We start from the raw sequence: 57,671 nt of genomic DNA, 5'->3' as shown, positions 1-57,671 counted from the left end.
ATAGCGATTCGCGACTAATTGCTGACAATCATTCCAAGTTTTTTCAAATTTATAGTCTTCCCAACGTATCGCAGGTGTATTTCTGGGCAAATCCGGCGAGGTGAACACTTCTGCTGTACTGACATGAACATTTGGGTTCGCTACAAGAAAATACTGTTCTTTTTGGGGAGCTGGCGTTATGTCTTCTCCAACGCCTCCTGCAAATGCTGTTAGACCTCGCACAAAAATAGGTACGTCAGCGCCTAAAGATAGCCCGAGCTCAGCCAGTTCATCTTCACTTAGCCCTGTGTTCCAAAGGTGATTAAGCGCCACTAACGTGGTGGCTGCATTCGAAGAACCCCCGCCAATGCCGCCCCCCATAGGAAGGCGCTTGTCTAACGAAATAACGGCACCTTTATCACATTTTGTTTTTGTTGCCAGCAGTCGCGCTGCTTTTACAATTAAATTGTCATCGTCTGGCACACCATCAAGAGGTGTTTCCATGCGAATCGTTGTGTCGTCTGTACTTATGTCAAAGGCGAGTGCATCGCCGTAATCTAGCATTTGAAACAGACTTTGAAGCTGGTGATAGCCGTTGTCGTAGCGGCCAAGAATATGTAAAAAAAGATTCAGTTTAGCGGGGGAAGGCCACCAATCTTTATGTTCTGAAACAGATGAGTTCACTACAGAGTCCACTGATAAATTTTAATTTTAAGCTGAGTATTAGGCATGTCCGGCGTTTCATTCTGGGTAAGCGTTATGCTGTGAGGCAACCATACAGATGTGCCATCATCTAGTTCAACACTACCGTAATTACCATAAGCAACTTGCCAATTGCGGCAACCTCGGCAATAGCTTTCAAGGGTATTAACCAACCCTTTTTCAGTTAGGGTGAATTTATCACCGTCTAGCGGTAAGCCTTTTACCCAAGACAATAGTGATTCCACCGGAATGACCATTCCCGTAATCTGATAAATAAGTGGTTCTGGTAGAGCATCTACATACGTTTCACCGTCAGCCTCTAATACCGACTGCTGCTGGGTAACGTTAAGGTTAACCAGACTTACCCCTAGAAAATTGGTTAATCGAAAATCAAAATCACCGGAATCGTTTTTCCAGACTAAATTAAGGCTGGCCGCTTCCTTTCCTTGGCGAAATGCAATTTTTCCGCGCATTTGCCACTGATGTACTTCAGCAACTTTTTCAAGTTGGGCCGTGAGGTTTACCGCGTTTTCTGGGCCTTTGGGAGCGGTTGTGCATGCGCTCAGTACGAAGCAGAGAAACAACAGTAGGGAAATAAAGCGAATCATTAAGGCGCGTTACCTGTATAAAAATAAAACACATTTAATTGTGACATTATGGGAACACAGTTTCACCAACACTTTCAATCATTTTGGGTTTTTCGTACAATGCCGCTCCGACGTTGCCAGCACAGATTTTAATGACTTTACTCGCCCTCGGTATTAACCACAAAACAGCATCAGTAGCACTTCGCGAAAAAGTGGCCTTTACACCAGATTCTCTGGTGGAAGCGCTTGCGAGTTTAAAAAAGCTGGAAGGCGTAGATGAGTCTGTCATTGTATCGACCTGTAACCGCACTGAGCTATACGTTAATACTCAAGACGACACAGGCCAAAAGCTTTTACAATGGTTAAGTGATTTCCATCACTTGGATGTAGAAGAGATTGCCAATAACAGCTATGTGCTCGCGCAGGATGAAGCGGTAAAGCACATTATGCGTGTAGCCAGCGGACTTGATTCACTGATTTTGGGAGAACCTCAAATCTTAGGTCAGGTGAAGCAGGCGTTTGGTGATGCAAAACACTCAGGTATGGTGAGCAGCGAATTTGATAAGCTGTTTCAACATACGTTTTCGGTGGCGAAGCGAGTTCGCAGTGAAACAGATATAGGTGCAAACGCGGTAAGCGTGGCTTATGCAGCCGTTCAGTTGGCCAAGCATATATTCGCTGAACTACCAAAACGTTCAGTGTTATTAGTGGGAGCTGGCGAAACCATTGAACTTGTGGCTCAGCATTTGAAAGAGCAGGGCGTGAGCTGTTTGGCGGTGGCGAATAGAACCGTAGCGCGAGCAGAAGCCTTAGCTGAAACACTAGATGCAAGTGTGTTTACCTTATCGCAGGTGCCAGAGCACTTAAAAGACTTTGATATCGTGATAAGCTCTACCGCTAGCCAACTGCCCTTAATTGGCAAGGGTATGGTGGAGAAAGCCCTTAAGCAGCGCAAAAACATGCCGATGTTTTTGGTTGACCTTGCAGTACCACGAGATATCGAATCAGAGGTTAACGAGCTAGGCGATGCCTATCTTTATACCGTTGATGATTTGCAGCATATTGTTCAGAAGAATTTAGAAAACCGCGAGCAAGCAGCAAAAGAAGCGGAAAAGCTCATCGACAAACAAGCTGGCGACTACATGACGTGGAAGCAGTCGCAGCAATCGATAGATTTAGTAAGACAGTATCGCCAGAAAGGCATGGCACAGCGTGACGATATTGTGGAAAAAGCCAAAGCGCAATTAGCAGAAGGTAAAAATGCCGAAACGGTATTAGAAGAAATGGCGTATAAATTAACTAATACGCTATTGCACCCAACTACCTTAGCGTTACGCGAGGCTGCCATGCACGATGACCCGGCATTGAGCCGATGGATGGGACAGGCATTAGATTTATCTGACTTTTCGTCAGACGAAAATAAATAAGGTAATAAGAAGCATATGAAAGAGTCGGTAGTTAGGAAACTCGAACACTTAGTCGAGCGTTTCGAAGAAGTTCAGGCGTTGTTAGGCGACCCTGGAGTTATCGGCGATCAGGATAAGTTTCGCAACTTGTCAAAAGAGTTCAGTCAGCTAGAAGATGTAGTGGCAGGCTTTAATGCTTATCAGCAAGCACAAGAAAACTTGGCTTCAGCGCAGGAAATGCTGAATGAAGACGACGCCGACATGCGCGAGATGGCGCAGGAAGAGATGAAAGATGCCAAGGCGGAAATTGAACGCCTTGAAACTGAACTTCAGGTGCTACTCCTGCCAAAAGATCCTAACGATGATAACAACTGTTTCTTGGAAATTCGCGCTGGTGCGGGTGGTGACGAAGCGGCAATATTCGCAGGTGACTTGTTCCGCATGTACAGCCGTTATGCCGAAAGTCGTGGCTGGCGTGTAGAGTTGGTTAACGCCAATGAAGGTGAGCATGGCGGTTATAAAGAAGTCATTGCGAATGTTAGCGGCGATGGCGTGTACGGCGTATTGAAATTCGAGTCGGGCGGTCACCGCGTACAGCGTGTACCAGAAACCGAATCACAAGGCCGTATCCATACCTCGGCATGTACTGTGGCGGTATTACCAGAAATTCCAGAGTCGCAGGCAATTGAAATTAACCCTGCAGAGCTTCGCATCGATACCTTCCGTGCATCAGGTGCGGGTGGTCAGCACGTTAACAAAACCGACTCGGCGATTCGTATTACCCACTTGCCAACAGGCTTGGTAGTGGAATGTCAGGACGAGCGTTCACAGCACAAAAACCGTGCGAAAGCGATGTCGGTACTTCAAGCGCGCTTAAATCAGATTGAAGAAGAAAAGCGTGCAGCAGAAGAGGCTTCTACCCGTAAGAGCCTAGTCGGTAGCGGTGACCGCTCTGAGCGAATTCGTACTTATAACTTCCCGCAGGGACGTGTAACCGATCACCGTATCAACCTAACTATTTATCGTTTAGATGAAGTGGTGGAAGGTGATCTGAAACAGCTTATCGACCCAATTTTGCAAGAGCATCAGGCCGATCTGTTGGCTTCACTGTCGGACGAATAACGCTGTCTTGTTACATAAACTGTTTATAGAAAAACAATGCGCATAGACAACGCCCTAGCATGGGCTGCTGAGCAACTAGAGGGTGGGGAGTCACCCTCCATTGATGCCAAAGTCATGTTGGCGAACGTTCTAGGTAAGTCACAAACTTACCTATTCACATGGCCTGATAAAACCTTGAATGCCACCCAAAAAGCGCAATTTGAATCAGATGTGGCCAAGCGTAAACGGGGTGAGCCCGTGGCTTATATTATCGGCAAGCGTGATTTCTGGACCCTGTCACTGTTTACCTCGCCAGATACCTTAATTCCACGACCTGATACCGAAGTGCTGGTTGAGCAAGTGCTTAATTGGGCAAATCAACAATCCTCTGCATCCCTATCAATCTGTGATTTGGGAACCGGTACGGGCGCTATTGCTTTGGCATTAGCGAGCGAACTGCCAGAAGCATCCGTTACTGGCGTAGACTTTCAAGCAGGGGCGGTGAACCTTGCTACCCGTAATGCCCACGCTAATAGCATAGCCAATGCGCATTTTGTTCAAAGTGACTGGTTTAGTGCTCTGGCAGATCAAACCTTCGACATTATTGTTTCAAACCCACCTTACATAGAAGAATCCAGTCCATACCTTAATGAGGGCGATGTGCGTTTTGAGCCTAAAACAGCATTAACTTCGGGTAGTGATGGTCTAGACGACATTAAACACATAATCAATAACGCACCTCAATACCTCAATAAAGGCGCGCTGCTCGCATTCGAACACGGTTTTGACCAAGGGGCAGCGGTTAACGCTTTGCTTGCAGATGCGGGATTTATAGACGTCAAAACTATTAAAGACTACGGCGACAATGACCGTGTAACGCTAGGACAGTGGCAGTAGGTTTTAACCTTCAAAGAAGTTATCTTTTCTGTAGTTATCAAAATTTAATTGCAAACTTGCTAATATTTTGTTTTACATTAGTATCTATTAAGCGGTTGTAAGACCTCAAAAAGCACTAAGTTAAACAATCTCTTACACTACAGGACGTACCAGATGAATGATGACTTTCTTTTCGCAGAAGATGACGATGAAAATGAAGTAGATGATCTGGGTAGCTGGAAAGTACTCATTGTTGATGATGAACCCGAAGTACACGCCGTTACCAAGCTGGCGCTAAATGACTTTAGTTTAAATGGCAAAACCCTTGAGTTTGTTAGTGCCTATAGCGGAGAGGAAGCGAAGGCCATTTTCAAAACCCATGATGATATCGCCGTTGTGTTACTTGATGTTGTTATGGAGACTGATGACGCCGGTCTTAAAGTGGCGGAGTATGTTCGTAACGAATTAGACAATCATTTCACGCGTATTATTTTGCGTACTGGACAACCTGGCCAAGCCCCTGAAAAAGATGTCATCATTAATTACGACATCAACGACTACAAGTCGAAAACCGAACTGACCGCGCAAAAACTTTTTACTGTTATCATTGCAGCGCTCCGCTCATATCGAGATATTATCGTTATCGAAGAAAATAGACGCGGCCTTGAAAAAATTATAGATGCGTCTGTGGATTTATTTTCCTCCCGTTCCCTCGAAAAGTTCATGCAGGGCATCATTCAACAGCTGGCATCTATTCTGGGCTGTTCAAAGGATGCAGCCTACATTACTACAGCGGTGGCAACCACATCGCGTACTATTAATACCAGCAACAACAAACTGGGTGACGACGAACTATATGTTTTTGCTGGCAACGGTGAGTACGCCAGTAAGGAAGGGGTGCCTTTAAAAGACGCGATTAGCGCACAAGAATATGCCCTGTGCGCAAGAGCCATGCGCGATAAGCAAATTGTTTATGCAGAAGATCACGTTGTGGCTTATTGCAACAGTAAAAGCCACAATGGCGCACTCTTGTACTTGTCAGGATTACCGAGACGAATAGGGGAAAGTGATCGTCATCTGGTAAAACGCTTTTCAGACAGTGTTCAGCTTGCTTTTGACAACGTACTTAAAACCGTAGATGTTGAAGCGACGCAGAAAGAAATAATTGAGCGTTTAGGTCGAGCGTTAGAGCATGAGTCAAATGCATCAAATAATCTCACAAGAATGGTTGAAATGGCGCAACTGTTGGCAGAAAAGGTTGGGCTGAACGAGCAAGACATCCACGCATTACGCCTTGCCGTGCCACTCCATGATATTGGGACGTCTATAGTGCCTAAATCTATTTTGCACAAAACGACGCCGTTAACCGAAGAGGAAGTATTTAAAATACGTCAGCATGCTGAATTTGGTTACCAGATCTTGCGAGATTCAAGCCGGCCCACTATCCAACTTGCAGCAATGTTAGCAAAGCAACATCACGAACGCTGGGATGGAAAGGGATATCCAGACGGGCTTAAAGGCGAAGAAATTGATATAAAAAGCCGTATTGCCACGTTAGTTGATGTGTTTGATGCACTGTTAAACGCAAGGCCGTATAAGCCTGCGTGGACAATTGATAAGGTTGAAGCCGTATTGAAAGAGGAAAGTGGCAAGCACTTCGACCCTGATTTAGTTCAGTGTATGCTAAATGACCTTCCGGCCTTTATGGCAATTCAAGCTCAATTCCCTGACGCATAATGATTTATTTCTCCGTTATTTACGTACTGTAATACGTTACAATAACAGCCTCTAAACAGGCGCCATAATTAAAACGAAGGCAGGTGCTACATGCACCTGTTTTTTTGAGTCTGCTACTCGTATTCTGAGTCTGTTGAATTTTGCATTGCTGTAAAACTAAATCGGCTCAATTAACACCTGTGTTAAAGTAACCAGAAGCAGCCTTACTATCTAATAAGAACAGGAACACATTATGTACATGATGACTAAACACCTTCACATGACCGCCGTTGGCTTGAGCATATTATTTTTTGTCTTTCGCTTTATATGGAGTCAATTCGACGCTACAGCACTTAGCAAAAAATGGGTTAAAATTCTCCCTCATATCATTGATACCGTGCTATTAGCCAGCGCAATTTGGCTATGCATTATTTTGTCTCAATATCCTTTAGTTAATGCATGGCTCACATTTAAAGTTGTGGGCGTGGTGCTGTACATAGTGTTTGGATTGTTTGCATTGAAAAAAGCCAAAACAGCGTTAGGCAAATGGAGCTTTTTCGTAGCAGCGCTTGTTGTGCTTATGGCAACGGCTATGGTTGCTGTAACCAAACAACCTCTTTTTTAAGATTTAATTGGAAATAGATAATGTCTGAATCTCAACAGATTATTAATGTAGGTAACGTTGACGTTGCCAACCACTTGCCGTTTGCTCTGTTCGGTGGAATGAACGTACTTGAGTCTCGCGATCTCGCTATGCGTATTGCAGAACACTATGTTGAAGTAACGCAAAAGCTCAATATTCCGTACGTTTTTAAAGCCTCGTTTGATAAAGCGAACCGTTCATCTGTGACTTCTTACCGTGGGCCTGGCATGGAAGAAGGGTTGCGTATTTTTGAAGAAATTAAGTCGACCTTTAACGTTCCGCTTATCACTGATGTGCACGAACCGCACCAAGCAGCTCCCGTAGCTGAAGTGGTGGATGTTATTCAACTGCCTGCTTTCTTGGCGCGCCAAACCGACCTTGTGGTTGCAATGGCAAAAACCGGTAGCGTTATCAATGTGAAAAAGCCTCAATTCTTAGCACCGCATGAAATGCGTCACATCATAGGAAAACTAGGCGAAGCGGGGAACGATAAGGTTATTCTTTGTGAGCGTGGTAGCTGCTTTGGATATAACAATTTAGTTGTGGACATGCTTGGCATGGACGCAATGAAAGAATATGCCCCAGTAATATTTGATGCGACTCACGCACTTCAAATGCCGGGTGGCCGAGCGACGTCTGCAGATGGTCGTAGAGCGCAAGCTGCACAGTTGGCCAGAAGTGGTATGGCATTAGGTTTGGCAGGGCTATTTATAGAAGCGCATCCTAACCCAGATGAAGCACTATGTGATGGGCCTTGCGCACTGCCGTTGGCAAAATTAGAGCCTTACTTGCAGCAGATGAAAGCACTAGATGAATTGGTGAAAGGTTTTGACGCGTTAGATACAAGTAATACCTAAGCTAGTATTTGATGGCGTATGCCGGTGCAAGCACCGGCATGCGTATCAGGTGTGTGAGTTGCTTATTCCGCTTCAGAAACGTTTACGCGCTCTTCACCTTTTGTCATTGCTAATAAGTTCTTGTGAAGCTGAACTTGCGTCTCTTCAGCTAAAATCGCTTTAGACTGCTTTTTCACAACAATGTGCGCATCGTTTTCTGGCAGTACTTCGGCCATTTTTACGCTGGTCATTGCTGTGTTGATTAACGATTGTAGATTGATCTTTTCTGGTTGTGCGTTAGCATTTGCAGCAGCGCTTACAAAAGCCATTACAGAAACACTAGCTAAAAGTAATTTTTTCATTTTCACACCTAATAAAAATAATTAAATAATTGTTGATGAATGTTAAAATGTTTAACAAATGTTCATCATAAAATGCTGAAATTAAATGTTCTTTTTTAATTTCGGGTAAATTATAGTCAGTGGGTGGTGAAAAATAAAACGAGTAAAAGTATGGGTTGTCATTAGAAAAACTAATGAATTTGTCATGCTTCGGTCACACTGGATTAAAAACGATATATGCATCGACGTTTACCCCCTCTCAACGCCTTGAAATCGTTTGAAGCGGCTGCTCGCCATTTGAGCTTTACTAAGGCTGCCGATGAGCTGTTTGTTACGCAAGCTGCCGTTAGCCACCAGATAAAAGCGCTTGAAGATTTCTTATCGATGAAGCTATTTCTTCGAAGAAATAGAACCCTGCTTCTAACCGAAGAAGGTCAAGCTTATTTTCTTGAGCTAAAAGATATCTTCAAAAACTTACAAGATGCGACAGAAAGGCTACTTGCGAAGGGCAGTAAAGGTGCTATCACGGTAGCGATGCCGCCCAGCTTTGCGAGCCAATGGCTGGTACCCCGTATTCATAAGTTTAGTTTGGCGCATCCAGACATCGACGTACGCATCAAGGCAGTTGATTTCGATGAAGGCTTCTTAGAAGACGATGTAGACGTTGCGATATATTACGGTAAAGGTCGTTGGGCTGGTCTTCAAGCCGACCAGCTACATCGAGAGTTTCTTACTCCGCTTTGCTCTCCAATGCTTTTTCAAGGCCCCAAACCTTTATCCAGCCTGTCTGACTTACGGCACCACGTGTTGCTTCACGACTTAAGCCGTACTGCATGGAAAAATTGGTTGAAGCATGTAGGTGTGGTTGGCGTAAACGTTAACCAAGGACCGGTTTTCAGTCACTCCATGCTAGTTTTGCAAGCCGCTGCACTCGGTCAAGGCATTGCGTTGGGTAACACGGTACTTGCAAGACCGGAAATTGAAGCGGGAAGGCTAGTTATGCCGTTTGAAGAACGCGTAGAGAGTCGCGATGCGTTTTATCTCGTGTGTGAGGAATCACAGGCTGAACTCGGTAAGATTGCGGCATTTAGAGACTGGATCTTAGCGCTGGTCGAAGCTGAACAAGAGGACTTGTTGTAATATGACTAAGTTGAACACCATTGCTGAACAGCCTAGTTTTGACATTGAATTGCATGAAGCCGATAAGCCCTTAGCGTGTTTGATACTAGGCCATGGAGCCGGCGCCGGTAAGGAGCATGAGTTCATGCAAGACATTGCGAAGGAACTTGTTGCTAGAGGTATATCAACCGTTCTTTTTAACTTTCCCTATATGCAAACCATAAAAGCTACCGGTAAGCGTAGGCCTCCCGATAAAGCCGATAAACTTATGTCACATTTTACTGCGGTGATTGAAACCTGCAGCAAAGATAACAAAGCCTTGCATAACTTGCCTGTGTTCATCGGTGGAAAGTCGATGGGCGGGCGTATGGCGACCATGGTGTACGAAGCGGTGAGCAATGTAAAAGGCGCGATAGCGCTGGGCTATCCGTTCCATCCTCCTGGTAAGCCAGAAAAAACACGCACCGACCATCTGCAAACGGCGTCTAAGCCTTTGCTTATTATTCAGGGTGAACGAGATACCTTTGGTACAAAGAGCGAAGTAGAGGATTACAAAAAGCGCAGCGTATTATCTACAGACATTGAATGCGCCTATTTAGACGACGGCGATCACAGTTTTAAGCCTCGCAAAGCAAGTGGCAAAACGCAGGAAGAACATATTGTTACCGCTGCCACGCTTACCGCTTCTTTTATTGAAGCCCATTTAAATAATTAATGGTTAATTAGAAATCAGAGCGAAAGACTAATTTAATGAAAACTGAAAAACTTGGGTTTGCCACCGTTGCTAAACCTTATCTTATTGCAGGCGCATTGCTAGCGGGCCTTTCTGTCGTGCTAGGTGCGTTTGGCGCACATGGTTTAAAAAGCGTATTAACTGCACAGCAGCTCAACACGTTTGAAATTGGCGTGCGTTATCAAATGTATCACGCATTAGCCTTGCTGCTTTTGCCTGCGCTGTCAGGCGTTGTCTCATCGACGTGGGCAAATCGGGTAGCGTTTTGTTTCGTTACCGGTACGGTGTTGTTTAGTGGAAGTTTATACGCGCTAGGAATAAGCAGCATAAAATGGTTTGGCCCGATAACCCCTTTGGGTGGCATGTTCTTTATTATTGGATGGGTGTCGTTAGTGATAGGACTGATAAAAGGTCATGATTTAAACAAGCAACAAAAAGAAGAGCAGAACAAAACTCACCACATGCCGGGGGCAGGTAATGTCTAACACCAGTATTTTAGGTTATTGCCGACCTGGTTATGAAAACGATACGGCTAACGAGCTTACCTCTCGTTACGGTGAAGCCCAATGTTATGGCTACCCAGTGTCGAAGAAGAACAGTGGCTTTGTACTTTATCATTTATATGATGGCTCGCAGCTAGAGCAAACCATTACTCAGTTTGCTGTTCACGACAGTATTTTTCCTCGTCAGCTGGTGGCAGTTTTTGCCACTCTTACCGATATAGAAAAAGAAGACAGAGTAGGGCAAGTGCTTGAGGCCCTAAAAGAGGTAGAAAAACCATTTCAAATTTTTGGCGCCATAGACGTCGAATACCCAGATACAGAAGAAGGTAAAACCCTCGCAAAGTTCTGCCGAAAGTTTACGGTTCCTCTTCGCCAAGCCCTAAGAAAAGCGGGATGGCTCACCGCAAAGGAAAACTTAGGTAAACCAAAGCTACATATTTTCTTTGAGTCATTTGAGATTTGCCATATTGGCTATACATTACCCAGTCATGCTAGTGGCGATCACTTGGGTATTTGCCGGTTAAAGTTCCCAAGTGATGCGCCGAGCCGCTCGACGCTTAAACTTGAAGATGCCTTAGTGAATATGCTGAGCGACAAACAGCAGGCTAAGGTACTTCGAAGCGGTGGACGTGCCGTGGACCTAGGTGCATGCCCGGGCGGTTGGACATATCAGCTGGTGAAGCGCGGAATGTATGTTGAAGCTATCGACAATGGACTTGTAGCCGATAGTTTAATGAGCACGGGTTTGGTTGAACATCACGCGGCAGACGGGTTTACCTATCGACCACAATTTGGTCGTGTAGATTTGCTGGTATGTGATATGATAGAGCAACCCGATAGGGTAGCTAAATTGATGGGTGATTGGTTAGTTAAGCACTGGGCAACGCACGCAATATTCAATTTAAAGTTACCTATGAAACAACGTTATGAAACTGTAGTTGAAGCCATGACGTTGCTAAGGGGCCGATTAAATGCTTTGGAAGATGCATTTGCGGTGAAGGTGAGGCATCTCTACCACGACAGAGATGAAGTTACAGTAACAATTGTTCGCACTTCAAAAGATGAGGTGTGATTTTGTTATTTTTCAAAAAAGTGTCATTAATTAATAAGTTATTGATACTTAAAGAAAAGAATTAATGGTGGCGCGGATTTTAGCAAACGAATTTAAGGTTTATGCTAAAAAAGGTGTAAATCTGGTATAGAAATCCTTTATAATCCGGCCGTTTTTTTACTCTGAACCAATGAAAGTGAACTAATGTCAGACTTATCTCATTACAGAAACATTGGTATTTTCGCCCACGTAGACGCGGGTAAAACTACCACAACAGAACGTATCTTGAAGCTTACTGGTAAAATCCATAAAACTGGTGAGGTTCACGATGGTGAATCAACAACTGACTTCATGGAGCAGGAAGCTGAGCGTGGTATTACCATCCAGTCAGCGGCAACAACCTGTTTCTGGAAAGATCATCGCATGAACATCATCGATACTCCGGGACACGTTGACTTTACAGTTGAAGTATATCGTTCACTTAAAGTACTAGACGGCGGTATCGGTGTATTCTGTGGTTCTGGCGGTGTTGAGCCTCAGTCAGAAACTAACTGGCGTTATGCTAACGAATCAGAAGTTGCGCGTGTAATCTTCGTAAACAAACTAGACCGTATGGGTGCAGACTTTTACCGTGTAGTTGGCCAAGTTAAGAAAGTACTTGCTGCTAACCCACTAGTAATGACGCTTCCAATCGGTATCGAAGACGAGTTTACAGGTGTTGTTAACCTTCTAGATATGAAAGCGTACATCTGGGACGATTCAGGTCTTCCTGAAAACTACGAAGTTGTAGATATCCCAGCAGATATGGTTGATAAGGCTAACGAGTACCGTGAGCAACTAATCGAAACTGCTGTTGAGCAAGATGACGACCTAATGATGGCTTACATGGATGGTGAAGAGCCGTCTCTAGAAGACATCAAGCGTTGTATCCGTAAAGGTACTCGTGACCTAGCGTTCTTCCCAACATACTGTGGTTCTGCATTTAAGAACAAAGGTATTCAGCTAGTTCTTGACGCGGTTGTAGACTTCCTACCTTCTCCAACAGAAGTTGATCCACAAGATCTAACTGACGAAGAAACGGGTGAGCCTACTGGTGAAGTTGCAACAGTATCTGTTGACGAGCCGTTCCGTGCACTTGCGTTCAAAATCATGGACGACCGTTTCGGTGCCCTTACGTTTATCCGTATCTACTCTGGTAAGCTAAACAAAGGCGACACTATTCTTAACAGCGCAACGGGTAAAACTGAGCGTATCGGCCGTATGGTTGAGATGCACGCTGATGAACGTACTGAACTTACTTCAGCACAAGCAGGTGACATCCTAGCTGTTGTTGGTATGAAGAACGTTCAAACTGGTCACACACTATGTGATCCTAAGCACCCATGTACACTAGAGCCAATGATCTTCCCTGAGCCAGTAATCTCGATTGCTGTTAAGCCAAAAGACAAAGGCGCTAACGAAAAGATGTCTATCGCTATCGGTAAACTAGTAGCAGAAGACCCATCTTTCCAAGTTGAAACTGACGAAGATTCTGGCGAAACCATCCTTAAAGGTATGGGTGAGCTTCACCTAGATATCAAAGTAGACATCTTGAAGCGTACTTACGGCGTTGAGCTAGAAGTTGGTCAACCTCAAGTTGCTTACCGTGAAACTATCACACAAGCAGTTGAAGACAGCTACACGCACAAGAAGCAGTCTGGTGGTTCTGGTCAGTTCGGTAAGATTGATTACCGCATCCGTCCGGGCGAAACTAACTCTGGCTTCAAGTTCACATCTACTGTTGTGGGCGGTAACGTTCCTAAAGAATTCTTCCCTGCAATCGAAAAAGGTTTTGCAGGTATGATGGAAGTAGGTCCTCTAGCGGGCTACCCAGTACTAGACGTTGAAGTTGAGCTATTCGACGGTGGTTTCCACGCAGTTGACTCATCAGCAATCGCGTTCGAAATTGCAGCTAAAGGTGCATTCCGTCAGTCAATGCCAAAAGCAGGTCCTCAAATTCTTGAGCCTGTGATGAAAGTTGACGTGTTCAGCCCAGAAGACAACGTTGGTGACGTAATCGGTGACCTTAACCGTCGTCGTGGTATGATCAAAGACCAAGAAGCTGGCGCTACTGGCGTTCGCATCAAGGCTGACGTACCTCTATCTGAGATGTTTGGTTACATCGGTCACCTACGTACTATTACATCTGGTCGTGGTCAGTTCTCTATGGAATTCAGCCACTACTCAGCTTGTCCTCAGAACGTAGCTGACAAAGTAATTGAAGAAGCGAAAGCACGTAAAGCTGCTAAGTAATTAGCCTTTGCGAACGTAAGCTGACTTTGGGTTAGCTTACGCTTCAAGAAATACTAAAAAGCCGGTCGCATGACCGGCTTTTTTTATGTCGGGTGTCCCATCCTGAAATACGTTTAGTACATCTTATATGGCAGAAACTTCCCTGACATAACTACGCTGACACGGTCACCTTTAGGATCGTTTTCGCGCTGTAAATCCATAGAAAAATCAATGGCACTCATGATGCCGTCGCCAAACTCTTCATGAATTAATTCCTTTAATGTAGTGCCATACACACTCACCAATTCATACCAGCGATAAATAAGCGGGTCGGTAGGGACTTCTGTGGGTAATGAGCCTTTGTAAGGCACGATTTGAAGCCAGGCAATCGCTTCGTCGGTAAGCTCAAGTAACTCACCTACAGATTCAGCTTGCTGCTTTGTCATGGCCATTTGTCCTAAGCAAGCTGCTGTACTCCATTCTTTTGACTGACCAACAACTTCGGCAATCTGACTCCACTTTATGCCTTTTAAAATTTTGGCTGACTGGATCATGTCGGTAACTTGGGTTCTCGATGTAATCATTTGCATTTCCTTAAAGGGTTAGTTAAACAAAATGAGCGTAACTAGATTGCTGAAAATAAGTGCCAGTATTAGCACCTTGTACACAAAAAGAGGGTGTCGTTTTACTAACGGCTCGTACGCCGTATGTTGTGATGGATTTGGGTAGCGAAGCGAAAAAAGAAACTCAGATAGTGAAGAAAATCGCTTGTCAGGGTTCACATGCAAAGCACGTTTAAGAGCGCTATCAACCCAATTAGGTATTGGCCGATTAGGAGCCAATGCGGTTTGGTATTTTAACTTTTTCTGCTCGGCCAACGTGCGACAGTGAGCGAGCTTTGTGCCATAGGGGTAACGCCCGCACAAGAGATAGTAGGTGAGTACGGCTAAGGAAAACAGATCAGAGCGCTCTGTGCCTACATTTCCTAAAAAGTATTCAGGTGCGGAAAAAAGTGCAGCGCCAGGAATAGGTGTGTCACTATAGAGGCTTGGTGCATCGGCTAAGGCTGCTGAACCCAAATCTATAATAGTACAGTGCCCTTGTTCGCTAATAATAATATTGTCGGGGCGTATATCCCTATGAACAATGCCCTGACGGTGCATTGCCTGTAAACCTTTACCAACCTGCTCGATTATATTCCTAACTTGCTCTAATGGCGGCGTAGGATTATCAACAGCCCATTGAGCTAGCGTTTGACCTTGAATATATTCACTTACGCTGTAAAAAGCAGAAGGAGGGTACGGTAAACCCAAATCAGTAAACGTTGGGCTTTTAATAACGTGTGCCGAATTAATCCGTCTCGAAAACCAGCTCTCTATTAGGAACCCATTTACCATTTCTGGTGATAGGGTAAAGTCGGTAGCCGGCGTTTTTACAACCACAGGGCTGTTTGTCTGCGTAGCTTCACAAGACGAATGGGTGGCAATAAAAACATGGCTTCGGGCCGACGTATAAAGCTGTCGTTCTAGCTTCAGTCCATCAACATCATCACCCGTCTTAAAATTTGCGGCAGCAGGCTCTTCGCATACATGTTCATCAGACTGCTGATTTGAGTAATGAATCGCAGCATCAGAAACCTCAGAATTGGTTATCAGTTGGTTGCCCAACGGCCTGTTAAGTACAGATGAATGAGGTGAAGTTGAAACGCCTGTATACAGTGGGTGTCTGTGATCGTCTAGGCCATCATGGCTAGCTACAAGAACCTTTACGAGAAGTAAGGTGAGGTTGTCATCGCTTCCTCTAGTAAATGCCTCATGTACTACCAACGCAGCTTGGTTTTCAGAAAGCGTATCGGCCTCACTGATTTTCATAAGAATGGTGGGTAGCGAAACAAACTCATAAACGCCGTCGCTACTTATCGAAAACGTGCTCGATGAGTTGAGGGTGAGTGTTGTGTGGTCGATATCTATATGTGCTTGAACGCCTAATGCTTTAGTAAGATAACTCTGCGAAGGCTCACTTTCCGATACTTGACGATGAGGTTTTGTGAGTAAGACAGGCGACTGTGCGTTCTTAGAAATAGCCTGAATTTGACAATCCCCCACATGAAATACATCCATGTGATTGCCTGTTACCACTGCCACTGTTAACGTGCACACATAACCTTTTTCTGGTGTATAGCAAAAGGGACTTCTTTGCGTACGTGTGTAAAGCAGCGCGTTTATCTCTTTAATAATGGTTTCAGCGCGCGTCTTAACCGACCATTGTTCCGGCGCTATTTTAAACAGTTTAATAAACTGACTGGTAGCAAAGTCGCTAGCAACCTGGCTAACCGTACTGCTACTTACACCGTCAGCGATAACAAAAACGCTGCTTTGATTTGGGTTATCAGAGACATGGAAAGCGTATGCATCTTGGTTTATCGCTTTAACGCCGGCTGTAGAAAATGCACTTACACTGAGCGTGTTAGCTGGTGGGTTAATTGGGGCGTTTAACGCGGCTCGCTCATTCATGTTTAATTGCTTCTTACCTGCATATTTAATTATGAGCCCAATTAGTTATTTCCAAGGAAACGGATAACGCCATCATGACGTGTCTTGTAGGGACAAGGCATGATGGCTTTAAGATAAGCGCCTTAATTAAATAGGCAGTGTTTGCGATGCAGCGGCTTTATCAACAGGGATAGTACGTTTGGGTAGCGTCTTAACGTGGGTGGTGTACAGGGTTAGTCCAGTAAAGGCGAGGCCACCAACAAGATTTCCAAGTGCAGTTGGGATCTCGTTCCAAATGAAGTAGTCCATAACCGAGAAGTCGCCGCCCATAATAAGGCCAAATGGGAAAAGGAACATGTTTACTACTGAGTGCTCAAAACCCATAAAGAAGAACAGCATGATTGGCATCCACATGGCTAGTACTTTTCCGCTAACGTGAGTTGAAATCATTGCACCCACTACGCCTAGCGACACCATCCAGTTACACAACATGCCGCGAATAAAAATGGTGAACCAGCCTGCAACGCCGTGTTCTGCGTAGCCCAATGTACGAGCTTCGCCAATGCTGGCTACCTTAGTCGCGATGGCACCGCCATCCACGTTATACCCCATGGTAAAAATAAACGACATCATAAAGGCCACGGTTAATGCGCCACCAAAGTTACCTAAGAATACTAATCCCCAATTCCGTAGAATTTGTTTTGGCGTGACGCCAGGTCGCTGTGCAAGCCAAGCGAGTGGGGTAAGTACAAACACGCCGGTTAATAGGTCAAACCCCATAAGGTAGAGCATACAAAAGCCCACTGGGAATAACACTGCGCCAAGAAGAAACACGCCGGTTTGAACGGCAATGGTAACGGCAAAAACAGCGGCAAGGGCCAATATTGCACCTGCCATATAAGCGCGAATTAGAGTATCTCGTGTAGACATATAAATTTTGGCTTCGCCTGCATCTACCATCTTGGTTGCAAACTCAGCGGGGAGAAGATAAGCCATGGTTTCACCTCACGTTGTCGTTATTAATAAGTTGTCATCTGTGTGTTGGCGTTTACTGTTTCAATGCGTTCCAGAAGATCAAAAAAAGGCGTCCGCAGCGCTCTCGTAAGAAAGAACTGGGGACGCCTTTGTCCGAAACTCATGCATTGTGGTAGCTAACAAATAAACCGTCGGTTATGTGTACGCCTTTGTATTCTAAAGCCCGTTGGCAACTAATACTTGTATAAGCGCCTTCGTACTTTTGTTATCCATTTGTACAAAGCTAAAAAAGTGCCAATAACCAAAATGTACCTAAACGTGTTATTTATTGCTATTTAAAACAATGGCTTGTGTAAATTCGTGGCTGTGTTGATAGTCGCTTGCGCCAAGGCACTATTAATTAGTCTGCACTAAAAAGGGGGGGAGTGTGAGTGTTTAAGGTGCAATCGGTTTTACTATTTCCTACTTTAATGCCTGTTTTAACATTTTTAGCTGACGCTTCATGGTTGGATAAACTTTTGCCTCTTGTGTTCGGTGTGCGTATTTTTCGTGCTCAAATTGTTCACACAGAAGTGTTAGTGCCTTGGCAGCATCTTCGTTTATCAAAGGATTAACTTCACTCATAAAGGCGGACAAGGTTTTATTCCCTCTTTCTTTTCCTGTTTTAGCTTCAACGCATTTTATTGCGTTTAGTAAAACTCTGTGTGAGGGCGACCGTGTGTTGCGATGCGTTTTGGGTAAAAAATAAAGTGCTAAAATAAGCCCAATTAGGCCAATGGCGGAAAGAAATACAACTTGCATTTTTTGCGGCGTTAGCGAGCCTAGTAATTCTTCAAGCATGTTGGTTTGCGCAGTATTGTCAAAGCCCAGTACCCATTTACTCCATGAGTAATCGAGCTGTTGAAACCAGCTTTGTAACGTTGCAAAAATGGCAGCGTTGCTAAGGTCGCCCAAAATACTCGCTTCACGAGACTCCCCAAGCTCTTCCAACGCACGTTCAAGCCCCAAGGTTAAGCGTGACGGTGCCACCATACTCGTTGGGTCGTGTCGAATCCATACACCATCAATAAATGCTTCCACCCACGCATGTGCATCGTACTGCCTTATTTGCAGCACATTGTCATTAAGTGCGCTTCCGCCCTGGTAGCCTGTCACCATTCTTGCCGGTACCCCTGCGGCGCGAAGCACATACACCATGGCGCCTGCGTAATGGGCACAAAAACCTGAGCGTTCTTCAAATAAAAAACGGTCGATGGGGTCGGTAGGCATGGCGTTCGGCGATAGGGTGTAGCGGAAGCCCCCTTGATTAAATTCACGCATTATTGCGCTAACTATTTGCTGTGCGCTTGAGTATTGTTTGGCAAGTCTCTGTCCCCATGCCCTGGCTTGTGGGTTGCCACTCATGGAAACCTGTAGGTTTAGTTGAGATTCAAAATTTCCTATTCCGCTAGTGATTTGAGCAGTTGGATAGTAGCGCAGATAAAACGCCTTCTTACTGGATATTGGGCTATTCGCCCTTAACGTAAAATCAAAAAGACTTCTTACGAAAATACTGTTCTCGCGGTTGTTGGGGGTCGAAGGCGCTAACGCAAACAGCCACGTTTGCTGTGTGGGTTCCACGATCAATTCATAACTTATCACTTGAGGCGTATTTTCCTCGGCCAGAGCTGACAAGGGTGTTGGCTTGTCCATGTAAGCTAACTGCTGCTCTGCCTGTTTGCGTTTGTTGCTAATAGACCAGGTTTTCCCGTCAAAATGTTCTAAGGTCATAGCGCGCCAATACCTGGACGGTGCAACAGGGACTGCTTCTGCGTTTTCAAATGTGGCGCTGAAAGCCAATTCAGATGAACTTGCAAGTGACGCAATATCACCAGGCGTCACCGTGTCAGAAAGCCCGGTTTCAGTCGACTTTGACGTGGGCATCTGCCAAAGCGGAGGGAGTTGGGGAAGCAGTAAAAACAGTAGCAGCGCGATAGGGAAAGCTTGGACAATAAGCACGGTCACGAATTTAATGCTTTTTGATTTGGGTATTCCTGCACCGTGATAAATGGCAGTCGCGAATAGCAGCAGGGCCAGTATTCCTGTATAGCCAATCCACGCAAATACGCTTAGAGACGAGATAAATCCGCAGCCGATCAAGAACAAACAGGTACATACAATTAAGTGAAAATCTCGTTTTTTCTCAACCAGCATGATTTTGAGCGCGCACGCGACGGTCAATAGGTTGATCATGCTATCAAGCAATCCTACTGAGAAGCCAAACCACGATAATGCGAACACTGCCAATATCGCCAGCAAGTTAACCGTGCGTGATGTTGGCAAACTATTCAACGCACTAAGGCCTGCCGTCCTTACTATCACTGCGCATCCGCCTAGCATGATTACCCATGTCATAAGCGGCGCGGTGAGAGTGAAAAGAATAAAAGAGAATGCTATGCAGAGCATAAGCACAGCCACGGACGTTGGTTGGCTAAACACGCTTTTAACAACGGTTAATTGTGATAAACGGCTTAAGATAGCGGAGTTCATTTCGTTGACCTCGCTCTTTCACTCTTTATGGAAGATATTGAGACCGTTTTATTTGAGGTTGAAGAAGCTTGTGATGAATGCGAATTCAAACAAGCAAGTGCACTAAGACATTCGTGCCTATGTTTTACCCCGCGAGCAGGGGCAATGTTAAGCCCTTTGTACTGTATTCCAAATACCCGGTCTGCGCCTGTCCAAGACAATGTTGCATAGGTAAGTGCCGACACGGCAGTTTCCACATCTATGTTTGAGGGAACTGAAAGTACAAAACTGTCGCTTTGCAAGGAGGTAAAGGATTTCGAAACCCAATTTCCGTTTTTCGCCACATGCTTCCACGATACGCGATTAAGCGGCTGTCCAACTTCGTAATCGTTTAATGCGTAGAAGTCCTCGTTACTTGTAAGGTCGTTAACCTGACTGACGCTATCCGACTCATTAGAACTCGCTACCTTATTAACAGTGACCGGACCTTCTTGAGGTTTTGCATAGACAGTAACCTGTTGGTCAAAATCGAGGTGGGTCCAGCATTTGTATAATCCCAACGGAAAATCGCATGCAATGGTTAGTCTGCCCAGTGCAAATCGCCCCCGTACTGGTATTGGAAGAGGCACGCTGAGGGTTTGCGTTTGTCTTGTATCCGTAACTTCATTGTCGTTTAAAGAAAAGCTGTACGTCTGCTGATCCACTGAGGTATCTTGATTGCTTGCATTAACAGCGGTTTCCATGGGGCGTGCTGTATTTAGCCACTTTATTGCTAATACACCATTGCACGTTTTCGTTGGCGCTGCCGCGTGAGGGATAACCTGAAGCTGCAATTCACCCTGTAAGTTACAGTGAAATGGACTGGGGGGCGTCGCTTTAAGCGCTAAACGCGCAAAGTTTTGATGAGTGTAAAACAGCGTTAATAGCATAATGCTTAAGCACAAATAGCTAAGCAGCAACATCAAGTTGTTTTGGTAGTTAGTGCCAAGTAAAAACAAACACAGCGATAGAATAATAAAAGACCAACCGAATCCGCTCGGCAATATAAAAATACTGTTTACGTTGAGGTGATGTTCGTGAGAAGCCGGAACTCGCCTGTCTAACCACTTTAATAGCCTGCGTTGTAGGTAATTCGAAAGTGAAGCTGGCATTCTACGCACCTTTAGCGCTCCGAAAATTCATGAATGCTAGGCTGCCAGTGGGTCAATACTATCGAGTAATTTCTGGCTCAGTTTTTCACCGTCAAAAGCATGGGTTTGCTGCCCTTGTGCCAACTGATGTGAAGACAATGTTAGCCTATGAGCGGTAATGGCCACGAAGACGGCCTGTACATCTTCGGGAGTAACATATGATTTTCCGGAAACAAACGCCCAAGCTTTGGCACCTTGTAGTATCGCTCTACTCGCTCGTGGCGATAGGGGGTTAGGGTAATCATTACTTTCTCGACTTTCACTCACCAATCTTAGAATGTAATGAATAATGGCATCGCTGGTATGAATAGTGGCTACCTCTCGTTGCATCTCGCGCAAATTCTCCTCATTTAGTATTTGTGCAAGCGGTGCTGATGCATCCTGTTGCAATAGCATGGCTTTTTCTGCTTCCCACGCTGGATAGCCCAAAGAGATACGCATAAAGAAACGGTCGAGTTGGGACTCTGGCAAGGGATAAGTGCCCGATTGATAGCTTGGGTTTTGTGTAGCAATAACAAAAAATGGAGAGGGTAGCGTGTGGGTTACACCATCTATACTTACTTGTCGCTCTTCCATCGCTTCTAACAGGGCGCTTTGTGTTTTGGGGCTGGCTCTGTTTAGCTCGTCCGCTAACACCACTTGGCTAAAAATAGGGCCGTGTCTAAACGAAAAGCGCTTTGCCTCGTCTTGTTCATTACTATGAAAAATGTTTACGCCCAACATATCTGATGGGAGTAAGTCAGAAGTAAATTGAATGCGAGAATATTGTAGGCCAAAAACTTGGGAAAGCGCATGAGAAAGGGTGGTTTTACCCATTCCCGGTAAGTCTTCAATTAATAAGTGGCCATTGGCAAGTAAACAAGTTATTGCGAGTTTTAACTGGTGATCTTTACCAATAATTTTCTGACTAAGAGCCCGCTGTACATTGATGATATCTTGGCGCATATAATTGTCACTTAAGTTTAAAGTTACTCTGTCACACTACGTATTAAACAGTGAGAAAGCGATTAAGGCTTTTCTAAGGATGTTGCGCAATGATGTTTAAGTTCATGTCTGAGTTCATGTTCTAGTTTACATGTTTAGCGAACGGTAACGAGTGCCGACAATGCGGTGTTTCGAAGGTCACTACTTCTTAATAATAGCAACGATAGTGAAAGGCTTTCTATTGAATTACCTGTTAAATTTTATACGCAGGTATATCAGCGACTTGATGGTTCGTTGAGTTGTTTCTCCTATGTTCTTAATGTTGTTAAGGCGACGTCTATTTTTGAAAAAGTAAAAACGGCTTACATGGACTTTATCGACAGCAAATACGACGGGTTGGGAAGCAGTAAAACGTCACTTTCTTATCTTATTAGCATAGATTCCCGCAAAACATCTGTTATTAAGTGCTGCGTAGTTTATCTGTGTTGTCTATAATGGTGCCTCTTAAAAAGGAAGTAGTTATGAAAAGCATTGAAATAGATGACGATTTATATGCCTTCATCGCCAGCCAAACGAAGCATATTGGTGAGAGTGCATCACAAATTTTAAGACGTTTACTTTTGCCTGAAGACGGTGCCGTGTCCCACGGTGTCCAGCATGGTGGGGCTTCATCTACATCTGTAAAAACAAGCGAACCAAAAAGTACAGACGTTGTAGAAACCGCAGATAACGCAAGTGAGTCAACACCCGAAGTTGAAACTCAAGTGGCGACTAAAACACCAGCCAAAGCGCCTACTAAAGCGACAGCCAGTTCAGCAGTTAAAGCAGCGCCAAAGGCTGCAGCGAAGAAAGCTCCAGCTAAAGCAACGGCAGCAAAAGCGCCTGCGAGCTCAAGGGCAGCTAAAAAGGTTTCGGAAGTTTCTTCAGTAACGCCAGCAACAGAATCTCATTCGAAAAGAGACATTCTTGAAGCGGTGTCAAAAGATGCATTAGGCACATTTACCAAGCGCGTTGATCAATTCCTGTTTGTTTTAAGTGCAGCGCACAAGCTTAATGCAGAAAACTTTACTCGTGTTGAAAGTATAAAAGGTAAAAACCGTACGTACTTTGCGACAAGTAAGGCGGCATTGTTGGAAAACGGCAGCAGTACTAATCCTAAAGCTATCCCTGATAGCCCGTTCTGGGTGGTAACAAATAACAATACTGCCAAGAAAACGAATATGCTGGAACAAGTTTTGCGTAACTTAGGCTATCAACCCGATGTTATTGAAACCGTGATTGCGCGTTTCTCTTCAGAAGGTAAATAGCAAGCCAAGGTATAGAACAACGAAACTTCTAAATAAGGATTTTTTTCATGGCATTACATCCGCAGGCTGGACAGCATGCAGCAAAAGAGCAACTCATTAACGTAGCGCAGTTAGTGAGCCAGTATTACAGCTATAAACCGGATATGAATGACCCGGGTCAAGCGGTCTCTTTTGGCACGTCAGGTCACAGAGGTACAGCTTCCAACGCTACGTTTACCGACACCCACATCAGTGCAATTTGCCAAGCATTGGTAGAGTATCGTAAACAAGAAGGTATCGACGGTCCGCTGTTCGTTGGTAAAGATACCCACGCGTTATCTGAGCCTGCCATGATTACCGCTATCGAAGTTTTGTGTGCAAACGGTGTCAATGTTGTCGTGCAGCGCGCAGACAATGAAAGCATGGGCTATACGCCGACACCTGTTATTTCACGTACTATTATTCGCTACAATCGCGCAGGTAACACCGACAAGGCAGATGGTATCGTCATTACGCCTTCTCATAACCCTCCTTCAGACGGTGGATTTAAGTACAACCCGCCTCATGGTGGACCTGCCGATAGCGACGTAACCAAGCAAATTCAAGAACGCGCGAATGAACTAATTGCCGATGGCAATAAAAACGTTAAGCGCATTGATATTCGTCAAGCTACCGCGCGCAAATTGGTTCGTGAAGAAGACTTCATGGAACCTTATATTGAAGATCTTGCAAGCGTTATCGACATGGAAGCGATTGCAAAAGCTAACTTGAAGTTAGGTACTGATCCATTAGGTGGTGCAGGCATAGGTTATTGGTCGCGAATTGCAGATAAATATGGCTTGGACATTACCGTTGTTAACGACGCGGTTGACCCACAGTTTGGTTTTATGCGCCGCGACAAAGACGGTAAGCTTCGCATGGATTGTTCGTCTGCCTATGCGATGGCAGGGCTTATCGAGCTGAAAGATAACTTTGACTTAGCTTGGGGCAATGATCCTGACTTCGATCGTCACGGTATTGTGTGCAAAAGTGCGGGCCTAATGAACCCAAACCATTATTTGGCCGTGGCTATTAACTACCTTTATACCCACCGTCCAGAATGGCCTAGCGATTTAAATATCGGTAAAACACTGGTGTCTAGCAGTATGATTGATCGCGTAGCCAACAGCTTAGGTAAACCTTTAGCTGAAATGCCGGTAGGCTTTAAATGGTTTGTTGATGGTTTATCAAACAGCACTATTGGTTTTGCGGGTGAAGAAAGTGCTGGTGGCATCTTCCTTGAACGCAATGGAAGCACGTGGGCGACAGACAAAGACGGCTTTATTCTTTGTTTGCTGGCAGCTGAAATCCTAGCCATCACAGGCAAAGATCCTGGCGAGCACTACAAAGCGCTAACGGAAAAATTTGCAGCACCGGTTTACAGCCGTGTTGACGTGGCAGCAACCCTTGAACAAAAGCAAAAGCTTTCGGCGATGGATGCATCTGTCGTCACTAGCGATACGTTGGCGGGCGAGCCTATCACTGCCGTTCAAACCCATGCGCCAGGTAATAACGCGGCAATTGGTGGCGTTAAAGTATCGACAGAAAATGGCTGGTTCGCAGCGCGTCCTTCTGGCACCGAACAAATTTATAAAATCTATGCGGAAAGCTTTAACGGTGAAAGCCACTTACAGGATCTAATTGCTGAAGCCGAAGCCTTAGTCGGAAAAATAATTAAATAAGTACAAAAACCAATCACTTTAAATTCGCTTTTGTAAATTTATTGTTAAAAATCGCATGAGTGCATACGAATTCATGCGATTTTTTGTTATTTTAACAAAATTATTACAACATAATCGTTTAAGCGCTGCTATATTGCTGTCATATTCTGAAGTTATTCTGTAATTAAATTACGTTTTCGGTGTGTAAACACCGCTTCTACTTAAGAGTGAGACGCAAAATGAACGCAAAAGCGACCAAGACGCAACCCTCTCCAGTGATCGATAAGGCTGCATTCAAAGCAGCGGTTATTAAACACTTACACTGCACGCTAGGCACCGACGAAAACAAAGCAAACAATCACGCTTGGTGGAAAGCAACGTGTGCTGCAATTCAAGAACAAGTACTTGAAGGGTTGCGCAAAACCCAGAAAAGTCATTACCTGAACGACACCCGCGCCGTTCATTACTTTTCTGCTGAATTCCTAATGGGCCGTTTGCTTTCAAACAACCTGCAAAACTTTGGCTTATTCGATGTGGCTAGTGGCGCGTTGAAAGAGCTAGGTGTTGAAATTTCAGACATTCTTGAAGAAGAGCCTGATATGGCGCTAGGCAATGGTGGCCTTGGCCGACTAGCGGCTTGCTTCATCGACTCACTGGCTACAATGGAATTACCTGCAATAGGTTATGGTATTCATTACGAGCACGGTTTATTCCGCCAAGAAATTAAAAGCGGTGCGCAAATCGAGCGACCAGACAGCTGGCGTGACTACGGTAATCCATGGGAAATTTGCCGTCCAGAATCTATTCAAGAAGTATCGCTTTACGGCTATGTAGAGACTAAATATGGCGACAACGGACGAGTGCTGAAAGAATGGCACCCTGGCTCAATTGTAAAAGGTGTGCCGTGGGACATTCCGGTTGTAGGCTACGAAGGTAAAACCGTAAACGTATTGCGGTTGTGGCAGTCAGAAGCGTCTGACTACTTCAATTGGGACGTGTTCAATGCGGGTGGTTATGTTGATGCACAACGTGAAAATGTATCAGCTGAAACGATTTCAAAAGTACTTTATCCAAACGATGAGACCGAAGCGGGTAAAGAGCTTCGCCTTATTCAGCAGTACTTCTTCTGCTCGTGCTCGCTTAAAGACATTATCCGTCGTTACAAGCGTGCGCATGGTGACGATTGGAGCCGTTTCGCCGATCAGGTTGTTATTCAGCTAAACGACACGCACCCAGCTATTTCTATACCAGAGCTAATGCGCATTCTTGTTGACCGCGCAGAGCTTGGCTGGGATGAAGCGTGGGGGATTTGTACAAAAGTATTTGCATATACCAACCACACCTTGCTGCCAGAGGCACTTGAAAAGTGGCCTGCGCGCATGATTGAGAAGATCCTTCCTCGTCATCTAGAAATCATTTATGAAATTAACCACCGCTTTATGGCAGAGGTTGATAAGAAGTGGCCTGGCGACAATGCCATGAAAGCTAAGCTTTCAATCATTGAAGAAGGTAACGAGAAGATGGTTCGTATGGGCCACCTGTCGGTAATCGGTTCATTTGCCGTTAACGGTGTGGCAGAAATGCACTCTCGTCTTGTTAAGTCGTCTCTGTTCCCAGAGTTCGATGAACTATATCCAGGTAAGCTAACTAACGTAACCAACGGTATTACACCACGCCGCTGGTTGAAAGCGTGTAACCCAGCGCTGTCTAAGCTAATCGATAAAAAGATTGGTGAAGACTGGCCGCGCGACTTAGACAAACTGCAAGGGTTAGCTAAATTTGCGAGCAATAAAACGTTCCAGAAGCAGTTCATGAAAGTGAAGCTTGAGAACAAAGAGTTGCTAGCAGAGGAAATTCGCAAGTCACTTGATATAGAAGTAGACGTTAACGCCATTTTCGATGTGCAGATTAAGCGTTTGCACGAGTATAAGCGTCAACACTTAGCGCTTCTGAATATTATGGCGTTATACCGTCGTATTCTAGAAAACCCTGATTACGATATGCACCCGCGTGTATTTGTGTTTGGTGCTAAAGCGGCACCGGGCTACAAGCTTGCGAAAGATATTATCTTCGCAATTAACAAGGTAGCGGATAAGATCAACAACGATCCACGCGTAAATAACAAGATTAAAGTAGCATTCTTACCAAACTACCGCGTGTCACTGGCTGAGAAAATGATCCCAGCAGCTGACGTATCTGAGCAAATCAGTACGGCAGGTAAAGAGGCATCAGGAACCGGTAATATGAAGCTTGCACTGAACGGTGCGGTAACTATTGGTACACTTGATGGTGCAAACGTTGAAATTGCTGAAGAAGTGGGCGATGACAACATCTTTATCTTCGGACTTACAGTAGAAGAAGTGAACGAGCTTAAAGCGAATGGCTATAACCCACATGACTACTACTATAAAGATCCAGAAATTAAAGCTGTGCTGGATTGGTTAGAAACGGATTACTTTACGCCAGGTAAACCAGGTGCATTGGTGTCAATTAAGCAAAGCTTACTTGATAACGGTGACCCGTACATGGTGCTTGCAGATTTCCGTGCTTATTCTGATGCACAAATTGCAGTTGATGCTGCATACCGCGACAAAGAGCGTTGGGCAGAAATGGCAATCATCAATACAGCGAAGATGGGTAAATTTACCTCAGATCGTTCAATTCGTGACTACGTAGAACGCGTTTGGAAACTTTCACCGTGTAAGATTGAAAGCTAATCGCAGAACCGTAAAGAAATAGCCCGGCAGTGGTGCACTCGCCGGGTTTTTTATTACCCTCTAAATACTTCTTCATTGTTTCGTATTGGGTTCAAAATACGGCACAGTTTGTTCTTAACGTCACCAGAAATAAGTACTACAGCCATGTTTTTTGTCCAATATTAGGCTAATGTTGTACAAAAGTATAAGACGGTATGCAAAATAATACGTTACTGTCGTTGCGCCTTTCGTAGCGCCATGGTTTTATATAACTAGTTGTTTTTAGTACCTCGAAGCGTAAAGCTCAAGGAAAACATCATGAGCCAACACACATCACTGGCAACCATTCCCAATCGCTATGCGTTTATCGATAGCATTTCGAAGCAAGCGTCTCGCAGTGCTTCTATTTCATTGATGCTGGTCGATGTAGTGCGTTTTTCTGATGTGACAACCAGTCTGGGCATTCATGTAGGCGATCGCTTTTTACTTGAAATAGCCAACCGCATCCAACTCTTATTTGGAACTGCGGTGTCGATTGGCCGTATCAGTGGTGATGTTTTTGGCATCGTTTTTCCTAATGAAAGTAATGAAACCGTAATGCGACAAATGTTCGAACGCTTAGTCGAGCATTTCAAAACGCCTATGCATTATGATGGTACGGCTTTTATTGCAGACTTTAACGTAGGTGTGGTGTGCAGTATTAAGAATGACTTTGATATCACTTCCTTTGTTTCCCGAGCGGAAACGGCTTTAAAACAAGCAAAAGAAAACAAATACGAAAATTACTTCGCGTTGACTAAGTCAGACAAAACCGACACGGGCAGAAGTTTGGCGCTAAAAGCAGATTTAAAACGTGCATTAGCACAAAATGAACTCGAGCTTTACTATCAACCAAAAGTCGATCTGACAACGCTAGAAGTAGTGGGGGCTGAGTGCTTACTTCGCTGGAATCACCCTCTTGATGGCGTCTTATTTCCAGGTCCGCTTATCGAAGCGGCCGAGTCTTATAATATGATGAGCGAACTGGGCTACTGGACGCTTGAGCAAGCCTTTAGGGCGCTCTCGGAATTGGACCTAATGAAGCGGTCTTTAATGCTGTCTGTGAATATTTCTCCTACACAGTTATACGACAACCAGTTAGTTCCAACCCTGACGATGCTGAGTCGTACGTATTCAATGCCGCTTTCGTTAATCGAGTTGGAGCTTACCGAGGACGTGGCACTGTCTAATTCATTAATGGTGAAAAAGCAGTTAGATGAGCTGCGAAGCTTAGGCGTATCTATTTCTGTAGATGATTTTGGAAAAGGTTATTCTAACCTTGCTTACATCCGAGATTTAGATCTTGATGCCCTAAAAATAGATAAATCATTTGTCATGGAGCTTGAAGCACACCCTGTTAATCGTGCCATTATCGAAGCGGCGAAAGTTATTGGTCATGCTAAGGGGTGCTGTGTAGTTGCGGAGGGCATAGAAACCGTAGAGCAGCTTCACATACTCAGAGAAATAGGGGTTACACAAGGGCAGGGATACCTGTTCTCTCGCGCCATTCCATTCGATGATTTCGTACAGCTTACCCAACAAGAGATAATTATCGGCAACTCGCCTAGACGCGCTCAAGCGTAGTATCTGAAAGTGCGGCAATCTGTAGTTCCGTTGTTCAATGCTTACAGCTACTGGGAATTAAACAGTGAGATAACGTGATTTTGAAGGCCTGTCTGGGTACACTGGAAGCATTCTAGATTAGACAACGTAGACAAAGCTCACACTTATGCAAGAACTTATCGAAAGCGGCCAATTTTTAACACTTTCTCGCCGTAATTCCGCATTATTTGAACGCTCTCATCAATTTACATTAGCTAATGGTACGCTCGTCCATATTACCGCACCTGGCATTATCAGTTTTTCAGTACAGCCAACCTCTAAGCCTAATAAACGCATTGTTTTATCGTGTGGTGTTCACGGTAATGAAACCGCACCTATCGAAATCTGTGATGATTTGGTTAAGGGGATCCTTACAGGGAACATAACGCTGGCACATGATGTTTTGTTCTTATTTGGCAACCTGCCAGCGATGGATATTGCAGAGCGTTTCGTTGAAGAGAACATGAACCGCTTGTTTAGCGGTGCACACTCGAAGGGCGAAGGTTTAGTGAACGCAGAGCGCGTTCGTGCTAAACAGCTCGAAGATGCTGTGGCGTCTTTCTTTGAAGCGGGTGAGGGCACCCGATATCACTACGACCTACACACAGCAATTCGCGCCTCAAAAAATGAAAAGTTTGCGGTATATCCTTATCTTCATGACAGAATACACAGCAAAGGGCAGCTGGCATTTCTCGCAGCGTGTGGCGTGAAAACCATATTGCTGTCGGAAAGTTCGACAACGACCTTTAGCTATTTCTCGTCATATCGATACAACGCGCACGCGTTTACGGTTGAACTTGGCAAAGTGCGTCCATTTGGGCAAAACGATATGCGTCGATTTGAAGATGCGAAACAAGCGATAACGCAGCTAATTACTCAAACCGAGTACGCGCCTACGGTTGATATGGATGACCTTGATATTTATCGCGTGAACCAAGTTATAAACCGAAACGAAGAACAGTTTACGCTTCATTTCAATGACGATACGCCAAACTTCACTGACTACCCTAAAGGCACGGTATTGGCTTCTGAACCGGGTAAAGAGTACATAGCAGAGCAGGACGGCGAAGCCATTGTTTTCCCGAATGCAAAAGTAGCCATTGGACAACGCGCTTTATTAACCGTTGTGCCTACTACGTTGGATAAGCTAGATGTTTAAACTTGATAGCCGTTTACACAATGATACATTTTTTGTCTGTGATCTTTCGCTGTGTCGTGTACTGTTGATGAATGATAGTCAGTTTCCGTGGCTCATTTTAGTGCCGATGAAAAATGATATTGCGGAAATTATCGATTTGTCAGAAGAAGAGCAGATTACTTTACTCAAAGAGTCTGCATTGGCATCAAAAGCCATGCAGTCCTTGTTTTCACCACTTAAACTTAATGTGGCAGCACTAGGCAATGTGGTAAGGCAGCTTCATGTTCATCACGTCGCACGTTTTGAAAATGATTGTGCGTGGCCAAAACCGGTGTGGGGCAACCAGCCAGCAGTGGCATATAACACTAACGATGCTCAGGCACTTGTTAAGTCTGTTAAGCAGTGGTTTGAAAACAACAGCTAGAGGGCGCACGCCCTTAATAGCGACAAATAAACAGTTCACATTAAAAGGAGTTACGCATGATTGTTTCAACTACCCCAACGCTTGAAGGGCATAAAATTGAAGCTTATTACGGTATTGTTGTGGGCGAGGCCGTGATGGGCGCAAACGTATTTAAAGATCTTTTCGCTTCTATTCGCGACATCGTGGGGGGGCGTTCTGGGTCGTATGAAGAAGAGTTAACCACCGCACGTAAGTTAGCGTTTACTGAGCTTGAGCACGAGGCGAGAAGTATGGGCGCCAATGCTGTGGTTGGCATCGACTTAGACTATCAAGTGATTGGCGATAAAGGCAGTATGCTTATGGTGAGCATTAGCGGTACCGCGGTGAAAACAACCCCTTTATAAGATTATGAAGGGCGTATGCTTTGGTGAATTAACGTTTATCAATTAAGTGCCGATCAATACCAATCCGCATAGATAATTGCCCACTCAGAAGGTGCTGGCAAGTTTCCTAGCGAAGCGTGGGAATGCAGGAATGCTGTTCCCTTTCAAATTCCCAGAATGAAGTTAGGAAGCTTGCCAGACCTTCCCGAAGGGCGAGTTTAAAATGTCCGTACTCTTTGTTGTGTTACCTTAATGTAGAACCACTATACCTGCGGTAACACGCCGCGATTACGAACATTTTAAGTCTCGCTGAGTGGGTAATTATCTATGCGGACTGGTATAAAATAGCGATAAGCAAAAAGCGACACAATCCAATCAAAAAAGGGCAGCCTAAGCGTTTCAAAAAGCTTTGCTGCCCTTTTCTATCTGTAAGACTAGGCTTTATTTGGCCGTATTTTCTATTGCTTGCTCTTCAACAGCATCAGCATCAATGGTAATCGTATCTACGATCACTGCGCATGCTGCATCACCGGTAATATTTAGCGCTGTGCGGATCATGTCGAAAATTCTGTCCAAGGCAAATAGCAGGGGTAAACCTTCAATGGGAATGCCGGCAGCAAGCAACACGGCAACGACCAAGAATGATGGCCCAGGAACGCCCGCTTGACCAACCGCGCCAAGGGTAGAGGTTAGGACGATGGCAACATATGCACCCATTGATAAATCTATATTGAAAAGCTGCGCAAAAAACACCGCTACCAAGCCATAATAAATGGCATTTCCGCTCATGTTGATGGTGGCGCCTAACGGCAGTACAAAAGATGCCGTTGCGTTTCTTACACCTAGCTCATTCTCTACTGTATTCATAGTAACCGGCAGTGTCGCCATGGATGACGCGGTTGAAAGAGCTACCGCCTGAGGCTTTTTCATAGCCACGAGAAATGATTTAGCCGACGTTTTTGTAAATAGCTGTACCAAAAGGGGGTAAACCACAAAACCAAATACTAAAATTGCCGCAGTAAATACCAAGAAGAGTTTGAATACCACCATGAGCGCGGCAAAACCAAATGTTCCTACCGCCTCTGCCATTAAACCAAATACGCCGATAGGCGCGATTTTCATCACACAGTTGATCATCCACACCATGGCATCAACGATAGTGTTCACGCCATTTAAAATAGGCTCGCGGTTCTTTTTAGGCTGTTTAGAAAGGGCGAGGCCAAAGAACAAGCAAAACACCAGAATTTGAAGAATGTTCGCGTTGGTTAACGAGGCAAATACGTTAGTGGGGATCATACCCGTAACGGTAGCCCAAAATGAAGGTAGCTCACCTTTAGAGGCGTATTCACCAGAGAACATACCTTCTACCGCAGAAACGTCGATACCTATTCCTGGCTTAAACACTTCACCCATAATGAGGGCCAGTGTTACGGCAAGTGCTGACGTTAACGCAAAATAAGCAAGGGTAGATAGCCCCATTTTTCCTGCATTAGTGCTGTTGCCAAGCCCCGCAGCGCCAGAGATAAGCGCTACTGCTACCAGTGGAATGACCAGCATTTTAATTAAATTGATAAAAATGGCACCCAGTGGTGCGAACATTTCAGCGCTTTCACCCATAAAGGCACCAACCGCGGTACCAATAATCATGGCAATGACAACTTGTACGCCGATATTGCCCAGTAAGGATTGTTTTTTAGACACGTCTAGAACCTCTTAGAGTGTGTTTAAATGTGAAAAGTGATTTGTGAATGAATAATTTAGAGCCCTAATACCGAAGTGCCTGCGTAGGCATAAACAATGGGTACAAGCTTTTGATTATAAAAGCCTCGAATTATAAAAGCTTTACTTAGGCTTCGATTAAATTGCCGCGATTGACGCTATTAGAATAGGGTTATTTCATTGGGGTGTTGCTGTCTTTATCTTGGTCTTTAACGGATGTATTCGCGCTTTCACTGTCCTTGTTTGAATCGTCGTCACTATCATCATAAGGTTTAGAAGGTGTCGGAAATTTAAATCTAGCACTGTATTTAAGCAGCGTGATATTCCCAATCACAACGCCCAACACTAAAACAATAATGATGATGACCCAGGTAGTACTCATAAAAATTCCGTAGGCTACAGCCCTTTGTTCAATACGTAGCGATTATACAAGCTAGGTAGCTGTGGCAAAATACATGTTTTGCCTTCTATATCGCTTTGTTCGATGGCTTTCGTAAAGCCATCTAAGTGCCTGGCGTTTTCGAAAGCACACGCTGTGTTTCGAAAGCTTAAATGCCATGGCTCTACTGCGACGCCACCCGTATTAACCGAAAAAGGGCGATAAAAGCCAAACTGTTCCATATTGTCAGCTAGCCAACATGAAAGGGCATGGCACGGTCCGCCAGAAAGGTATTCGCGTTCGACAAGATTAAACTTGCCCCCCCAGTTATGCACGGCAGCTCTGTCGTACACGTCGATGTCAGTGCCCCAGTGGTGGCGACTGCCGCCGGGAAGTGCTGACCATGTCAAAATAGCATGAAGCTTTTCATTATCGCTTAGTGCCTCGAATGGCAGTTCATCACCGTTGGTATCAAGAAGCTGTGCTTGACCTGCCCATTTGCGGTTAAAAATTGCCGTTTGCCTGTCGAAATCTCGAAAGCTACTGACCAACTGTAAGTCTATACCGTCTTTTTGCGCAGCATCTTGCATGGCAAGAAACGGCGATATCACGTCGCGATGCAGTCTATGGCCGTTGCCAGCATCAACGAGATAGTCGTTGTGCTGGCCTAACCACGCTTTTTCTGGCACTTGATTCATAACCATCAATAGCGGCTATTTAGCCAGCAAGCGTTCTAAGATACCGAAGTACATATCAGCAAGCTGTTCAAGATCAGACATTTTCACGCACTCGTCAATTTTGTGAATAGTGGCATTCACCGGGCCTAGCTCTATCACTTGTGCGCCTGTTGGCGCGATAAAGCGACCATCTGATGTACCGCCAGCAGTAGACAGCACGGTAGGTGTTCCTTTAACCGCCGCTATTGCACCTTGAGTGGCTTCTAACAGGGCACCCGTATCGGTCAAAAAGGGTTGACCGTTAAACGTCCATTTAATCTCGTACTCCAGTTCGTGGGCTTCCAAAATTGCCGTGACTCTCTCAATGAGAACTTGGTCGGTTACTTCCGTTGAAAAACGGAAGTTGAAGCAAACGTGCATCTCGCCCGGGATCACATTGCCCGCACCCGTACCCGCGTGAATGTTTGATATCTGGAAGCTGGTGGGAGGGAAAAAGTCGTTGCCGTTATCCCAATGGGATTTAGCTAGTTCGTCAAGGGCTGCCATTGCACTGTGTACAGGGTTTTTAGCCAGATGAGGGTAGGCGACATGGCCTTGGATACCTTTTACTATTAAATCACCCGTTAATGAACCTCTACGGCCATTCTTAATGATATCGCCTACTTCGTCAGTTGAAGAGGGTTCGCCAACAATACACCAATCAATTTTTTCGTTGCGGGCTTCAAGGGTATCAATAACGCGGGTGGTACCGTTTATAAACGGACCTTCTTCGTCGCTAGTAATAAGGTAGGCAATACTTCCCTTGTGATCAGGGTATTTGTTCACAAAATCGCGGGTGGCTACTAGCATAGCGGCAAGACTGCCTTTCATGTCAGCTGCGCCGCGCCCATGTAGATAGCCGTCAACTTCTGTCGCGGTAAATGGCGGTGTTTTCCATGCTGACTCAGGGCCACTAGGCACTACATCAGTGTGGCCTGCGAAACAAAATACCGGGCCTTCTTTACCTCTGCGAGACCAAAGGTTCGTCGTGTCTTCAAATACCATGGTTTCATTATTAAACCCTAAAGCACCTAAAAACTCGCCCATGGCTTCTTGGCAACCTGCGTCTTCTGGCGTTACAGAACGGCGGTTTATTAATTGTTTAGCAATTTCAATAACAGAGTCGTTTAACAAAATATTTCCTCATACTGCGCGGGTTTGAAGCCAATATAAAACGCGTTGTCATGAACAAGGATAGGGCGTTTAACCATGGCAGGATGAAGCTCTAGCAGGGCCAGTGCTTTATCTTTATCTAGATTCGCTTTCTCTTGCTCTTCTAGCTGGCGAAAGGTCGTGCCGCGTTTGTTGAGCATTGCTTCCCAGCCAAGCTCAGACTCGGCGCGTACAAGAAAGTCGTTATCTATCCCGTCCTTGCGGTAATCGTGAAATGTGAAAGCGATATCGTTGTCTGCTAACCATTTTTTTGCTTTTTTAATGGTGTCACAGTTTGGGATCCCATAAAGGATTGTGCTCATGGTGATTTATTCCGTACTACTTTGTTGTTTGTAAATGAAAGACGCTGGTTAGAACAGTGCCATTAAGTGGCGCTGTTTCGAAGAGCTAGAGAAAATAGAAAACCGCAATAGCCCGAAAACAGTGCGCCTGTACATTTTTGTTTTTCAATGTGCTCCATCATACAAGCTGTTGATACGTTGATAAACTCACTTGCGATGATTTTTAATAGTAAATCACTCAGGGCTGAAAGCCTGTTTTACAATTAGGTCAACAGGCCTTAGAGGTAAAGTGTCAACAACGTATCTTCGCCCGCTTCGACAAACTTTTGATGCGTAGGCACCACGCCGATAAGCGCATTTGCATTAAGCAACGTCATTGAACAGGTATTGCTAACACCGCGCTGCTTTAGCCATGCAGCATTCACGGTAAAAAGTACTTGTTTAAGTCTTATTTCATCGTCCCGCTTCAAAGAACAGGCGAATTGTGCGCCATGCAAATGACTAGTATCGCCACCATATTTAATCTTGCATTTAAGGCCCGCGCTAGACTGTATGTCGATTGCGTAATCTAGCGGGGAAACAGTTAATACTTTGCCAGCGAAAGGCGATAAGACAGTATTTGATGTTGAGCTTATTGCTGCACCAGGCCCCATAAGGCCACTTTTATAATAGGGATCGTCAATGTGTGAGAGTGAAACCACTTGCCCTGAAAATGGGCTTAAAGTTACAAACTGCTTGGTAAAACTGTCTGGTGCGTATTGTAGTTGCTTAGCATTCACGGTATTAAACGTCCTCACTTACCGAATAGCCAGCTTTCTTAAGCGCACTAATGGCATCTTTTAGTTTATTGTCTTTTACTAAAAAGAAGTCAGTGTCGAAGGTTGATACCACAAATATAGCCACTTTTGCTGATGCTAACACTTGGCCGATTTGGGCCATGATCCCTACCATGGACAAGTGCAAAGGCCCTAACAGTTCAAGTGCACGCCAACCTTCATCACTATCTAGTGACGGTACGTCTACCGAGTCAGGCACAACAATAGATAGTTCATCTTCTGTTTTACCTAAGAAAAAAAGAGGGCTATTAAGCACAGATGCGGGGATATTGGTTTCAGGATCCAAGCTGTGAATAGTAAACAAAGATTCTCTGACTAAAAGTGTTTGTTTGGGCATGAGAAACCGAAAAAAAGATAACTTCGAAGATATTCACATTAAACCACTAACTGTGATTAAGTGCTACGTGTTATCCACTTAATCTGTGGATAAGTTTGTTGAGTAGTTTGGGGCTTTGTTGTAAGTATATGTATTTAAAGGGATAAATAAACTGTACAAACAATGTTCAGTGGATAACATTCTCAATTTCACAAGCATTTTCCACAGGCCATGTCTACAACTAAAATAAAAAATGTTTTGCAATTTTGCAATTTCTTAGCTTGACAACCATGGCTTTTTTCAGAAATTTGCGTATTACTAAAACGCGAGATTCAAATGATCGAGCTCTTTTTGCCATGTTGATCTTTGATGTACAGCAAAGGTCAATAGACTCTAGCCTTTTTACCTTTAAAACATCGGTACATTAAAATAATCTATTAGTTAACAAATATTCAGTAAGGTACTACTGTTAGTAGTTAATTTAGTCTTGGGTTTTGCTTATTGAAGCAATGGGGCATTGCGCTTATCAGTTATGTAGCTTACTGGGTATTTGATCTCTAACCAGAACAAGAGCGCTGACTAGAAAAATGCCTCAACCATAAATAGAGCCCTAACAAAATAACAGCCCTAAACAAAAAACAGAGGGAGAGACAATGTCAGATTCTTCATGGTGCGATATTACGGTAGAAAACGCAGACGAACTTGTCAGCTTTTATGAAGCTGAAATACCAGTCCGCATAGATAATTACCCACTCAGCGAGAGTTAAAATGTTCGTAATCGCGGCGTGTTACCGCAGGTATAGTGGCTCTACATCAAGGTGACACAACAAAGAGTACGGACATTTTAAACTCGCCCTTCGGGAAGGTCTGGCAAGCTTCCTAGCTTCATTCTGGGAATTTGAAAGGGAACAGCCATTCCTGCATTCCCACGCTTTGCTAGGAAACTTGCCAGCGCCTTCTGAGTGGGCAATTATCTATGCGGACTGGTATAACTGGATGGAAGAAAGAGCCCATAGATATGGGTGGCTACAATGATTATGTCATGATGAAGGCCGACGGCACACCTGTAGGCGGCATTTGTCATAAGCAGGGTGTAAACGCGCAGTACCCAAGCGGATGGATTAATTACTTTACCGTAGAAAATCTAGATGCCGCGTTGAAAGAAGTTACTTCCAAAGGTGGAAAACAGGCGGGTGATATACGTCATCACGGCAAAGACAGCTTTTGTGTCATTATTGACCCAAGCGGCGCTGCGTGCGCGCTTTATGAAAAAGGCAGCAAGTGATGAGACTTGCTGCCCTAGTATTGTGTTAGCTATCGAATTACTTGTTTAGCACGCCGCGATTTACCTGATCGCGTTCAATCGACTCAAATAGTGCCTTGAAGTTACCCTCGCCGAAACCTTCATCTTGTTTGCGTTGGATAAATTCAAAGAATACTGGGCCGAAAACGGTTTCAGAAAATATCTGAAGCAGTAGGCGAGGCTCACCATTTTCCGTTGTGCCGTCCAATAGAATACCGCGCTTTTGTAGCTCATCTACGTTTTCGCCGTGCCCAGGAAGACGCTCTTCAAGCATATCGTAGTAGGTATTTGGTGGAGGCGTCATAAACTTCATGCCTTTCGCTTTAAGCTTGTCTAAACACGCCACTAGGTCGTCACAAGCGAAAGCGATATGCTGAATACCTTCACCATTGTACTTCATTAAGAACTCTTCAATTTGGCCACCACCGCCAACCGCCTCTTCATTTAGCGGTATGCGAATTTTACCGTCTGGTGCAGTCATTGCTTTCGATAATAGACCCGTGTATTCACCTTTAATATCGAAATAGCGAATTTCTTTAAAGTTGAATAGCTTTTCGTAGAACCCTGCCCAGAAATTCATGCGGCCGCGGTACACATTATGGGTGAGGTGATCGAGCGTATGGAAGCCACATCCTTCAGGATGGCGATCAACGCCTTCAATCCAATTGAAGTCGATGTCGTAAATGGTATTTTCGCCTTCATAACGGTCTATAAGGTAAAGCATCGCACCGCCAATACCTTTAATAGCAGGGAGTTTCAGTTCCATTGGACCGGTATGGGTATCCATAGGCTGAGCACCGCGGGCAAGCACTTCTTTATATGCGTGCTGTGAATCTTTAACGCGGAATGCCATACCACACGCTGATGGACCGTGTTCTTCGGCATAATAGGCTGCATGACATTTCTTTTCGTAGTTACTTAATAAATTGATGTCGCCTTGACGCCATAATTCCACGTCTTTTGATTTGTGGCGAGCAACAAGGGTAAAGCCCATAGCTTCAAAAATGGGTTCCAACATGCCCTTTTTAGGCGCAGTGAACTCTAAAAATTCAAACCCGTCTAAACCAATAGGGTTTTCAAACAAATCAGCCATAGCGATACATCCTCAACGTAAATCACATTTTATAATTGTTACCTGATTGTAAGGGCGCAGTGAAAAAGCAAGCAATAGGTGTCGAGTTCAAGGATTTTGGGCATGGAAAGCGAAGCTGTAACGTTTTGTTTTCACCCGTGAGTGAGATGCTGAGTTAGGGAAAGCTAACTTCCCCTAACTTGTTGAAAATAAATGCTATTGAGCAAAGGTGATGCTTGTCGGTAGTGTTCAAAAATCAGTACAATTGCTTGTTTAGGTATCGGTACGTGTAACGTTACAAATCCCAGGGCGCTTATTTTTCACCATCGTAGTACTTTTTAAGGCCTTTCCAGCACGCCAAATAATTTCGTTGACGAATATCACTGTTTAAAGCGAACTCCGTTGGCGCAATGGCATAGCGAGATTCAAACATAAACGCCAGCGTGTTTTCATAGCGCTGCGGTGAAAGCTCGGCGTTCGAGGCTTTTTCAAATACTTCAGCTTCTGGGCCATGGGGAGTCATACAGTTGTGAAGGCTCATCCCGCCCGGCACAAAACCGTGTTCTTTGGCGTCGTACATCCCCTCAATTAGTCCCATAAACTCGCTCATAATATTTCTGTGGTAATACGGCGGGCGAAAAGTATTTTCAGCAACCATCCACCTTGGAGGGAAAATAACGAAGTCAACGTTCGCCGTACCTTCCAGCTCAGATGGTGAGGTAAGCACGGTAAATATCGATGGATCCGGGTGGTCAAAACTTACGGTGTTCATAACGTTGAAACGGGACAAATCATATTTATAAGGGGCAGAGTTACCTACCCAAGCCACCACATCAAAGGGAGAGTGATCGAGTTTTGCTTCGAACAAATTTCCACAGAACTTGTTTACCAAAGTGTGAGGCGTCTCATTATCTTCAAACCAGGCCGTGGGATAGCAAAAATCACGCTGGTTCGCATAGCCATTCGCGCCTACCGGGCCGCGCTCTGGCAGCACAAAAGGATGACCGTAGTTTTCGCATATATATCCGCGAATTGGCCCATTTATAGGGTTAACCGAAAATCGAACGCCACGAGGAATAACGGCAATTTCACCTACAGACAGGTTGAGCCTACCAAACTCGGTGGTGATCAGCATGTCACCTAGCTGAGGGACAATAAGCATTTCTCCGTCTGATGAGTAGAAAACACGATTTTGCATATTAGCACTGGCACTGTAGCAATGAATGCCCATACCTACTTGGGCTTTAGCGTCACCGTTAGTGGCAATGGTGACAAGCGAGTCTACAAAATCAACGTCTTTTTCTGGTAAGGGTACAGGGTCCCACCTAAGTACATTCGGAGGGCAATGGACATCAGACTCAGGTGCTGTTCTTAACAGGCCGTTATCAATTTTTTCAAAGTCGCCCATAGCAATAGAGGGGCGTAAACGATAGGTCCAGCTGCGGCGGTTTTCTGCTCGTGGGGCAGTAAATGCTGTACTGCTAAACTGTTCAGCGTAAAGCTTATAATTCACTTTTTGTGGGCTGAACTGGCCTTTAGGAAGGGCACCCGGCAGTGCCTCTGTCTCGTGCTCGTTATTAAAACCCGTTAAATACGACAAATTATCCATAAACCCTCTCATAGGCGGCCATCGACGTGGCTGTACAGATGAATGCAAAATAAAGTAGTTACAAATGAAACTATGTGATTTAGGCTAGAGGTAAATGAAATGTAAATCAATGGCGAAGGGCGAGTAGAGGGAATGGAGCCAACGTCATTTGGTACGCTAGCTTTACACCTTTTATGTGAGGGCCATTACAAGGTTACACGTATTGCGTGTTTTTAATGCACGATGTTAGCTGTGAAAGTTACCTGAGTTAATGTTGAACGCGCCTAAACGCTCGAACGATGGTAGCGACACTGTGGGTATAAGTAACGCCTAAGGTAAATGAAAAACAACCATGGCTTTTAAGGCGGTCACAGAAGTAAAAATAGCAAGAGTAATACAGTGATAAGGGCTTAAAACATGCAGTTAGAAGATATGCTTGCCTACAAGGTAGCCATGCTTGCAAGCGATTTAAGTGAATCGCTCTCAAAAGAATATGCAGAATATAAACTTACTAAACCAGAATGGCGAATCTTAGCCACATTAGGCGGCCGAAATGAAAGCTCGCCAAAATCACTGCTAACGGCAAAAGAAATCGCTATTGCAACACGACTAGATAAAGTGCAGGTTTCGCGAGCGCTGGAGCGATTGGTTAAGCGAGATGCTATCGTTAAGCGTGTGAGCAAGCGAGATAAACGGGCCACATTAATTTCATTGTCAGTGGAAGGAGAACGAATCTATCGGGCGCTGTTGCCTAAAATTTTGGCTTGGCAAAATAAGCGTTTGGAAAATATCACTGAGGATGAGTATCGAATATTTGTAAAAGTGATAGATGCACTAACGCCTTAAGATTCGGGTGAAGACTTTGAAAATTCTGGTCTGAGCAGATGTGAGGACATTGCTATAAAGGTTACTTTCGCGCCTTTAACTGATAAATTCCCTCGAAACTGATTATATGGGGAAGTTATTGGATTTATAAGTCATGGCTTGCTACCCCCTAAATATTTAACAAGCGCTTTATACAGCGCTTCTATTTAGCGCACAGCGAGGACATAGAGTGGCACCCTTAGAAATATACGCAGGTAAAAAAGCACGTGAATCCATAATGAAAAACGGGTTTACGCCTGAGTTATTTAGCTATTTTCTGGGGGCATCTGGCGGTCCGAAATGGTTTTCTCTGGCTGGTCTAGACCGCGTACTGTTCCCTGAGTGGTTTGCCAACGTTAAGCATCAAATTCATGTGATTGGCTCTTCAGCAGGTGCGTTTCGTACCATTTGCGCTGTTCAAAATGATCCCCTAGCAGCCATAAATCGTCTAGCCTCTTCTTATTCAACAACGACCTATAGCAGTGATAAGCCTACGCCTAGAGAAATTACGGCTAAAGCTGAAGACCTGCTGAAAGAAATGGTGGATGAAGCAGGTAAGCAAGAAGTGCTGTCTAACTCCCGCTTTAAAGCGCACCTGATCGTTGCTAAGTGTTTAGGTGCTACTCGTTTTGAAAGTAAGTTTAGGCAACTTTCGGGCTTGGCGATGAGTGCAGCGGCCAATACAGTGAACCGAAGACACCTTTCTCGTTTATATAAGCGCTACGTGTTCTCAACGCCGGGTACGGAGTTTGCGATAAACGACCCGTATCAACTGCCTACTCAGTACCATGCCTTAACGCATGGAAATATTCATACCGCGCTGCTAGCGTCTGGTTCTATTCCTGTGGTTATTGAGGGCGTACAGCAAATTGAAGGCGCGCCAGCCGGAATGTATAGAGATGGCGGTATTATTGACTACCATTTCGACTTGTCCTTCGGACCAGATGATGGCTTAGTGTTATATCCCCATTTTTATGACAAGCCCATTCCAGGCTGGTTCGACAAGGGCTTGAAGGGCAGAGTGCCTCATCGTTCAAGCTACGATAACGTTGTAATGCTTGTGCCTTCGGCATCGTTTGTTGCTAATTTGCCTTATAGCAAAATCCCCGATAGGAAAGATTTTGAAGTACTCGATGCAAAAACGCGCATCAAGTATTGGCAAACAGTATTGAAAGAAACCGACAGGTTGGGTGAATATTTTATGCGTGCTGTTAACGACGGATCCTTAGTGGACGCTATCAAGCCGCTTCCATTTAAAATGATTTAAGTTAATCGCAATTGTTGAAGAAAATGGCTAATTGCTGTCAAATTAGTCACTTGAATCGTCATTTGATAAGTTTTCCTTGCAGGCAACGCTCGTGCTAAGTATTATACGCGCCGTTGCTTGGCATTCGCCTACCTATCAGGTGCAACAAAATTCTATATGCGTCTATAGCTCAGTTGGTTAGAGCGCTACCTTGACATGGTAGAGGTCCCCTGTTCGAATCAGGGTAGACGCACCATTTATTTTTCTTCTAAAAACTTTTTCCAGCCCCATTCTTACAATATCTAAGTTTCCTAACCTATTGCCATCATTGAATTAATCGGTTTTGCGCAGTTTTTTCTGAGTTTCTGCTTCCTTTTCTTTTTTCCTTTGAGAACAGATGAATACTGTCAGGATGGTCACGAGTGGTCACAATTCGTGACCATCCGTGACCAAGTTGCCATTTCATTCCTTTGTTATTTACCGTTAAAAATCCATGAAGTTTTCTTTCTATGGCATTTTGTATTTAGCAAAGTCATTCAAGAACATTTCCCAATTCTGCTTTGCACAACCACGCATTAAATTGTGCAATGCAGTTTTTTCATTAGCTTTTAGCGAAGTGGCGTTACGAAACAATATGCTGTTTGAAAGTATGCCGTAGCCTTTTACTGCGCAGCGAACACCAAATAACGTGACGCCATCAATCGATGCAAATGCAATAAATTCATTACTCCCAGTATTCCGGAAAAACAAATTCAGGAGCACTTGATTATCTAAAAGTATGTAGTGGCCATCAGAAGAAAATAAGTCATCTTTTAACCGTAAATTCGGATGAGCGCATAAAAGTAAGATGGATTCGGCGGAAATAGACATTTCCGACTCAAAGGCGTATTTCTTCACTTTTACAAGCTTCAATTCGCCGTTTTTTAATGTTGAGCGATGCATGCCTTTTTTGGCAGTAGCTTCTTTTAAGCTGCTGAATGTACGCCCTTCTGAATCTATGACAATTAAGGCATTGCTATGACGAGTAGGGGAGTGGCCCGGCAGGTTAAGCCACTCTCTAATCCGTTTTCGTCTTAAAGAAAGGCGTTTTCCTACACTACCAGGTTTAATTTTCTCTTGGGCAGCGAATTCCTCAATACGGCTTTGATAGTTTAAAGATGGTAATTCTCGTTCAACAATTTCAAGCGCTTCATAGATGCTCCATCCACAGCGGATTCGCTCTAGCACTTTGTCGCTATTTAATCCGAAGGCTCTGGCTGCTGCGGACAAGCTATCGTAGATCTGGCCTTGTACTTTAACTTGCTTACTATTAGATAAATAAAATGTCATGGAATTACTCCTTTCAGTTAAATCCCATAACAGTGTGTTAAGTTTTAAATTAATTATTAAAAATATTGAATAGAAGGTTTTGGCTTGCACCGCTGGCCTCGTCAGCCAGGTGCACTTAATGTGCTAAAGATTTGACGAGCGAAACATAGCACTTAAACAATAACTAATTGTTACCTAATCAGTTGAAAGATGAATAGATAATCCTCAAGCTATTGAAAAAGAATCTAAAACAGTTATTATTCAAGTGTGTTATGACACATTCCATGGAAGGTTTGATAGTTCAATAGTCAATCGGGTCTGAAGCAGATGGATGATCGATGACGTATTTTGGATTATGTAATAGAAATATTGGACTCCGTTGAATATTTAATCGCCCTCGCAAGTCTCTTCTGCCTGAAATCCTTCACAATAAAAAATAATCTTAAAAGGTAGTAAAGTGAAAAAGAGCAAAATAGCTTTTATAGGGATGGTATTTTCAGTATTGTTAACAGGTTGCATGACCTCATCAGAACCGTATTCGTTCCCTATATCTAACGTTCAATCGAAAACATTTATCTTCTCTAAAGTGGACTCTTCGAACGTAAAAGAGTTAAGCGCCAACGATGTATTAAGTGCTGTAAAAAGTTATATTCGAGACAATGGTGCATTCTACAAATGCCAAAGCTCCAGTTTTTTTCGAAGGGCGGATGCTACGACTCAAATGGTAGTTCTGGGTTGTCAGAAAGGTGGGGAAGTGAAGTTAGTCGTGTTGATGGCAAGTTTGTTTTAACGTACTTTAAAACTGCTACTTACTCAACTGGAAGAGAAGACAAAGCAACTACGGTACAGACATTTCCCTATGAGTTAACAGAAAACGATGAGCAGTTTTCAGTTACACTATTTCCCCCGAAAACTGCATCAGTAACGCCAGATACAAATGCGGTCGGGCTTACAATGTCTCCACCGATAAGCGATGAAAACGTTCTTATTTGGACCCAGCGCATATTAGACAAAGATAAGACTGTAGATATTGATAAATTCTCTTATCTTGATGGTGAATTTGATGTTGCTCTTGATCCTCAATCAGTAAAAGCCAACTTAATAAGAGAGTTTGGCTTAACTTTTAGAGAAAAAGAGAATGGGGTTCAATGGGTGTCAGAGTCAAAAGTTCTGTACATGGATAATACTTCAGTAAGTATTAGTGTTACTCTAAACCTGTATCGTGGTGAATCAAAAGTTGAGTATAGCTTGAGAAGCCCGCACTCACTTAGAAGTAATGGCAAGGTTCTTGGTTTCAGTGACGAAATCTTTACAAAAGCCCTGGCTGACTTGAAAGCGTCCTCAAACGCGTAAAAGTAATTGGTCCATATCATTACTCATGGTTGGGCCAATCTACCCTCCGATTTATTTACACCTTAGAAGTCTTCGCCCAACCACTTCAAGCTAATCGTTGATGTCCCATAGGTGTCGAATGCCTATTTTAGTGGTACAGGCAGTTCCCAGTGAGCCTCTTCAGGATATTTTTCATTAAAAGAAAAGGTTTAACTTTTACGTAAATCCTTTAGAAAAGCCCAGAACAAGATATTCCGGGTTAGATGAACCGCAAGCACCAGGTTTGTTGACCATGCGCCATTGTAATGCGGGTTCGATTACTTTTTCCTTTGTGCTTTGGTAACAGACTCTACATTCTATTTTTCCGTGTGTGGGCAACATCACTCTGTCCTTAGTCTAAGTTAAAGAACGTGGTATTTGACAATATTTCATCTGGGGATAATTCGTTTCTGGCTTTAAAGGCATCTATTAATTCCCCGGCTTCGTTGATGCACACGAAATCATTTTCGCTTTGATTGAGTAACACATAAGCTTGCTGGAAATCCTGTTCTTGTTTAAAAGAAAACATTTCTTTAGAGAGAACGGTGTTAAACACATAAACATCAAGCTTTGCATGATATGTAACGACCACAACATGCTTTCCGCTAACGAAAAAGAGTTTGGCTGCCTGTCTGTCGGACGCTCGGTGATGCTTGTTAAGCCACAGAACCATGCTCATCAACATGTTTTTAATGTTTTGTGTTTGTAGGGTCGAAGCACGTTGATGTACCCGTTGTAAAAAGTGTTCATGTACATAGCACTTTGATGAGTAGTGGTGGTAAGGCTGCCTTCTAACTCTTATGTTTCGTGTGACTACTCTTTCGCAAATTATGCAGTGCAATATTCCTAGCTCGCCAAAATCAGCGGGGTCAGGGTTAATTGCAAGATTCAGTGAGTCGAAGTGCCAGCTACTGTTTTGCTTATCTATTCTATGAAATAGCAATAGGTCACCATACATATCAAAGATATTTTGTACGTAAGTGGTCATACTTTTTCTGGAAAAGGGTTTATTTTGGCCAACTCTTTTTTCGGCTTCAGCGTTGTATTTGTCGAGAACATCATTTGCTACTCTGAACGTGCCTTTGACTTGTGCCTTAGCTATTGATGAATGCATTGAAAAATCCTTATGTAACAATGTTTTTTACAGAAGTTGGCTAATTAGGCGTTCTGCATGATCAAATGATTTTACTTTTACTTTCGCGATAGCCGCGGTATGAAACTCTTTATAAGTATGAAGACCGCTATGCCTCCCGACACCATCTTCAGAAGATTCGTACCAAGTTATGTCAAAATCGCTTGAATTGAGTCGCTTTGCCATATTGTGAGTCACCCAAATACTCGGTGTTTTCGTTCTTTCGATGGCGATCGACAGACGGCCTTTTTTTAATGCAAAAAGTTTCTTATTTTTGCTCCTGTCATCAGGGTGAGTAGAAAAATCATATTCTACTTTTAGGTAGTCGCCGAGATTATCAGCGGTGAAAGAAATATTCGGTTTTTGAAATGCGTTTGGTTTGGCAGTGGCTTCAAGGGGATCACGATCCCCTGACTGTTCTGAGGGACGTAAGTAGTTTTCCAATGAAGAGCTATTTGCCAATGCTGAAGTCATTTCATGCGCTACGTTCTCTACAGCCACGTTGAGAGACGGCAAATCAAGATTCAATTTTCCCAAGAAACTTCCAATTTTGCGAGCAATATCACCGTTGAGGGAAAATAAAGCGATAAACTTAATATTACTATCAGAGTCAGCATTAACACCTGTTTTCAAATAAACCGTTTCCAAGGCATCAACGAGGTTATACTTGATAGCGCGGTGCTCTATCGCATAAATGAGCGCACTGCAGGTTCTTACGCTAGATAATTCCAATGGAGCGTCAAGAGACACACTATCGTACTGCTTAAAAGGTTTGAAACGCTCCTGTGACTCTAAGTATTGACGTAGTTCCTGATTATTCATTGCTGCCAACGATTTAAGAGAAACCATGTTTTTGAGCGTGCTGACCTTAACACCCAAAACAGCAGCAACTGCTTCATGGGTGATTTCGCAGTAGTTCGCAACGTCTTCGTCCTCAACAATGTAGAGCGATGAATATAGCCCTAAGCAACTAACAGCCGTAGTGAGAGTAGGGTACTCTTCCTCGATGTTCATGTTGTTTGCGACAGTTGGCAACATGGTTTCCATCGTTTCGACGAACGCTACTAAATCAAATTCATCAAACCCTAGAAAGTTATCCATAGTTCCAAAGTTCGCTAGTTCAAACGCTATATCCGTAAATCTATAAAATCGTGTCTCATTGAATTTAGCGTTCATTTCTAATCCAAGTATGGACGTGATCTTTTCGCAGAAAGCTTCTAAAAACTGTTCTCTTTCTATTTCAAATTTATTTCTATCTAACATAATTAAATCTCTCAAAAGGTCTTATTGGAAACTGTAATTACAAAATAGCATCATTTTGGTTCTTGTCGCAAGCTTAAATGGCTAATGTAAGTCATTCATATGTTCGTTTTGTTTCTTTTGGGAAGTGTAATGATTTTTGAGAGTGATATTTTTTCGGAATGGAAAGAAGAATGGAGAGTAAGTTAGCGTCCAATACTGATACGGAGGTTTCAGCGCTAGATTATTTATCAATTTGTTTTCTATGCGGAACGTTTGCAATTGCCCCTAGAGAAAATACTACTGAGGAAAGTGGACCTTAGGGGCGATGAGAAGGTCAATAAGAGATGTAACAGTGCACAATTGCATTGTGAATTTCAAAGTGTAGCAATGCTAAAAGTAACTGCTCTTGGTTTCTTTTTTTGAAAAAAGCCGGAAAAGATACTTCTAAATCGTAGAGTTAATCCGGCACATACTCAATCACATCCTCAATTTTACAATCAAAGAATTTACACAAAGCTTCCAGCGTCGTGATGCTAGTGTGATAGCCAGTGTTATTGGCTATTTTACTCATGGCTGAGCTTTGAATACCCACTTCATTAGCTAAAAACGAAAGCGTTATTTTTCTGCCTTCTTGCTCGGATTTCTGTTTTACCAGCTCTCTTATCTTGTACTTAATCAAAATACGGTTACCAAAAAATATACAAAATTGTCTTGATAAGACGAAAAATGACTTGTATATTTGTCTTGTGAAGACGAAAACAGGTCAAAGGAGGCCTTTATGATACAAACGTTACTCACAGCAAAAGAGCTCTCAGCCCGAATTAAGTTTAGCGCCAACTATATCAATGCGGAGCTGCGAGACTCAATTTTCATCGAAGGTAAGCATTACATTCGACCATTCAATGGTAGAAAAATTCTATACATTTGGGAAGAGGTAGAAGCGTATTTGTATGAAAGTGCTGTTCGCAACGCTACATACATTCCCATGGCATCTGGGAGAGTGTGTCATGGGTAGTATCAATGTTCGTGAATCTAAGCTTTATCTTGATTTCAGATATTTAAATACACGATGTAGAGAGCAAACTGCATTGCCAGATACCCGGGCTAACAGGAAGAAGCTTGAAAAGCTACTTAAGCAAATTGAGTCAGATATTCGCTTAAAATGCTTTGTGTACAGCGATTACTTTCCCGATTCAAAAAAGGCTTCAAATTTTGTTAAAGAAGATGAACAGGCAAGCCGCATAAAGCGAGCGATGTTGGCTACGTACCAAAAAGCGTCTAACGCGCTTCAAGGGCACAATAATAGGGCGTTTGAAGACTTTGCCCAGGAGTGGTTTTCTGAAAACGAGGTACGTTGGAAGCAGAGCTACGTTAATAGCATGAGAATTTATGTATTCTCGTATCTCACTAAAGAGTTTGCGGGTTTTGATGTTAGCGAAATAGACCGCCCGACTATTTTGAAATACCGCGCCAAACTGATGCAGCCAAAAGCTGATGGTACTCAACTTTCAACCGACTTTGTAAACCACATCATGACACCACTTCGAATGATTTTACGCGAGGCGGCTGACAGGTTTGGTTTCCGCTGCCAATTTGAAAATATTGCACCGCTTCGTGTAGACCGGCGAGATGTTAATCCATTTTCACTAGAACAAGTGCTTACCTTCTTGAAAACAGTGCGTGTCGACTTTCGGAATTACTACACAGTACGTTTTTTTACTGGCATGAGAACCGCTGAAATTGATGGCCTAATGTGGAAATACGTTGATTTTGATTTGGGCACGATAAGTATCAGAGAGACGTTTGTACAAGGGCGAATGGACTCAACCAAAACTCGTGGGTCCATGCGCGACATTCAAATGTCGACATTGGTCAAGGAAGCGCTTCAAAACCAGTTCGAGGTTTCTGGAGATGGGAAATTTGTATTTCCGAATTCCCAAGGTAACCCGTTAGATCATGGCAATGTAAGAGATCGGGTTTGGAAACCTACGTTAAAAAAAATCGGTATGGAATACCGTAGGCCATACGAAACTCGCCATACCGCTGCAACGTTGTGGTTAGCATCAGGCGAAGCGCCCGAATGGATAGCGCGTCAAATGGGTCACGCAAACACAAAAATGCTATTTGAGATTTACAGTCGCTACGTACCAAACCTCACTCGAAGAGATGGTTCTGCGTTCGAGCAACTACTTTCAAACGTTCTATCTGAGAACAGCCAGAACTTATAGTTTTAGCACTTAATACACTGTAAAGGTGAATTAGGTCGAGTCTTATACTGGTATCAACAAAGAGGGCAGAACGATGAAAATTGATTCATTGCAGCCGGAGCTTTCAGAAGCGAAAAAACTTTCTCGTTTTAAAGGTTTTTACTGCATGGCTGGTTTCGTAGTTAGGTTTAACCAGCATGGTAGACCGTATTGGGTGATTACGTTAATGGATGCATTTACCCAGTTTGAGATAATAGCCACACAAATTGATTGCGATACAAAACACTTTTCTCACTTTGGATTTGTTCATGTTGAAGCAACGAAAGTTAAAACAACCGTTGGTGAGGTATATGTTGCTGTCTTTATCTATGCTGTTGATGAAATTCCAGAAAAGTACAGACATATACGCTTAATTCCTAGAGATGCATCTGCGAATCATGAAGATGTTGCGCGTTTGGTTAAAATAGTAGATTGCATTGAGTATGAGGCGTTAAGACGCTTCGTTGCGCATACTTTGACTCAAAGCCGAATAATGGTGCCATTTCTTCGAAACCCAGCAAGCTTAAATTATCACCATAACTATATTGGTGGCTTGTTAAGACACAGCATCCGGGTAGCTGAGTTATTTGCGAAAAACATGGTGGGTAGAAAAGATGAAAAGGCTTTAGGTATTGTTGGCGCGCTTCTTCACGATATAGGCAAAACCGTCACATTATCTGAATCTATGATCTACACCGCTACAGGAACAATGGTAAACCATGACTCGTTAACGTTAGAGCTTTGTGCTTCAGCGCTCAAACAACTTTCCCAAACAAACCCTAGGTATGCCGATATTTTGCGTCACATCTGGACTTGCGAGAAAGAGCAATTGAAGTATTCCGCGAAGCTTAACATAGCGACTCAGATACAACGATTTGATAGAGAAGACTCAAAGGAACAGACATAAAGTAGCGCGATTATAAGATTGCATTATTGTAGGTTTTGAAGAGAACCATGGGGTCTTCTGTCCAATTCCATCAGGGGTAATATTTTATGACAAACAAAGATAAAGAGCATTCTGTCGACTTGCAGCATATTGAGTTTGATAAAGACGGCATTGTGCGACTTGCTCTGCACCGAAAAGAAACTCAGAGGGCTTTGTGGAAATCTATGCAGCAGTTTAAAGACATCAAACCCACCGGGTCCAAAAACAAGAAATAGCGTCGTAAGCAAAACGCCATCCATCGAGAGCCAGAAGAGCAATAAAGCTTGTAGCTCAATCAAAACTTACTATCTGAGGTTTCATTATGGACTACCTTACTCAAATTCTTGAATCTGGCTTAATGATTCCTTTCGCCTTCCTTACCGCGGTTATCATTTTAGGTATTGGCTTTTTATTTAAAAAAGACTCTGATGATGAAGAGTAATTTTGGTGCCTAAAACGCCTATGGGAGCTATCCAATAGGCGGTCATCAACCCTATGCGTCATTTTTTGCCGCATAGTTGCCCCATGCTTACAAGACATTAGTTTTCAAAAGTAAGCACATGCAAAACATTAGAACTGAACAAATTAACATTCACGTTATTGGCGTGGGAGGCTGTGGTGGTAATGCAGTAAGCAACATGGCCAGTCTTTGCTCACATGAAAATATCAGGTTTAGCTCTGTTAACACCGATATCGCCGCTTTACATAGATGTACAAATCATGAAGTGGTATTGATAGGTGAAGCGACAACAAAGGGTTATGGCGCTGGGGCTGACCCGGATGTAGCAAGCAATGCTGCCATTCAGAGTAAAGATGCCTTAACGACATTAATAAAAGATGCTGACCTGATTATCATTATCGCTGGCCTGGGAGGTGGCACTGGAAGTGGTGCAACGCCAATCCTAATTGATTTAGCCAAAGAGAGTGATATCGATGTGATGTGTTTTGTTACGCTTCCTTTCAAAGCCGAAGGAGGCAAGCGAAGCGACATTGCTAGAAACGCACTCGAAACAATACGAAGCAAAGCGAACGCAACACTCGTTATGTCTAACGATTCATTGCTTTCTGCACTAGATGAAACCGTAGGGCTTCTCTCTGCATTTCGTCACTGTGACACTCAAATGCACAGAATTGTCGAAGCCATTATCGTAATGCTTACGAACACGGGTTATATCAACGTCGACATTAATGATTTCAGTCACATTCTGTCTTTAGAAGGGGATACTGCGCTAGGTGTGGGTATAGCTGAAGATGACAGTTCACTAAGCTCAGCACTAAAACATGCCCTAGAGAACCCATTAGTAGACAAGCAAAACATAATTGGGGCGCAGGGCGTTATCGCGCAGCTTACGTGCAGAGAAGAGCCTAGTTTAGCCATGTATGAAGAAATGCTAGCGACACTCCAATCTTTAGTAGATGGCCCTCAAACTCTTATTATTACAGGCGTAACGTTATCTGAAGAATTACCGCACTTTGGTGAAGTGTTAGTCATCGCCACTGGTGTGCCTTCAACGATTCAAAACTTCGAACAAGAGAAAAATGTGATACCCATGAAGCAAGCATCTGTGCCTAGTTCATCTAAGAAGGACGCTGCATACTTGGATATACCTGCTTTTGTTAGGCTGCAGGGCAGGGATATACCCTGATTTTTGTTGCATTAAAAATAATAAACAAACCTTTTGTATAGACGTAGCTGGCATGGTCGTTGTTTTACTTGGCGTCTCAAATAAACTAACTTGATTTCGTCTCATCGATACTAGATATGGTTATTCTTTTCAAATGCACTTTCGGAGTACAGTTCAAATTCCTTAATCCTTGCTCCACTATTTTTATCATTCAAATATAACGCATTACATAGCCGCCTATAATAAGGTTCTAACACCGCACCTTCGAATCGCCAAGTCTCCTCTCCCTTTGCCATGGTAGCGACTCCAGTGATGTGTTTGTATTTTTCACCGAGCCTGTTCTCAACAATATACTTTGACAGTTCACTGCTTGTCTCAAACGCAAATGGTTTTATCTCTTCTAATAGACTTCGAAATTCATCTTCAGCAGCTAATCGGTTTCTCTCTGCAGTGCCATCCAAAAGCTCTATCTTCTCAGTTAGTTCTTGAATCTTTAACGCAATGTCTAGGTCGCTCAAATTCGCAAACGGTAACTTACTTGCTTCTAGCCTCCGAATCTGTTCTTTTTTAAGCAATTCAATATTGTTCCTGCTGTTCTCAATATAAGTATAATTTTTCTCGTTAATTAAACATTTGTTTAGTTCAATTAACTCTTCAAGCTTACTATTTTCAATGAACTTTTCTGACTCATCAATCAAGCGCCGCGGTACATAGACAGGTTTACTCAACTCCTCTTCCAGTAGGATTGTTATCGCCTTATTTCTTTTACTACGGGTATTTATCAATCTTTCTACCCGGGGGCCTTTAGTACTTCTTCCAAATTCATACCAAAAACACATAGAGCTGGGACTGTCCAAGTCGTTCCCTAACTCATAAGCTCCACTATCTATCTTTTTTGCCAATTCGGGATCAATTTTTTTAATAGTGTTAATATGAAAAAATACCTCGATGCCCGAAAAATGACCTTCTATAAAACCAAATCCTTTTTCAGAATCGTAATCGGTCACTGAGCCAAAGTCGCTTTGAGCCAAACTGCTTTTTTTACCCGCTGATACTGTCATATTGACTAACCTCTATTTGCTATTACGAGAGAAGAAGCGACTGGCGATACATAAGTCAATCAACATTATCAACATCTCCTAAATAAGCCACATATAACTTGTTAGAAAGCTCAACAAAATACTGCCTCAGTTTTTGAGGGGCGATGACCTCTATGTTGTCGCCCAAGCCTCTCAGAAATGCTCGTAATTTATTAGTGTCTTTAACAGTCGCTGTCAGCAGAGATTTATCTGCCTGAATAGATTGCGTAATGACTTGGTCGTTACTCAGTCTGTAGCCGTGAAGTAAAAATAAAGAGTTATTTTTAACCAATAGCTCAAGCTGAATGTCTTCTTTGTTATTAGCTGACAAGGTTTGAATATTTTCCTGTTCACCGAACTCTTGTTGGCAGTCTTCATCTGTTACGGTAACGTTTCTAATAAACTGTAACGGCAACGCGTACCGCCTTGTGTGTAGCGATCCAAAAGTGCACACAAAGAGTTGCCTGCCATCTTGTTTAACCAGTCCCATAGGGTTAACTCTGTCGTAGTGCTTCCAAACCATTTCGTTGCCGCCACTAAAAATACGCTTAATATCGGCAGAGATTTGTTTTTTAAAAAAGATTGCACTTTTTAATCGTTCAAACGAAGCAGCATCTATTTCTGGGGGGATGAGCGGCTGGGAAACTTGCGAATCCGCCACCGATCTTAGCCAGTTTGTAAGTAAAGAATCACTATCTTGCTCTAAGACCTGGCTCGCTTTTGCAAAGTAAGGCTGCATTTCTTTAAGTGTAGAATTTGGTAGTGTGGCACCTGATTGTTCAAGCACTTTAAATGCTAGAGCGGTATTGCCGTCCATCAAGCTTAAATTGAGCTTCTTAAAATTAGCGTTTATAAACCAGCCGTAAGGTTTCGAACGCTTATCAACGTCTAACCCAAATAGCCCAATATTTTCTAGGCTGACTAAGTCCCGCTGCACCGTGCGCATATCGATATTGTGATGACCGCAGTTTTGTAAATTTTCAAAAATTTGTCGGCTAGATACCTTTCTAGGTGCAGAAGGCACAAATTGAAGAATGTCGAGCTTGCGTTGAAATGCACTCATTGGGGGGGAACTGGCTCATGTGACTTAGACTTCACCATAGCATAAATATAACATGCGACAAAAATTGTCGCATGCTGAAAAGATTTTTGATTTATCCACGATATTACAAACCAAGGTTTAACTTCTAAACGTTGATTGATGGGAAAGGCTCAATCATCATTTTTAAGAGCGGATAAGATGGACGCTGGGAACTGTGAGCCAAGCGCGTCACTAAGATAAAAAGCAGCAGCAAAGGGTATCTCATACAGGTATGACTGTGTGACGTTATTTTCTTTGTTAAATAACAGTGGGGTACACTGTTTATTGTAATTGAGGATAAAGTTGTCTTTAAACTCTTCCGTGCTTACAGGCGTCTGCAATAAACGAATAGATATATCAATCTTGTTGCCCAAATAATCAGGGTTGGTTGGTTTACGCGTTCCTGGGATTTCACTGTCATACATTGCAGATGCCGCAGTTGCTACGCCCACAATGTGCTGTTTACGATGCATAAAGACAATATCGCCAGGAGAGACTTTTTTAAGCTGCTCCCATCCTGGTCTTTTAAAATTAACCCCATCTTTACGCACACCGAGTTTTGGTGCCCATAAAAAACTTCCGTCTACGACTTCCTTGTAGCTGCTGTTTACGTTAACCCAAAACACTCTTTTCATCACATTACCTGCTTACTTAAAATCAAAGTTCGATTAGCCGACACACGCGGCGTTTAATTACAGCTAGTTGGTTCTTTACTGTCTATTTTTAAAAGCCGTCAAAGTCGCTAACGCGGGCCAAACTATGGCAAAAGCTTGATAACCTGGATGATTCAGATTGAGTCAAATCTGCGGGCAATGCAATGTCAATGGGTGTTTGCGCGTCTAAATAAAACGTTAAATCAATTTCGTCTGCGCTCAATTCATCTGGTTCATCGTCTTCAGACATAACCGCAGAGTTTATTAAGTCAGAGAGTCTTCTTGCTTGCGATTCGGTAAATTTAAACGGTAACTCGATATTGAAGTCATAGTGACGCCTTAAAAGGAGAGAATGACTGTACCAGTCGTTGTCATGCACATCGTCGGTTTCTACAGTCGGCTCTGGTGATGTTTCGGTTTGCACGTCACGATACGAATCTTCGTGGCTTTGGTTGTCGGGGTAAAGTGCTATCTCAGCTAAATCCAGCATGTCGTAAAAAAACTTAAATCTTGCTACATTGCTCCGCGAGCCTTTAATGCGTTTACCGCAGTTGCATCCTTCTAGTTTGCCAAGCGCTTTCCAAAGTGAGCGGTTAGTGGGCTCATTGTAAAGTCCTCTGGCATTCATGTATTTGGCAATATTTTTTAGCGTGATTTCAGAGCGATTCGTTTGGTATTGCTCTGATAGCGTTGTAAAAAAGTTATGCAATATAGATTCTTCTGCGACGATACACTGTAAAAGTTCTTTGTTTAGATTCGGATAATCTGACATGGTTGTCTCCAACTTAATTAATCTTCAGCGCTAACGAAATTTCTTAATGCATCCAACCCCACGTCGCCATTTTCATCAACGGTGAGTTCGTCGGTAACTAACTTAACATCGTAGATCTCGCATAAAAATTGGTGCCAAGTACTTTCTGTGTAAGCTTCGAACTTCTCGGGTACATCTTCATCTGCATTTATTTCATTAGCATAGGCATTAATAACCTCATCTACCCATAGTGGAACACGTACAATAGTTTCAAAGCTATCTTTGAAAATAGTGGCCATCGGAGCAATCTCTAACTTGCTTGTTTGCTTATTGAGTGCGCCAACTCGATTGGATATTTGACGTTCGTTGATTTTGAGTTTCTTTTCCTCATACCAGTGTTTGATATCTGAAAAGCTTGCAAAGGAATACACATCCTCACGTTGAGCGTACTCTTTCGCCGTGCTCAGTACAGCGACAATTAGCAAAATTCCATGCTGATTAAATTGTTTCATCGCGTTTACGATTTTTTGCTTTTTCTTATCGTCATCAATATTGAGACTTACTGAAGTAGCTTGCGATCCAGAGTTCTCCGCTGGTAAGGCCGATGTGTTAAAAACTTTCTGATAAAAGAGGGCGACCTCATCAGCATCGCCAGTGACTTCGATAGTCATTTTTGCGGTTATTGCCACGTAATTAGACTCCTTTATTCCACGTATTTGTTTAACGAAGTTTACGTAGGTGAGTATACACCAATAAAGCAATATTAAAAACATATATGCATTCAATATGAGTTTTTTGTTGTGTTTGGTGTCGCGGTGTGAAATTTCATATTCACCGATAAGTGGGCTGAGACATTTAAGCTGGCAGTCACACAAAGGTATGTCAATTGAGTTGGTGGTTGAGTTGGATTTTGAATGCGGCTGTTCTATAAAGCTGTAAGCTCACCAAGCCATTTTTTTCTGATTACAAATATATCTTCTGACGTAAATCTATATGGTTTTGATGGGCGTGGCTTTTTAGAACCATCGATAGCAATTTCATCGAGTGGGATGATACTTTTTTCGTAATTGGAATCGAGCATATGTAAGCCTTTGTCAGAAACCTTCATAACAACTGACCAATGGCCTCCCGTCTGATGGTCGTAGCCTACAATGCAAACACAGTTTTTTGCATTATCCGCTTGAGCTATCTGCTTAAGTACTTGTTTCCTATTGCGTGACGTGTCGTTCAACCAATATGGAATAGAAAATTCAAATTCATAGAGTTCTTGAGTTTTATCGTGGTACATATCGAAATGGGAATTAAGGTAGCTCAGTACTCGGCTTAGCGTATTCTTTATGGTTCCCCGTTTTGTACCATTAAAGTAACTCATATAGTCGCCATCTCTTAGGAATGCGGCCAATACTTGACTAAAAAGTTCAGGCTTATCAAGGCTGGGCTCAAGTGCGTGGATTGCGTTAACAATGGCATAGAAGCCGCAGGCACCATCTAGGGAAGATGCGAATAAGTCCTGAATGTGAGATCATAGCTGCATAGTAAATCACAGCCATTACCGCCCATGAGCC

55 protein-coding genes and 1 tRNA gene (1 of these 56 running past the window's edge) are annotated in these 57,671 nt (G+C 43.5%); 28 read left to right on the top strand and 28 right to left on the bottom strand.

Annotation, left to right across the window (positions count from 1 at the left end):
- Together ispE and lolB are read right to left on the bottom strand one after the other, a co-directional pair.
- Positions 1-663, bottom strand: the 5' portion of a protein-coding gene (gene ispE / locus NO989_RS06000; RefSeq protein WP_321825277.1) for a 4-(cytidine 5'-diphospho)-2-C-methyl-D-erythritol kinase. Its footprint begins 204 nt before the window's first position; the window shows 663 of its 867 coding nt (coding positions 1-663); its start codon is at positions 661-663; its stop codon lies beyond the left edge, outside the window.
- A complete protein-coding gene (gene lolB, locus NO989_RS05995) occupies positions 663-1,289 on the bottom strand; it encodes a lipoprotein insertase outer membrane protein LolB (RefSeq protein ID WP_131138404.1) in 627 nt (208 codons plus the stop codon). Before lolB ends, ispE begins: the two co-directional genes overlap by 1 nt.
- 131 nt (positions 1,290-1,420) lie before the next feature.
- Here lolB and hemA point away from each other — a divergent pair, with 131 nt between their 5' ends.
- The 6 genes from hemA (at position 1,421) to kdsA (ending at position 7,867) form a co-directional block, all read left to right on the top strand.
- Entirely contained in the window at positions 1,421-2,695 is a 1,275-nt protein-coding gene (hemA, locus tag NO989_RS05990) for a glutamyl-tRNA reductase (RefSeq protein ID WP_321825278.1), read from the top strand.
- 15 nt (positions 2,696-2,710) lie between these two features.
- The gene (gene prfA, locus NO989_RS05985) at positions 2,711-3,796 is read left to right on the top strand and encodes a peptide chain release factor 1 (RefSeq protein WP_168463541.1); all 1,086 of its coding nucleotides are present in this window, start codon (positions 2,711-2,713) and stop codon (positions 3,794-3,796) included.
- 36 nt (positions 3,797-3,832) lie between these two features.
- On the top strand, positions 3,833-4,672 hold the full coding sequence (prmC, locus tag NO989_RS05980) for a peptide chain release factor N(5)-glutamine methyltransferase (RefSeq protein ID WP_321825279.1): 840 nt from the start codon (positions 3,833-3,835) through the stop codon (positions 4,670-4,672).
- A gap of 153 nt (positions 4,673-4,825) precedes the next feature.
- Positions 4,826-6,388 carry a response regulator gene (locus NO989_RS05975; protein WP_014949020.1) on the top strand — a complete coding sequence of 521 codons (1,563 nt, stop codon included), beginning with the start codon at positions 4,826-4,828 and terminating at the stop codon, positions 6,386-6,388.
- A 232-nt stretch (positions 6,389-6,620) separates the two neighbouring features.
- The gene (locus NO989_RS05970; RefSeq protein WP_061485400.1) at positions 6,621-6,992 is read left to right on the top strand and encodes a SirB2 family protein; all 372 of its coding nucleotides are present in this window, start codon (positions 6,621-6,623) and stop codon (positions 6,990-6,992) included.
- A gap of 20 nt (positions 6,993-7,012) precedes the next feature.
- Positions 7,013-7,867 carry a 3-deoxy-8-phosphooctulonate synthase gene (gene kdsA / locus NO989_RS05965; protein ID WP_061485402.1) on the top strand — a complete coding sequence of 285 codons (855 nt, stop codon included), beginning with the start codon at positions 7,013-7,015 and terminating at the stop codon, positions 7,865-7,867.
- A gap of 62 nt (positions 7,868-7,929) precedes the next feature.
- Here kdsA and NO989_RS05960 read toward each other — a convergent pair whose 3' ends face one another.
- Complete coding sequence (locus NO989_RS05960) at positions 7,930-8,208, bottom strand: hypothetical protein (RefSeq protein WP_014949023.1); 279 nt, start codon at positions 8,206-8,208, stop codon at positions 7,930-7,932.
- Positions 8,209-8,424: 216 nt separating this feature from the next.
- Between NO989_RS05960 and NO989_RS05955 the strand changes: the two genes are divergently transcribed.
- The 5 genes from NO989_RS05955 (at position 8,425) to fusA (ending at position 13,885) form a co-directional block, all read left to right on the top strand.
- Positions 8,425-9,327: a transcriptional regulator GcvA gene (locus NO989_RS05955; RefSeq protein WP_014949024.1), complete on the top strand. Its 903-nt coding sequence runs from the start codon at positions 8,425-8,427 to the stop codon at positions 9,325-9,327.
- 1 nt (position 9,328) lies between these two features.
- Complete coding sequence (locus NO989_RS05950) at positions 9,329-10,021, top strand: alpha/beta family hydrolase (RefSeq protein WP_014976158.1); 693 nt, start codon at positions 9,329-9,331, stop codon at positions 10,019-10,021.
- Between the two features lie 35 nt (positions 10,022-10,056).
- The gene (locus NO989_RS05945) at positions 10,057-10,524 is read left to right on the top strand and encodes a DUF423 domain-containing protein (protein WP_061485404.1); all 468 of its coding nucleotides are present in this window, start codon (positions 10,057-10,059) and stop codon (positions 10,522-10,524) included.
- A complete protein-coding gene (gene rlmM, locus NO989_RS05940) occupies positions 10,517-11,614 on the top strand; it encodes a 23S rRNA (cytidine(2498)-2'-O)-methyltransferase RlmM (RefSeq protein ID WP_061485408.1) in 1,098 nt (365 codons plus the stop codon). Before NO989_RS05945 ends, rlmM begins: the two co-directional genes overlap by 8 nt.
- Positions 11,615-11,797: 183 nt before the next feature.
- Entirely contained in the window at positions 11,798-13,885 is a 2,088-nt protein-coding gene (fusA, locus tag NO989_RS05935; protein WP_061485411.1) for an elongation factor G, read from the top strand.
- A gap of 113 nt (positions 13,886-13,998) precedes the next feature.
- Here the strand turns inward: fusA and cynS are convergent, their stop codons facing one another.
- From cynS to NO989_RS05905, 6 genes are all read right to left on the bottom strand, one after another.
- The gene (cynS, locus tag NO989_RS05930) at positions 13,999-14,448 is read right to left on the bottom strand and encodes a cyanase (RefSeq protein ID WP_061485412.1); all 450 of its coding nucleotides are present in this window, start codon (positions 14,446-14,448) and stop codon (positions 13,999-14,001) included.
- Between the two features lie 18 nt (positions 14,449-14,466).
- The gene (locus NO989_RS05925; RefSeq protein WP_061485414.1) at positions 14,467-16,377 is read right to left on the bottom strand and encodes a protein phosphatase 2C domain-containing protein; all 1,911 of its coding nucleotides are present in this window, start codon (positions 16,375-16,377) and stop codon (positions 14,467-14,469) included.
- A gap of 126 nt (positions 16,378-16,503) precedes the next feature.
- Positions 16,504-17,352, bottom strand: coding sequence for a formate/nitrite transporter family protein (locus NO989_RS05920; protein ID WP_014949030.1), 849 nt, complete (start codon positions 17,350-17,352; stop codon positions 16,504-16,506).
- 441 nt (positions 17,353-17,793) lie between these two features.
- Positions 17,794-19,860, bottom strand: coding sequence for a transglutaminaseTgpA domain-containing protein (locus NO989_RS05915; RefSeq protein ID WP_371342243.1), 2,067 nt, complete (start codon positions 19,858-19,860; stop codon positions 17,794-17,796).
- Positions 19,857-20,990: a DUF58 domain-containing protein gene (locus NO989_RS05910; RefSeq protein WP_131136298.1), complete on the bottom strand. Its 1,134-nt coding sequence runs from the start codon at positions 20,988-20,990 to the stop codon at positions 19,857-19,859. Before NO989_RS05910 ends, NO989_RS05915 begins: the two co-directional genes overlap by 4 nt.
- A gap of 36 nt (positions 20,991-21,026) precedes the next feature.
- Positions 21,027-21,974: an AAA family ATPase gene (locus NO989_RS05905; RefSeq protein ID WP_371342242.1), complete on the bottom strand. Its 948-nt coding sequence runs from the start codon at positions 21,972-21,974 to the stop codon at positions 21,027-21,029.
- A gap of 500 nt (positions 21,975-22,474) precedes the next feature.
- On the opposite strand from NO989_RS05905, the gene seqA reads away from it, so the two are divergent.
- From seqA to NO989_RS05870, 7 genes are all read left to right on the top strand, one after another.
- Complete coding sequence (gene seqA / locus NO989_RS05900; RefSeq protein ID WP_278344468.1) at positions 22,475-23,260, top strand: replication initiation negative regulator SeqA; 786 nt, start codon at positions 22,475-22,477, stop codon at positions 23,258-23,260.
- A gap of 47 nt (positions 23,261-23,307) precedes the next feature.
- Complete coding sequence (gene pgm, locus NO989_RS05895; RefSeq protein ID WP_061485424.1) at positions 23,308-24,960, top strand: phosphoglucomutase (alpha-D-glucose-1,6-bisphosphate-dependent); 1,653 nt, start codon at positions 23,308-23,310, stop codon at positions 24,958-24,960.
- A 218-nt stretch (positions 24,961-25,178) separates the two neighbouring features.
- Complete coding sequence (locus NO989_RS05890) at positions 25,179-27,656, top strand: glycogen/starch/alpha-glucan phosphorylase (protein WP_014949036.1); 2,478 nt, start codon at positions 25,179-25,181, stop codon at positions 27,654-27,656.
- Between the two features lie 297 nt (positions 27,657-27,953).
- Complete coding sequence (locus NO989_RS05885; protein ID WP_371342241.1) at positions 27,954-29,258, top strand: putative bifunctional diguanylate cyclase/phosphodiesterase; 1,305 nt, start codon at positions 27,954-27,956, stop codon at positions 29,256-29,258.
- A gap of 145 nt (positions 29,259-29,403) precedes the next feature.
- On the top strand, positions 29,404-30,435 hold the full coding sequence (astE, locus tag NO989_RS05880; RefSeq protein ID WP_371342240.1) for a succinylglutamate desuccinylase: 1,032 nt from the start codon (positions 29,404-29,406) through the stop codon (positions 30,433-30,435).
- Entirely contained in the window at positions 30,428-30,838 is a 411-nt protein-coding gene (locus NO989_RS05875) for an HIT domain-containing protein (protein WP_014949039.1), read from the top strand. Before astE ends, NO989_RS05875 begins: the two co-directional genes overlap by 8 nt.
- A gap of 56 nt (positions 30,839-30,894) precedes the next feature.
- Positions 30,895-31,221, top strand: a complete 327-nt coding sequence (locus NO989_RS05870; RefSeq protein WP_014949040.1) for a heavy metal-binding domain-containing protein — start codon at positions 30,895-30,897, stop codon at positions 31,219-31,221.
- A 420-nt stretch (positions 31,222-31,641) separates the two neighbouring features.
- On the opposite strand, the gene NO989_RS05865 is transcribed toward NO989_RS05870, so the two are convergent.
- The 7 genes from NO989_RS05865 to NO989_RS05835 form a co-directional block, all read right to left on the bottom strand.
- A complete protein-coding gene (locus NO989_RS05865; RefSeq protein WP_371342239.1) occupies positions 31,642-32,901 on the bottom strand; it encodes a dicarboxylate/amino acid:cation symporter in 1,260 nt (419 codons plus the stop codon).
- Positions 32,902-33,091: 190 nt separating this feature from the next.
- Positions 33,092-33,301, bottom strand: coding sequence for a DUF2897 family protein (locus NO989_RS05860; protein ID WP_014949042.1), 210 nt, complete (start codon positions 33,299-33,301; stop codon positions 33,092-33,094).
- A gap of 14 nt (positions 33,302-33,315) precedes the next feature.
- Positions 33,316-34,002, bottom strand: a complete 687-nt coding sequence (locus tag NO989_RS05855; RefSeq protein WP_187447306.1) for a M15 family metallopeptidase — start codon at positions 34,000-34,002, stop codon at positions 33,316-33,318.
- Positions 34,003-34,011: 9 nt separating this feature from the next.
- Positions 34,012-35,148 carry a succinyl-diaminopimelate desuccinylase gene (dapE, locus tag NO989_RS05850; RefSeq protein WP_371342238.1) on the bottom strand — a complete coding sequence of 379 codons (1,137 nt, stop codon included), beginning with the start codon at positions 35,146-35,148 and terminating at the stop codon, positions 34,012-34,014.
- Positions 35,142-35,489: an ArsC family reductase gene (locus tag NO989_RS05845; protein ID WP_014949045.1), complete on the bottom strand. Its 348-nt coding sequence runs from the start codon at positions 35,487-35,489 to the stop codon at positions 35,142-35,144. Before NO989_RS05845 ends, dapE begins: the two co-directional genes overlap by 7 nt.
- A gap of 257 nt (positions 35,490-35,746) precedes the next feature.
- Positions 35,747-36,247, bottom strand: coding sequence for a PTS glucose transporter subunit IIA (locus tag NO989_RS05840; protein ID WP_371342237.1), 501 nt, complete (start codon positions 36,245-36,247; stop codon positions 35,747-35,749).
- Positions 36,248-36,251: 4 nt separating this feature from the next.
- Positions 36,252-36,641 carry an ACT domain-containing protein gene (locus NO989_RS05835; RefSeq protein WP_014949047.1) on the bottom strand — a complete coding sequence of 130 codons (390 nt, stop codon included), beginning with the start codon at positions 36,639-36,641 and terminating at the stop codon, positions 36,252-36,254.
- Positions 36,642-37,596: 955 nt separating this feature from the next.
- On the opposite strand from NO989_RS05835, the gene NO989_RS05830 reads away from it, so the two are divergent.
- Positions 37,597-37,905 (top strand): VOC family protein, encoded by a 309-nt coding sequence (locus tag NO989_RS05830; protein ID WP_231506449.1) that lies wholly within the window; start codon positions 37,597-37,599, stop codon positions 37,903-37,905.
- Positions 37,906-37,942: 37 nt separating this feature from the next.
- Here NO989_RS05830 and hppD read toward each other — a convergent pair whose 3' ends face one another.
- Positions 37,943-39,016 carry a 4-hydroxyphenylpyruvate dioxygenase gene (gene hppD / locus NO989_RS05825; protein ID WP_014949049.1) on the bottom strand — a complete coding sequence of 358 codons (1,074 nt, stop codon included), beginning with the start codon at positions 39,014-39,016 and terminating at the stop codon, positions 37,943-37,945.
- Between the two features lie 292 nt (positions 39,017-39,308).
- On the bottom strand, positions 39,309-40,604 hold the full coding sequence (gene hmgA, locus NO989_RS05820; RefSeq protein WP_239246156.1) for a homogentisate 1,2-dioxygenase: 1,296 nt from the start codon (positions 40,602-40,604) through the stop codon (positions 39,309-39,311).
- A 396-nt stretch (positions 40,605-41,000) separates the two neighbouring features.
- On the opposite strand from hmgA, the gene NO989_RS05815 reads away from it, so the two are divergent.
- From NO989_RS05815 to NO989_RS05805, 3 genes are all read left to right on the top strand, one after another.
- A complete protein-coding gene (locus NO989_RS05815) occupies positions 41,001-41,429 on the top strand; it encodes a MarR family winged helix-turn-helix transcriptional regulator (RefSeq protein ID WP_239246153.1) in 429 nt (142 codons plus the stop codon).
- 208 nt (positions 41,430-41,637) lie between these two features.
- Positions 41,638-42,714 (top strand): patatin-like phospholipase family protein, encoded by a 1,077-nt coding sequence (locus NO989_RS05810; RefSeq protein ID WP_239246150.1) that lies wholly within the window; start codon positions 41,638-41,640, stop codon positions 42,712-42,714.
- Positions 42,715-42,872: 158 nt separating this feature from the next.
- A tRNA-Val gene (locus NO989_RS05805) sits at positions 42,873-42,949 on the top strand.
- Positions 42,950-43,200: 251 nt separating this feature from the next.
- On the opposite strand, the gene NO989_RS05800 is transcribed toward NO989_RS05805, so the two are convergent.
- Positions 43,201-44,022 (bottom strand): hypothetical protein, encoded by an 822-nt coding sequence (locus NO989_RS05800; RefSeq protein WP_371342236.1) that lies wholly within the window; start codon positions 44,020-44,022, stop codon positions 43,201-43,203.
- A gap of 654 nt (positions 44,023-44,676) precedes the next feature.
- Between NO989_RS05800 and NO989_RS05795 the strand changes: the two genes are divergently transcribed.
- Complete coding sequence (locus NO989_RS05795; RefSeq protein ID WP_371342235.1) at positions 44,677-45,354, top strand: hypothetical protein; 678 nt, start codon at positions 44,677-44,679, stop codon at positions 45,352-45,354.
- A 370-nt stretch (positions 45,355-45,724) separates the two neighbouring features.
- Here NO989_RS05795 and NO989_RS05790 read toward each other — a convergent pair whose 3' ends face one another.
- The 3 genes from NO989_RS05790 to NO989_RS05780 form a co-directional block, all read right to left on the bottom strand.
- On the bottom strand, positions 45,725-46,486 hold the full coding sequence (locus NO989_RS05790) for a hypothetical protein (protein ID WP_371342234.1): 762 nt from the start codon (positions 46,484-46,486) through the stop codon (positions 45,725-45,727).
- A 27-nt stretch (positions 46,487-46,513) separates the two neighbouring features.
- Complete coding sequence (locus NO989_RS05785; protein ID WP_371342233.1) at positions 46,514-47,767, bottom strand: hypothetical protein; 1,254 nt, start codon at positions 47,765-47,767, stop codon at positions 46,514-46,516.
- 436 nt (positions 47,768-48,203) lie between these two features.
- A complete protein-coding gene (locus NO989_RS05780) occupies positions 48,204-48,425 on the bottom strand; it encodes a helix-turn-helix transcriptional regulator (protein WP_083638399.1) in 222 nt (73 codons plus the stop codon).
- A 99-nt stretch (positions 48,426-48,524) separates the two neighbouring features.
- Here NO989_RS05780 and NO989_RS05775 point away from each other — a divergent pair, with 99 nt between their 5' ends.
- From NO989_RS05775 to NO989_RS05755, 5 genes are all read left to right on the top strand, one after another.
- Complete coding sequence (locus tag NO989_RS05775) at positions 48,525-48,761, top strand: hypothetical protein (protein ID WP_371342232.1); 237 nt, start codon at positions 48,525-48,527, stop codon at positions 48,759-48,761.
- Positions 48,754-49,974, top strand: coding sequence for an Arm DNA-binding domain-containing protein (locus tag NO989_RS05770; protein ID WP_371342231.1), 1,221 nt, complete (start codon positions 48,754-48,756; stop codon positions 49,972-49,974). The genes NO989_RS05775 and NO989_RS05770 overlap by 8 nt, the downstream gene beginning before the upstream one ends.
- Before the next feature lie 73 nt (positions 49,975-50,047).
- Complete coding sequence (locus NO989_RS05765; RefSeq protein ID WP_371342230.1) at positions 50,048-50,899, top strand: HD domain-containing protein; 852 nt, start codon at positions 50,048-50,050, stop codon at positions 50,897-50,899.
- 86 nt (positions 50,900-50,985) lie between these two features.
- Positions 50,986-51,153 (top strand): hypothetical protein, encoded by a 168-nt coding sequence (locus NO989_RS05760; RefSeq protein WP_371342229.1) that lies wholly within the window; start codon positions 50,986-50,988, stop codon positions 51,151-51,153.
- 324 nt (positions 51,154-51,477) lie between these two features.
- Positions 51,478-52,563, top strand: coding sequence for a cell division protein FtsZ (locus tag NO989_RS05755; RefSeq protein ID WP_371342227.1), 1,086 nt, complete (start codon positions 51,478-51,480; stop codon positions 52,561-52,563).
- A 110-nt stretch (positions 52,564-52,673) separates the two neighbouring features.
- Here NO989_RS05755 and NO989_RS05750 read toward each other — a convergent pair whose 3' ends face one another.
- The 6 genes from NO989_RS05750 to NO989_RS05725 all read right to left on the bottom strand — a co-directional run bounded on the left by NO989_RS05750 (position 52,674) and on the right by NO989_RS05725 (position 57,478).
- Positions 52,674-53,603 (bottom strand): cold shock domain-containing protein, encoded by a 930-nt coding sequence (locus NO989_RS05750; protein WP_371342225.1) that lies wholly within the window; start codon positions 53,601-53,603, stop codon positions 52,674-52,676.
- 55 nt (positions 53,604-53,658) lie between these two features.
- The gene (locus NO989_RS05745) at positions 53,659-54,684 is read right to left on the bottom strand and encodes a helix-turn-helix transcriptional regulator (RefSeq protein ID WP_371342223.1); all 1,026 of its coding nucleotides are present in this window, start codon (positions 54,682-54,684) and stop codon (positions 53,659-53,661) included.
- Positions 54,685-54,833: 149 nt separating this feature from the next.
- On the bottom strand, positions 54,834-55,340 hold the full coding sequence (locus NO989_RS05740) for a hypothetical protein (RefSeq protein ID WP_371342222.1): 507 nt from the start codon (positions 55,338-55,340) through the stop codon (positions 54,834-54,836).
- Between the two features lie 85 nt (positions 55,341-55,425).
- Positions 55,426-56,127: a hypothetical protein gene (locus NO989_RS05735; RefSeq protein WP_371342220.1), complete on the bottom strand. Its 702-nt coding sequence runs from the start codon at positions 56,125-56,127 to the stop codon at positions 55,426-55,428.
- 17 nt (positions 56,128-56,144) lie between these two features.
- Positions 56,145-56,795, bottom strand: a complete 651-nt coding sequence (locus NO989_RS05730; RefSeq protein ID WP_371342218.1) for a hypothetical protein — start codon at positions 56,793-56,795, stop codon at positions 56,145-56,147.
- A 236-nt stretch (positions 56,796-57,031) separates the two neighbouring features.
- Positions 57,032-57,478, bottom strand: coding sequence for a hypothetical protein (locus tag NO989_RS05725; RefSeq protein ID WP_371342216.1), 447 nt, complete (start codon positions 57,476-57,478; stop codon positions 57,032-57,034).
- Positions 57,479-57,671: the final 193 nt, after the last annotated feature.

This window comes from Alteromonas sp. DY56-G5 (assembly GCF_041414725.1).
Taxonomy (GTDB): Bacteria; Pseudomonadota; Gammaproteobacteria; order Enterobacterales; family Alteromonadaceae; genus Alteromonas; species Alteromonas macleodii.
Note: the sequence above shows the minus strand (reverse complement) of the source record. Positions and strands in the feature narration are given on the sequence as shown.

Excerpts from the sequence above, each read along its gene's own strand:
- lolB (WP_131138404.1), bottom strand. The coding sequence starts at position 1,289 with ATGATTCGCTTTATTTCCCTACTGTTGTTTCTCTGCTTCGTACTGAGC.
- hemA (WP_321825278.1), top strand. The coding sequence starts at position 1,421 with ATGACTTTACTCGCCCTCGGTATTAACCACAAAACAGCATCAGTAGCA.
- prfA (WP_168463541.1), top strand. The coding sequence starts at position 2,711 with ATGAAAGAGTCGGTAGTTAGGAAACTCGAACACTTAGTCGAGCGTTTC.
- prmC (WP_321825279.1), top strand. The coding sequence starts at position 3,833 with ATGCGCATAGACAACGCCCTAGCATGGGCTGCTGAGCAACTAGAGGGT.
- NO989_RS05975 (WP_014949020.1), top strand. The coding sequence starts at position 4,826 with ATGAATGATGACTTTCTTTTCGCAGAAGATGACGATGAAAATGAAGTA.
- NO989_RS05970 (WP_061485400.1), top strand. The coding sequence starts at position 6,621 with ATGTACATGATGACTAAACACCTTCACATGACCGCCGTTGGCTTGAGC.
- kdsA (WP_061485402.1), top strand. The coding sequence starts at position 7,013 with ATGTCTGAATCTCAACAGATTATTAATGTAGGTAACGTTGACGTTGCC.
- NO989_RS05960 (WP_014949023.1), bottom strand. The coding sequence starts at position 8,208 with ATGAAAAAATTACTTTTAGCTAGTGTTTCTGTAATGGCTTTTGTAAGC.
- NO989_RS05955 (WP_014949024.1), top strand. The coding sequence starts at position 8,425 with ATGCATCGACGTTTACCCCCTCTCAACGCCTTGAAATCGTTTGAAGCG.
- NO989_RS05950 (WP_014976158.1), top strand. The coding sequence starts at position 9,329 with ATGACTAAGTTGAACACCATTGCTGAACAGCCTAGTTTTGACATTGAA.
- NO989_RS05945 (WP_061485404.1), top strand. The coding sequence starts at position 10,057 with ATGAAAACTGAAAAACTTGGGTTTGCCACCGTTGCTAAACCTTATCTT.
- rlmM (WP_061485408.1), top strand. The coding sequence starts at position 10,517 with ATGTCTAACACCAGTATTTTAGGTTATTGCCGACCTGGTTATGAAAAC.
- fusA (WP_061485411.1), top strand. The coding sequence starts at position 11,798 with ATGTCAGACTTATCTCATTACAGAAACATTGGTATTTTCGCCCACGTA.
- cynS (WP_061485412.1), bottom strand. The coding sequence starts at position 14,448 with ATGATTACATCGAGAACCCAAGTTACCGACATGATCCAGTCAGCCAAA.
- NO989_RS05925 (WP_061485414.1), bottom strand. The coding sequence starts at position 16,377 with ATGAATGAGCGAGCCGCGTTAAACGCCCCAATTAACCCACCAGCTAAC.
- NO989_RS05920 (WP_014949030.1), bottom strand. The coding sequence starts at position 17,352 with ATGGCTTATCTTCTCCCCGCTGAGTTTGCAACCAAGATGGTAGATGCA.
- NO989_RS05915 (WP_371342243.1), bottom strand. The coding sequence starts at position 19,860 with ATGAACTCCGCTATCTTAAGCCGTTTATCACAATTAACCGTTGTTAAA.
- NO989_RS05910 (WP_131136298.1), bottom strand. The coding sequence starts at position 20,990 with ATGCCAGCTTCACTTTCGAATTACCTACAACGCAGGCTATTAAAGTGG.
- NO989_RS05905 (WP_371342242.1), bottom strand. The coding sequence starts at position 21,974 with ATGCGCCAAGATATCATCAATGTACAGCGGGCTCTTAGTCAGAAAATT.
- seqA (WP_278344468.1), top strand. The coding sequence starts at position 22,475 with ATGAAAAGCATTGAAATAGATGACGATTTATATGCCTTCATCGCCAGC.
- pgm (WP_061485424.1), top strand. The coding sequence starts at position 23,308 with ATGGCATTACATCCGCAGGCTGGACAGCATGCAGCAAAAGAGCAACTC.
- NO989_RS05890 (WP_014949036.1), top strand. The coding sequence starts at position 25,179 with ATGAACGCAAAAGCGACCAAGACGCAACCCTCTCCAGTGATCGATAAG.
- NO989_RS05885 (WP_371342241.1), top strand. The coding sequence starts at position 27,954 with ATGAGCCAACACACATCACTGGCAACCATTCCCAATCGCTATGCGTTT.
- astE (WP_371342240.1), top strand. The coding sequence starts at position 29,404 with ATGCAAGAACTTATCGAAAGCGGCCAATTTTTAACACTTTCTCGCCGT.
- NO989_RS05875 (WP_014949039.1), top strand. The coding sequence starts at position 30,428 with ATGTTTAAACTTGATAGCCGTTTACACAATGATACATTTTTTGTCTGT.
- NO989_RS05870 (WP_014949040.1), top strand. The coding sequence starts at position 30,895 with ATGATTGTTTCAACTACCCCAACGCTTGAAGGGCATAAAATTGAAGCT.
- NO989_RS05860 (WP_014949042.1), bottom strand. The coding sequence starts at position 33,301 with ATGAGTACTACCTGGGTCATCATCATTATTGTTTTAGTGTTGGGCGTT.
- NO989_RS05855 (WP_187447306.1), bottom strand. The coding sequence starts at position 34,002 with ATGGTTATGAATCAAGTGCCAGAAAAAGCGTGGTTAGGCCAGCACAAC.
- NO989_RS05845 (WP_014949045.1), bottom strand. The coding sequence starts at position 35,489 with ATGAGCACAATCCTTTATGGGATCCCAAACTGTGACACCATTAAAAAA.
- NO989_RS05835 (WP_014949047.1), bottom strand. The coding sequence starts at position 36,641 with ATGCCCAAACAAACACTTTTAGTCAGAGAATCTTTGTTTACTATTCAC.
- NO989_RS05830 (WP_231506449.1), top strand. The coding sequence starts at position 37,597 with ATGCGGACTGGTATAACTGGATGGAAGAAAGAGCCCATAGATATGGGT.
- hppD (WP_014949049.1), bottom strand. The coding sequence starts at position 39,016 with ATGGCTGATTTGTTTGAAAACCCTATTGGTTTAGACGGGTTTGAATTT.
- hmgA (WP_239246156.1), bottom strand. The coding sequence starts at position 40,604 with ATGGATAATTTGTCGTATTTAACGGGTTTTAATAACGAGCACGAGACA.
- NO989_RS05815 (WP_239246153.1), top strand. The coding sequence starts at position 41,001 with ATGCAGTTAGAAGATATGCTTGCCTACAAGGTAGCCATGCTTGCAAGC.
- NO989_RS05800 (WP_371342236.1), bottom strand. The coding sequence starts at position 44,022 with ATGACATTTTATTTATCTAATAGTAAGCAAGTTAAAGTACAAGGCCAG.
- NO989_RS05795 (WP_371342235.1), top strand. The coding sequence starts at position 44,677 with ATGCCAAAGCTCCAGTTTTTTTCGAAGGGCGGATGCTACGACTCAAAT.
- NO989_RS05790 (WP_371342234.1), bottom strand. The coding sequence starts at position 46,486 with ATGCATTCATCAATAGCTAAGGCACAAGTCAAAGGCACGTTCAGAGTA.
- NO989_RS05785 (WP_371342233.1), bottom strand. The coding sequence starts at position 47,767 with ATGTTAGATAGAAATAAATTTGAAATAGAAAGAGAACAGTTTTTAGAA.
- NO989_RS05775 (WP_371342232.1), top strand. The coding sequence starts at position 48,525 with ATGATACAAACGTTACTCACAGCAAAAGAGCTCTCAGCCCGAATTAAG.
- NO989_RS05770 (WP_371342231.1), top strand. The coding sequence starts at position 48,754 with ATGGGTAGTATCAATGTTCGTGAATCTAAGCTTTATCTTGATTTCAGA.
- NO989_RS05765 (WP_371342230.1), top strand. The coding sequence starts at position 50,048 with ATGAAAATTGATTCATTGCAGCCGGAGCTTTCAGAAGCGAAAAAACTT.
- NO989_RS05760 (WP_371342229.1), top strand. The coding sequence starts at position 50,986 with ATGACAAACAAAGATAAAGAGCATTCTGTCGACTTGCAGCATATTGAG.
- NO989_RS05755 (WP_371342227.1), top strand. The coding sequence starts at position 51,478 with ATGCAAAACATTAGAACTGAACAAATTAACATTCACGTTATTGGCGTG.
- NO989_RS05750 (WP_371342225.1), bottom strand. The coding sequence starts at position 53,603 with ATGACAGTATCAGCGGGTAAAAAAAGCAGTTTGGCTCAAAGCGACTTT.
- NO989_RS05745 (WP_371342223.1), bottom strand. The coding sequence starts at position 54,684 with ATGAGTGCATTTCAACGCAAGCTCGACATTCTTCAATTTGTGCCTTCT.
- NO989_RS05735 (WP_371342220.1), bottom strand. The coding sequence starts at position 56,127 with ATGTCAGATTATCCGAATCTAAACAAAGAACTTTTACAGTGTATCGTC.
- NO989_RS05725 (WP_371342216.1), bottom strand. The coding sequence starts at position 57,478 with ATGAGTTACTTTAATGGTACAAAACGGGGAACCATAAAGAATACGCTA.